We start from the raw sequence: 55,725 nt of genomic DNA, 5'->3' as shown, positions 1-55,725 counted from the left end.
GCCGTCGAGGAAGGCCTGTCGGTGCAGGCGCACCGCGGTCTCCCCCTCGGTCGCGCCCGCTAACGGGGCGACCCGCATGACCGGCATCCCGAGCCGCGCCCCGAGGGCGGCCGCGGCCCACTCCGCGGACAACAGGTCATCGGTACTGAGCTGCACCCGCCAGCGCGTGCCCTGCTCCAGCCCTTGTCGCACACGCAGCGCAAGGGCGGGGATCGCCCAGTGCTCGGATTCGTATTCCGGCTCCAGCAACCGGACCCGCCCGGCCAATGTCCGATCCAGTTCATGCTCGCCTTCGAGCCAGCTGAGGATGCCCGCATCGATGCTGAGCGCGGCGGTGCCGTCAATCAGCGGGTGCTCCTGCACCATCAGCCACATCAGCAGCGGCGATTCGCTGGGCAGGCGCACGCGCGCCGGGTGCGCGAACACGGATGCCACCAGCCGCACCGTGACATGCCCCGAAAAGGCTTCGCGGCTGGCCAGCTGGGCGCGCAGTTCGGGATCGAAAGCGCCCACCCACAGCACCGCGAGCACGTCGATTTCGAGCGCGCCCAGGCCGAAGCGTTCGGCCAGCATCGCCAGGCGCCCGGGCGGCAAGGCCTGCGACTCCCCGCGTAGCGCGGCGACCAGGCGCCGCCGATGCCCTTCGCGTTCCGGCAATGCCGTTGGCTCGTGACGCTCGGCCACGGCCGCCCCTGCCGCTGCCTGTTGCGCAGATGAACGACGCGCGCTCATGGCACCGTCTCCCAGCGTGGTCCGCTCTCGGCGCCGCGCACCACCAGCCGCAAGGGCACCACGCTGCCCGTGGCCAGCGTCGCGGGAAACACGAATCTCAAGGTCGTTCGCGCTGCGGCGGGCGTGGCGGGCGTGAAGAACTGGCCGGCTGCCGGCGGTCCCGCATTCACGCGCTCGAGCCGCGTCGCTCCGGCGAACACCAAGAGCTCGCCCGCAGCCAGCAGGTGCGGCTCGAAGCTGTCCACCTTGACCGTGACCAGCGTGCCTGCCGCCGTGACGGACAGGATCGACGGCACGATCGCGAAGCCCGACGCGTTCGACACCGCATCGAAGTCGCGCTGCGATCCATCCGGCAAGGTATGCCGCGCCGTGGTACGGACGAGCGCGCCATAAATGCCCGGCACCAGGGGCTGCGTGCCCGCAGTGGGCTGCACCATGACGCTGAGCAGGTTGCCATTGGTCACCAGGTTCCACGAGGCATCCGCCTCGACCGGCTCGGGCAAATCCATATGGCTGATCAAAAGCACTGTGGTGTCGCCCTTGAGGTCGGTGCCCTGCACCTCCAGCGTCTGCCCGTAGGCGACTTCTGCCGGCGACAGTTCGAGCTCGCGCGGGCCGAGCTGGCCGGGCGGCGTGAAGCTGATGGCGTTGCGCGTGCGTTCGATGCGCGGCTGGCCGCGCAGCATGGCGTGCAGGCCAACCATCAGCACGCGGCCGCTGCGGACCTTGACCTCGTCGGGCTCCAGCAGCGAAGCCGCCACTTCGTAGTAGGCCGCCAGGCGCAGCGGGCTGGTGCCGGCCTGCCAGTACTGCGCGGCTTCGTTGGCGGGCGTGGGCTGCAGCAGCGTGCGCAGGTGGTTGCGGCGGCCGCGCAGGCCGGTCGGCATGATCAGCAGCGGCCCACCGGATGTGTCGACGGTGCTGGTGTCGTCCAGCACCGGCAGGTCGCGCAAGGTCTTGAGCGCGAGCCCCATCACCAGTTGATCGGCCAGCGCGCGAAGGTGCGAGTCCGCCAGGTTGCTGCGCGGGGTCATGACGTAGTACAGCGTCACACCCATGGGCTTGAATCGTCGCGGCACCGCGTCGTTCCCAGTCCAGTCCTGGGACTTGGTGTGCGCATCCTCGCGCACGTGATATAGATAGAAGCTGAGCGCATGGGGGCCGTTCACCAGGTCTGGCGGGCCCGCCGAAACCTGAATCGGCGTGGCCGCGGGCCAGTCGGGATACATGGGAATCCGCTCGCTCAGCAAGGTGGTGTACGAACGGGTGACGAGGCTGAGGTCGAGCAGTGCCATCGTCGGTTCTCAGCTCTGGCCGATGCCGAAGCGCGAAATGCCGCTGCTGTGCGCGAGGTCGTCGAGCCCGCGCACGCTGGGCGCGACGACGACGGTGGTTTGCACCATGCGCTGAGGCGGCGCGGCGAGCGGCGATGCGCTGCGGGGCGCGGCGGCTGCCGCGGGCGCCGTGGCTGCCTTTGCCGGCCCGGGCTTGCCACGCAGCCTCGCCTGGGGGCCTGGCTGCTGGCTCGCCGGTGGGACCGCGGGCTGCACCAGTACCGGCACGCCGGACTTGTCCGTGTGCGGCGCAGGGGCCGAAGCGCGATGCCGACGCGTTGCAGGCACGCTTGGCGCGGCCATGGCTTGATCAGGCGCTGGCACCTCGGGCACAACCACGGACTTCATGCCGAGTGAACCCATGAAGGCATCGGCTTGCGTCAGCAGCACGCGCTCGGGCGCGGCTGGCCCAGCGTTGTCGTTGCGCGCCGGCGGCGCCCGGGTGCCGGACGCAGGCGGCGGCAGCTGGGCGACTGCAGGCGGATCGACGGCTTCAGACGCGTCGGCCGCAGCTGCGTCGAATGCGGGCGCTTGCGACGGCTGCATAGGCAACGCCACCGGTTCGAGCCGCTGCGGCGCCGGAGCCGGTGCCGCAGCACGCACCGGCTCAACTGCGCTTTCCTGCTGCGGCGCCGGTGCGTACCCATCGAACTCCCAGCCAATCACCTGCGCGAAGGGATCGAACACGGGCGAACCGTGTTCGCGCGGAACGGCAAGCGAGCGAAGGAGGAGGCGCCGCAGGTAGTCCATACGGGTTCAGCCCCAGGCGCCCGGCGCGGCCGCGCCGGCCAGCCGCTGCGCCAGCTTCCGTCTCAGGCCGCGCGGCAGCGACACGATGTCGTGCAGCGGCCACCCGTAGCCGCCGGCCATCGCATGGATTTCATCCAGCAGTGCCTCGCGCTCGTCCAGCAGGCGCTGCAACACGAAGGACTGGACGTCGAAGCGGGCCTGGCGCGGTTCGCCGCATTCGGCACAGTTCGCGTCCAGCTCCACGTCGACCAGCGGGGCGAGCGTCTCGAGGCGGGAGTCCAGTTCCTGCGGGTTGGCCTGCGCCTGTTCCGCTCCCGCGACCAGCGCGCGCAGATGCGCGTGTCCCTGCACCATTCCGTACTGGGCCGCGGCCTCCTCTTGCGCCGCGTCCGGCAAGCGATAGTGCCGCCCCCGGCTATCGGCAAGCAAGCGCGGCGCGTCCACGGCGGCCGCCTCGGCCTGTGCGGCCAGCTGCATCTGCAGGGCACTCAGTTCGAACGACAGGTCGTACATCGCGCCGCACGCTTCGCATTCCAGCGACGACACGATGCGGTCGCCCCACAGATGGCGATGCAGTGCGCACAGCAGGCCGTCGCGGTCGCTCGCGCTCAGCTCGCCGGCGCTGCACGGTGCGTCCTCCATCAACCGATCCAGCAGCGCCACCGCGGCGCGCGTGTCTACACCGGCCAGCGCCAATTCGTCGCTGCCCAGTGGCTCGCGCAGGCGCACGAGCAGCCGCTGCGCGGCCACGTGCCGAAGGGGAATTCGCTCGCTGACATTGGGCATGGTCTGGCTCAGGTCTCGGCGGGCTCGGGCACCTCGACGTCACGCACCCAGCCCTCGTTCTGCAGCACGATGTGCTCGAAGGCCACTGCGTGCCCGTTGGCATCGAGCTCGGGCAGCGCCTGGTACTCCGATACCCAGCAGCGGAATACCTTGTAGGTCTTGGCCACCTTGCCCTGCTCGTTGAGAAGTTCGATCAGAATGTCTTTGCGGAAGTCCTTGAGCGTCAGCACGAAACCGGCCTCCACGGTGTAGACCCTGTTGGCCCAGAGCTCGAACTCGGGGTCGTGGGTCACACCGCGCTCCAGCGTGATCGGTTCGAACTTCCAGGTCGAGGGCGAATGCCGCGACGTGCTGAAGTCGTTGCCTTCGCGGTGCGAAACCACCTCGGTGCTACGCTTGAGCGCCGAGACCTTGGAGACGCCGGCCACGAAACGGCCGTCCCACTTGACCCGGAACAGCATGTTTTTATACGGATCGAAGCGGTGAGTATTGACGGGGAACTGCGCCATGAGCTTCTCCTCACGTTTGGATCTGGCCGGCCATCTGCTGCAAGGTCAGCACCACGAACTCCGCCGGTTTGAGCGGCGCGAAGCCGACCACGATGTTGACCAGGCCCAGGTCGCGATCGTTCTGCGTGGTGGTGGTCGCGTCACACTTGACGAAGTAGGCGTCCTTGGGCACCGTGCCCTGGAACGCGCCCTGGCGGAACAGGTTGTTCATGAAGGCGCCCACGTTCAGGCGGATCTGCGCCCACAGCGGCTCGTCGTTGGGCTCGAACACCACCCACTTCAAGCCACGGTACAGGCTTTCCTCGAGGTACAGGGCCAGCCGGCGGATCGGGATGTACTTGTATTCCGAGCCGAAGCCGTCGTCTCCGTCCATGGTGCGTGCGCCCCAGTTGACAATGCCGTTGGGAAAGACGCGGATGGTGTTAATGGCCTTCGGGTTCATCACGCCGTTCTCGCCGTCGGAAAACCTGAGCTCCACGCCGGAGATGCCGCGCAGGTCGGCCTCGGTACCGGCCGGCGCCTTCCACACGCCGCGCGTGCCGTCGATCCGCGCCATCAGGCCGGCGATCGCGCCGCTGGGGCCGACCGCCACGTCTCTGGCGCCGTCGTTCACTTTCAGCCGCGGGTAGAACACCGCCGCGTGATCCTTCACCAGGCCCACGCGCAGCGTGTTGACGCCGACAACCGCTCCCGCCGCAGCTTGCGAGTCGGGCCAGTTGGCCGGCGGGTCCATGATCAGGAAGGCGCGCCGTTGCCGGCAGAACAGGCTGGCCGGTCCCCACAGGGCCCTCGTGGTGGCATCGGTGTGTTGCGCATCCTTGGGCAGCACGAGGAGGTTGAACAGGTCGACCTCCTGGTCTATTCGCTCGTAGGCCTTCTGGTAGTCAGCCAGCGTCGGTGGCCCGCCGTCATTGCCCAGAACTGCAGCGCTCTGGAATGCGCCGGCGCCAGTGCCCAGGCTGTAGTAGCGGACGTTGCTGTTGAAATTCGGTCCGATGTCGGTGCCGGCGGTGACCACCAGGCCCGAGAGCCCGTCGCCGCCGTCTGCCGCGACGATGGCCAGGCGCGACCCCCAGACCTCCGCACTCCACGGGCTCTTGGTGGGATCGGCCGCGCGCGCCGCAATGACGGCCGTGGCGACGATGGCCCACTTTTCGCGAACGCCGTCGCTCACCGGGTCGGGCTGGGCCGGCGGCTTGACGCTGTTGCGGTCCTGGAACAGCTTCGGGTTCACGATCGGCACGTCGGGGCCGACCACGACGGCCGGGGTGGTGTTCAGTGCGTTCGCTCCAACCAGTGGGACGGTCACGGCGCCGATGGTGATGTCCGTGATGGCGGTGCCGCCGGCCTGCGGCAACTGCGCGAAAGACACGAAATTCGTGCCGCCGAAGTAATCCGGCTGGAACAGCACGCCGTTCGGCGCCGGCCGCTTGCGCGCCCAGCGCGAGACTTCGATGCCGCCCTGAGCCGTGCCGAGCATGAGCGCGCCCGCCACATCCATGGTCGGGTCCGGGCCGGGATCGATGAATACGTCGCCATTGTCCGAGGCGATTCGCAGCAACCGCGTGTTGGCGTTGTTTTCACCGGCCTGGCCGGTGGGACCGGTCTCGAGCGTCACATGCACCTGCGCCGGGCTGACCCGTGCGTTGATCAGGCTTTCGATCGCTGTCGGGAGGTTTGCGAGGATGGTCGCCGGCGCGAGCAGGGGCGCCACCGTGAAGTCGAGGTCGCCCAGGTCGATCTGCTGTGAGGTGCCGCCATCCACGGAGATGCGGAACTGGAAATTCTGACGCGCAGGCAAGGGCTTGCGGCCGAAAAGCGCGATGCACTCGTCGCGGAAAATCGCGGCCGTGCGCGCGGCGATGGGGCGGCCGCCCTGCGAAAATCCGCGTCCTGCCGGACTCGCGGGAATCGGCAGGCTCACGTCGGCTGCGCGTATCAGCCTGGAGTTTTGCTCCAGCACGTCCTGCGCATACCGCGGGTGCGCCGGATTCATGTGCAGGCCCAGGTGCGTCTCGACGTCGACCTTCTGCAGTGCGCCGGTGCTGTTCTGCATCCACCGGAAGACCTCCATGTTAAAGGTCGATTCCGGCTGGGTGGTGTTGTAGCTGACCCGGATGCGGATGTCGTTGCCGAACGTGCCAGGCGAGCGCGCTTCGATCGCCAGCGAAGGCGTCTTTGCCTCGGTCAGCAACTGGACGGCCGCGGCCCGCAGCGTAGTCCCCCCTTTCTCCTGATCGGCGATGCGGGATACATAGCACTGCGTCCCGCCATTCTGGAAGAACAATCGCACCGACGTCGGCAGTTCGCTTTGGGCGAACTGCGAGGTGAACCCGCGTTCGAAGTCCTGGTAGCTCAGGCACTGCAATGGCGTGTAGAGCTCGCCCTTGCGCGCGCGCCCGATGAACATCCCGATGGACGTGCCGACGCCGGTGATGGTGCGAACCCCGCTGGGCACCTCCTGCACGTAGACCCCAGGGTAAGTCAATGCGACTGGCATGCAGGCCTCCTGCAATGAAGTGGTGAGAGATCGCGGCGCGCACGCGGGGCCGCCCCGCTAGCTTTCATGGCGGGAGATCGGATGGAGGCTGGCACGCCAGCCGGTAGCGCACGCGCCCGTCGGACGCCCGATGGGCGATAACGACACCACGCTCGACCAGCCACAGCAGCGCCGGCTCGACCCGCGGCGACGGCAATGTCTCGGGGTTCAACCACCATTGGCATATTCCCTCCAGGGTGTCCGATGCCTGTGGATGCGCGAGCCAGTACGCCATGAGTGCCTGCACTGCGGGATATCGAGGATCCAACGCATCCATCACCGCCTTTCCGGGTTGCGCCAGGACCACCGCAAAAGCCGGGCCTGCCTGAGGCGATGGCGCGAATCCTTGATTTGCCTGGGAACCCGGTTGCAGCAGGCGGTGGAGGCAGGATGTTTCTCTCCAGCCCCCCTCGCCGGTACGCGTGGCGGGGCGCCATAGCCCGCGGGCCCTGCGGAGCGCCGACGGGCTCTGCGTGCAAATGTCCTGGGGTAGGACTTCTTTGTCCTGGGGCGCCGGCCTCAGTTCAGGTTGCGGAAATGCGCGGCGTCGATCCCGTGGCGCCGCAACAGCTCGAAGAAGGCGCGCCGGTTCTTGGCGGCGGCGCGCGCGGCCTGGGTGATATTGCCGTGGCTTTGCACCAGGAGCTGTTCCAGGTAGTGCCGCTCGAAAGCCTCGACCGCCCTGGCCTTGGCTTCGTGAAAGGAAATGGGCACGACCCGGTCGTCGAAGGCGGCGCCCGGCGCCTCGCCATCAAGCTCGATGTCGGCCGCCTGCAACGTGCTCCCCTGCGCCAGCAGCACGGCACGCTGAATCACATGCTTCAACTCGCGGACGTTGCCAGGCCAGTCGTGCGCCAGCAGGCGATGCAGCGCGCCGGGCGTGAGGCCGCCCAGGCAGCGGCCGCACTCGCGATTGGCCTGGGCCAGGAAGTGCATCGCCAGCGCCGGCACGTCCTCACGCCGTTCGCGCAAGGGGGGCAGCGTGAGGTTCAGCACGTTGAGGCGGAAGAACAGGTCCTGTCGAAAAGTCCCGGCTGCGGTCGCGCGGCGCAGATCGCGGTTGCTCGCCGCGATCACCCGAACGTCGGCGGTTCGCCGCTGGCTGCAGCCCACCATCCGGTACTCCTTCTCCTGCAGGAAGCGCAACAGCTTGGCCTGCGCGGCAAGAGGCGTCGCATCGATTTCGTCGAGGAAGAGCGTGCCGCACTCGGCCTCCTGCACCAGGCCTTCGCGCGCAGCCACTGCATTGGTGTAGGCACCGCGCGTGTGGCCGAAGAGCTCGCTTTCCACCAGCTCCGAGGGAATGGCGGCGCAGTTGATCGCGACCCACGGCCCGCGCGCGCGCGGGGAGCTGTAATGGATGGCTTGCGCAAAGACCTCCTTGCCAGTGCCCGTTTCGCCGAGCAACAGCACGCTCGCAGTCGAGCCCGCCAGCACGGGCACGCGTCGCACGATCCGCAGGAACCCCGGGGCGCGACCGATCAACCGCGACGAGAGGTCGGCCGGCAGCGCTGGCTCGATCGCGGGCTCGACACAGGGCAGCAGGCCGAGCGCGCGGCGCAGCCGCAGGCGGATCTCGGCATCCGAGCCGGAGAGCTGGCAGAAATCGAACGGAGCACAGGCGAGCAAGCGGGCCAGCAGCTCCTCCGGAAGGTCCTGCGCGAGCACCACGGTCGGGACGCCGGGCCAGGCGGCGCGCAGGCTGCACAGCGACGCGCAGCACGCGGCCAGATGGGCGACGTCGGTCAAGAGGACGACGCCTAGCGGCGGGATCGGCTGCGGAGGCCCGTCGGAACAATCGAAGATGATGACCGGCGTCCCCGTCGGGGCACCGTCGCAGGAACCGAGCGAGCTTATCAGTCGGCGCGTCCGGTCGACCGCGGAAGGGTCCTCGAGGAAGGTGCGAAGCTGCAGCTGGAGTGGCGCGCAGTCATGAGCGCCCTCAGGAGCTGGGGCCGCGCTGCCGCGCGCGAGCGCCGCCGCGGTTCGGTCTGGATTCGACCCCGCTGCTGCCATGATGCCCCCTCTGAGAGAACCTGCCCCTGTTTTTCGCACTCAACAGGCTAGCCATTATGCGGACTGCCTGTTTGCTGCAGGGCCGCGATCCAGGGTTGCTCGCACTGACATGGCCCAACACAGGTGCCACGTGCTGCGTGGCTTGCAGCGAGCCGGCTAGACAAACTATGCAAGACGGCACCGAATCTGGCGCACCAGCGCCAAATCGCTTATGTCTGAAGACCACGCCACGCTCGCACAGCAACTCGCCGATATCACGGCGGCTGAGCTGAAACCGAAAGTACCAGGGCACTGCGCAACTGATGAGCGCAGCCTGAAAACGGTGTCCGTGATAGAGACGGTTTCGCCTTGCTCATCGCTCGATCCACGTGACCGGTCCGTCAAACTGACAAAGCAACCAGCCGAAGCCGAACGGGACGGTGCCGCGCCGGAGTCGAAGCGCAAAAGAGAGTTGGGGTCCAAAACCAGAACGCCCCGGGATGGTCGCGAGTGGCACCGACATCGCGCCGGTGCCTGTGACGGGGATGGCGGCAAACTTTTCGCCGATGCCGCGGATCGCTCCCCCGCGTTTGGCTAACGTGAGCGACGGCGGCGCAGCTGTTCGCCGCGTCTCCTGGTGGTCGCCTGCGGCTTCGCCCACTATCGTGCCTGGTCTCATCGCAGGCGCTCCCGGATTGTTGCATCTTGTTCTTGCACGGGGCGGCGCACACAGGCGGATCCGAGCAATGAGTGGAGCGTAGATGAAGCCAACCAAAACGCAAATTGCACGCAATTTAATTCTGATCTGCACGTGACAATTCCCTGGAAGGCGAGCCAGTCGTTGCCTTCGACGCAGACAGGATGCTCGGCGTCTGCGCGACGACGCACATCTGTCACGCCTGTCCGGTCTGCTCCGAGAACAGGGCGGATGATGGTGACAAATCCGACTTCAGCCATGTGGCCGCGCCCTACCTGCAGCACGACATCAACGTCGCGGTGGTCATCATCTACCGGCTCTCACCCGACGTATCCCTGGCGGCAATCGTGCAACTGCCACCCGAAAGGTAACGGGGCCGCCCTCTTTATTGCTTCATCTTGCAGCGCCAGTAGAGGCCGCCACATACTTCGCCAGCGTCGCGACTTGTTGATCGGTCAAGCCTTTGAATGCTGGCATCTGACCAATACCGTTGCGCACCGCTATTTCCACACGCGATGCATCCGGCTTGAGTTCATCCAGATTCGGGCCGATCGCGCCTTGTGCGCCAGCGTGTTCCAGCGTGTGGCACACCGCGCATGCCGGTACTGCAGTCTGAGTGAACAGCTTCTTTCCCTCTTCCATATTTGCCTGCGCCAGTGCATTGCCGCCAGCGAGTGCAGCGATAGCAGCAAGCGCTCCGCTTGCTGCCTGTCTTACGTAAAACGGCATTCCTTTTCCCTTTAAACGACAGTGATTTGCATTGCGTGGTCGCGCCAGCTGGTGTTGTTATAGCCGTGGGCGTTTTCCACACGCTCTTCCGGTTGAACCTTACCCTTGGAGTCTGTTGCGCGGCACGCGATCGTGTACGTCCCTGGCGTCAGCTTCACCGGCAGCACGAACTGGCGCCATGCATAGCGGCCCAGATCCGGGCCGACGAATCTTGCAGCCTTCCAGGTCTTGCCGCCATCGATGGAGACTTCCACGCCTCGCACCGCATTGATACCGCCAAAGGCAACACCTTTGATCTGCACGAGACCCGCCGAAACCGGACCGCCGTCGGAGGCCGGGCTGTTAATCCACGACTTGACGCTCATTTCCCAAATCGAAGGCTGACTGGGATCTCCCTTCTCTCCCGGAGGCGAGAAGCGATAGCCGGTCTTCTGGATCGCCGCGTCCGTCTGCTCTGTGGTAAAGGCGAGGCGCTTGATGTATTTGACATTGTTCACGCCGGAATAGCCGGGCACGATGATGCGCAACGGCCCGCCGTGGGCATGCGGGATTGGCTCACCGTTCATTTCCCATGCCAGAAGCGCATCGTCGATGGCGCTCTTGGGCACCGAACGCTCCACGATCACGGTCTTTGGATCGATCCCTTCCGGAATCTTCTCACCGCCAGTGCTGGTCATGTAGGCAGCGCCAGCCACCATGCCGCCCAGCGCTTCGATCACCGCACGCACCGGCACACCGCTCCATATCACGCATCCGGCTGCACCTACTTGCCAGGGCGTGCCACTCGGCTTGCTCGGAAAATAGCCGCGGCCGTTACCAGAACACTGGAGCACCATCGCTACAGTTTCCAGTCCCATGGTCTTGAGTTCCTTGACCGTCAACTTGCGCGGATTCTTCACGCCTTCAACTGTGAGCTCCCAACCATCGCGGTCGGCAACGATGCTCACATCGGGTGCTGGAAGGTTATTGCGGATATACAGCTGGTCAGCCGGCGTGATGATGCTGGTGCCATACGCAGCCCGCCTGGTTTCGAGGGTGTTGCCTGAATGGACGATCATTGCATTCGGATCCTTCCATGCAACATAAGCCGGCAGCGGCTTCCCCCCAGCCGCTGGCGTAGCCGCCGGCGTGTCAGCAGCTTTTGCCAGGCCCGACATGGAGGCCACGATCGCAGTTGCACCCCCGGCCATCAGGCGGCGACGTTCAAGGTTAATGACTGACTCCGCAAGGATCGAACCTGTTTTCTCTGACATTAGGGTCTACTTATAGCGATGATTGTTCAGATCACCGAGCCCGTTGTCTGGAGCGACTCGGCGAAGACAGAAGGCGATGGTCTATTTCAGAAACAACTAACACCCACGGCCTCCATTGGCCGGATAGGGCGCCAGCATTTCCGGTGCCGAGTATCCCGCGTACCTGCCTGTGCCGCTTATCTTTTCGGGACATCCATTTACCAATTCGGGACAGTCGCCAGGTAATTGAGACAAGCTGCCAGCCGCCTTATCCAAGGCGCCCGGCCCGCGCGCACCCACATGATGATCGACGAGTGGGAAGGCAAATTCGAATATCGGCGTTCCGGAGAGATCTGGGCCTTGCCTTTCGTAGCAGGGCGACGGCTCGTCGGCAGCCTCCACGAAAGTCAGCGTGACTTCGGTGGGCTGGCGGGTTGGGCGGCGGACAGCGCACGTGCGCAAAGCTGTCTTGCATTGCGGTGCTATTCAAAGCTGCGGAAATCGACGATCCAGCGCACCTGCACCGCTCGGTTCTTGTCGCAAACCGGAAAGTACGAGGCGTGCAAGGGAAAGCGGAAAACTGCGCCTGGCCAGATGATTCGATGAACGCAGACATCAACCGGTTAAAGGAGGTGCAAATGCCTTTCTTGCCAACTTTCTACTGGCTGAAAGCCTGCTTGCAGGCTTGCTGACTGTGAGAGCCACAGGCGGCTTCGTCATGCCGTCTGAAGCAAATTTCCTGCAGCCCGGACCAACTGAGTCACCACACTGGTTTGTCCTTTTTCATGCTCAAACGGCAAGCCGCAGGTGAACCGTCCTATCAAATAGAGAAGAGGAGACGACATGGCGAAAGTCGTTAGGATTTATGAAACAGGCGGGCCAGACGTCCTGCGTTTTGAGGACGCCCATGTTGGTGAGCCGGGGCCGGGGGAGGTCCGCCTCCGTCACGTGGCCGTCGGCCTGAATTTTGCTGACACCTACTTCCGCAGCGGTATTTATGAGATTCCGCTGCCCAGCGGCATCGGCAACGAGGCCGCCGGCGTGATTGAGGCCGTCGGTGCCGGCGTCACCCATCTGGCGGTCGGCGACCGTGTGACCTATACAGGATTTACCCCCACGTTGGGCGCCTACAGCACGGAGCGACTGATCGCTGCCGCACCGCTGATCAAGCTGCCGGTGGCAATCAGCTGCGAAGTCGCGGCAGCCATGACCATGCGGGGCTTGTCAGCTGCCTACCTGCTGCGCCGGATCTGGCCACTCAAGGCGGGCGACACCGTGCTGCTGCATGCCGCGGCGGGGGGGGTCGGTCTGATCATTTCACAATGGGCCAAGCTGCTGGGGCTGACAGTGATTGGAACGGTTTCTACTGAGGCCAAGGCAGTAGTGGCGCGTGCCCATGGCTGCGACCACACGATCAATTACAGCCATGAGGACGTGGCCAAGCGCGTGCGGGAACTGACGGATGGCGTGGGGGTGTCCGTGGTCTTCGACAGCGTGGGCAAGGACACCTTCATGTCCTCGCTGGACTCCCTCAAGCGCCGCGGCCTACTGGTCTGCGTCGGCACCGCCTCCGGCAAGATCCCACCGTTCGATCCGGCAATTCTGGCGCGTAAGGGCTCGGCGTACGTGACTCGCCCGGGCCTGGCCGACTATATCGCTGATCCTGCCGAAAAGGCGGAACTCGTGGATGAACTGTTCGGCCACGTGGCCGCGGGCCGCATCCACATCGAGATCAATCAGCGCTATGCGCTGGAAGATGCCGCGCAGGCACATCGGGACCTCGAATCTCGAAAGACCACCGGCTCGTCCATTTTCGTGATTTGACAGTTTCCCTCCCTGGTCCGGGCGGCATTAGCCAAGTCGGCAGTCGAGTCCGGTTGTTCAGGATCCGCCGCCGCTGCTTCGCGAAGCAGCTTTCTCATCTAGTTCGACTTTCTCAAGATCCACATCTCAACCTGGAGATCCATCAACATGAACTTCCTTGACGGCCACCTGTATCCCGAGAACCAGCAGCCCCTGATCATCACCGCCGCTCCTTACGCGCCGGGCTGGATTCCTTCGGACTTCCCCGAAGATATCCCTGTCACCATGGCGGATCAGATCCAGAAGGCAGTGGATTGCTACGAAGCCGGTGCGCGAGTGCTGCATCTGCATGTGCGCGAAGAAGATGGCAAGGGTAGCAAGCGCCTGTCCAAGTTCAACGAACTGATCGCTGGAGTGCGCGCCGCCTGTCCGGAAATGGTCATCCAGGTGGGAGGTTCAATCAGCTTCGCGCCTGAAGAGGGGCAAGGTGCCAAATGGCTTAGCGATGACACTCGCCATATGCTGGCCGAACTCGATCCGAAGCCCGACCAGGTCACGGTGACCGTCAACACGTCGCAGATGAATGTGACCGAGCATGCTGGTGTTGACGACTTCAAGGGCGTTTCGCGAGGATTCCCGCAACTCTATTCAACCTACAAGGACATGGTCGTGCCCTCGAACCCCAGCTGGTTCGAGGAGCACGTTCGACGTCTGACTGCCGCCGGAATCCAGAGCGAGTTCCAGTGCTACAACATCAACAGCTTTGAAACGATTGAGCGGATGATTCGCCGCGGCGTCTACAAGGGCCCGCTGGTGATGAACTGGGTGGCGATCAGCGGCGGCATGGACCAGGCGAACATCTACAACCTGGCGAACATTCTGCGTGCTGTGCCGGACGGTGCCGTGGTAACGGTGGAGAGTTCGGTGCTGAATGTGCTGCCGATCAACATGATCGGCATGGCTTTGGGCTTGCATGTGCGGTGTGGCATCGAGGACGTACTCTGGAACCAGACCCGCACGGGCAAGATGAGCACCGTCGAGCAGATCAAGCAATTGGTGCGTATTGCCGGCGAATTTGGTCGTCCCATTGCGACCGCGCAACAGACCCGGGAGATCCTGCAGCTTGGGGTGTTCTATGACACGGTGGAAGAGACGCTTCAGAAGAATGGCTTCGCACCGAATCGCAACGGTGGCCACCAGGGCTTCCTGCGCAAGCTCGAATGCATGTAAGAAGCCCGCGGGGGAACTGACAGCGTATGGTGCAAGGGTCGAACAGTATTTTCCGGAGACACCCTCAAACTGAAGCTGCTGTTCCCTCGTCGGACGGGTTCACGACCTTTCTCAATACAGAAGTCCGTCATGCTCCAAAAGCAAGCGAACTTACCCTCCCGGGGCTAGCAACGAATCGTAGCGCTGGCCAAAGCCGAAGGCAGATCTGGGCCCTTGCTTCATGCAGTGCTCAGCCAACAGCTCACGCAGCCTTTATTGCGCTGCGCTTCGTGCCAGCGTTGCTCATACCGCCATTGACGTTGCCCTGCTGTCAGGGCAACGCGGGTGGCAAGAGCACAGGTTGACCGATAGTCAACAAAACAAGTACATGGTGGAGGTAGACAATGGCATTTCGAATTCAAAAGCTGGTTGCGGCCACGGTGGGCACGGCAGCGCTCTTGGTGTTGTGCGGTTCAGGGCGGGCTCAGGAAGCCTGGCCCGCGCGCCCGGTTCAGATGATCGTAGCCTCGTCGGCAGGATCAGGAACCGATGCCCTCGCACGCGTGATGGCGCAACGCCTGTCGGTCGCTCTGAAGCAACCCGTCGTTATTGAAAACCGGCCAGGTGGCAGTGGAGTCATTGGGACAAACGCTGTAGTCAAGGCGCCAGCCGACGGATACACAATCCTTTACACCACGGCATCGAACCAGGTCATCGCCCCGGCCGTACTGAAGACCATTCCCTACGATCCAAAGAAGAGCCTCGTACCGATTGCCCAGACGGCCGAGGGTGGCGTGGTGTTACTGGTGAGCACGGATCTGCCAGCTAACAACCTGCCGGAGCTCATCCAGTTGGTGAAGGCGAATCCGGACAAGTACAGCTACGCTAGCTGGTCCATAGGATCTTCAGGGCAGCTGATGATGGAATGGCTCAAGAAGCAGACTGGCATGAAGACCGACCACGTCGCGTATCGGACTTCAAATCAGCTATTGACTGACCTTGCCTCAGGTGTCGTGAAAATTGGCTGGACCGATCCGAACGCGCCGGTCCCCTTCCTGCGCTCCGGAAAGGTCCGTGCCATTGCCATTGCAGGCAATGCGCGCGCACCGCAGCTTCCCGAGGTCAAGACCATGGGTGAACAGGGCTACAAGTTCGATGCGGTGGGCTGGTTCGGCATGTTCGCGCCGGCGGGAACCAACCCGGCGATCGTGAAGCGGCTGGCCGATGAAGTCAACAAGGTCCAGGCGTCCCCTGAGCTCGCAGCCATGATGAAATCCATGAACTTTGCGCCGCCGCCTGTGAAGACCTCGGCGCAGTTCGGCGAGACTGTCAGCCACGATCTGCAGGTCTGGTCGAAGATCGCGGCCGACGCAAAAATCCGGCTCGATGAATGAACCGTGCTGAGCACGGGGACGCTGCCAGCCTGCTGGTAGCCAGGTAAAAACCGCAGCAGGTAGGCTGGTAGGATGCGGACGGGTCCGGCTCTTGAGGCGCGCACTTTGCCGATCGGGCCGTCCGTCAGCATTTCACTCTGAGGCGACACGCGCTGCGCGCGTTCGCCCAGCAGCCCGGTTCGCGCTAACTTGCTAACGCCGGGGGGCTAGAATCATGAGATTCGGCTGGCATCGCCCGCGAAGGTGCTGTCTGTCGGCGCACGCTGCCGCTTGCGGCCCGGCTCTCCTTGGGGCTGCAACCGAATTGCACGTGATACCAGCGCGAGAATCCGCTTAGCGCGGCAAAACCGAGCAGGGTCGCCACTTCAGTCAACGGACGATCGCTCTCGATGACATGACGCGCGGCGAGTTCCATGCGGACTTCATTAACGATGGACGAGAAGCTCTGCCCCTGTTCCGCCAGTCGGCGCTGAACCGTGCGGCACACCACATTCAGGTTTTCGGCCACATGTTCCATGCTGCAGCGACCACTGGGCAACAGCAACAGGATCGTGCGCCGCACGTCCTCAAGCATTGTCGCCTGATGCGACCTGGCGGCCTCGTCGATCAGCTTCTGCGCGTAGCGCGCCATAGCCGGATCGGCTCCCGGGTTGCGCGCATCGAGATCGGCTTTCGCGCAGATGACGCCGTTGAAGTCACAGTCGAATTTGACGTGAGGGCCAAAAAACCGTTGGTGCGTACTGAGGTCACCCGGCGCCGGGTGCTCGAAGCATACGCGCTGGGGCTGCCAGTCGGGCTTCAGGAGTTGGCGTATCAAGCGCACCATGACGCCTAGCGCTAGTTCAACCCTTTGGCGAGTTGGCTGATGTACGTTGCCAGCTAATAGCGCCTCGCGAATAATGACCAGTTCACCACATTCTTCGACCGCCAGCGACTTTGCGCCGTTGAGCATCGGTAGGTAGCGCATTAGCATGCCAAGCGAGTCGCGCAGCGTCGGCTGGTCGCGGATCAGCATTCCTACTGCCCCAAGATTGGACAACAGGCGCGACTCGGCCATGCACAGCCCGAAACTCTCGTTGCCTGACATGGTTGCGGAGGCGTGGAGCAGGCGTCCGAAGCGCTCGACTGGAATCATGAGGTCCGGCTCGCGCAGTACGCTCGGACTTAACCCCGCGTCAAATAGCATCCGCACCGGGTCCAGCCCGGCGGCACGAGCGACCTCGCTGTAGTTGGTCAGGGCTCCTGCGCGGACAAGTAACGACATCGAAAACGGACGCGGAAAAATGACAGGCCATGATAAATCGCTGTCATGTCTTGTCAAGCGAGAATAACCCGCGACATACATCCTCCTTAAAGGTGGCAGGGACCACTTCAGGAGGCCGCCGTGAGGCGTTGAATCCTCTCGGGCAACTCGAGCCCGATCTAGCCAAGTCACTGCTGCGATCGAGATGCGTCAGGGCATCGTTGCCGCTTGCCATTCAATCGCGAACGCCCATGACAGGGCGATGATTGCCACCGGCCGGTGCGACGCTACGGGTGACAACTGACCCCATTAAGTGCGCTGAGTCCACTCCCAAAGGCAATCCATTGCGGCCTGCGTCAGTGAAATGCTGTCGTCAAATGCTAAGTCCAAGGCGTACAAGGCAAAGCGGGAAGTATCGCCAGGCAGGATGATACGGTTCGAGGAGCCCCTTATTGAAATTCATCACCTCGAATGTGCCCCCACCTTCCTCGCTACAGCGCTGTCACATTGGCGTATCCCGCTTGCAGCAGATGGCAGCGCAGTTGGTCGATGACGATCCTGCCCGGTACGGAGCACGGTGGTGGCATGGAAGATCGTCGGTCTGAAAGGATACTGCAATGAAACGCTTCACCCAGACGGTGCGCCAAGGCATGGCGTTTACGCTCGCCGTTGGCTCGCTGATGCCGGCCATGGGCGCGGCCCAGGCGGCCGAGTGGCCAACCAAGCCTGTGCGGATACTCGTTGGCGCGCCTCCGGGCGGTACTGCGGATATCGTGGCACGCCTGGTTGCCCATGAGCTGGAGGCTCCGCTTGGCCAACCTGTTATCGTCGATTACAAGCCCGGCGCCGGCGGCACCATCGCCGTGCAGAGCATGCTGTCTTCGCCGCGGGACGGCTACACCTTCCTCTTGATCCAGAAAGGGATCGCCTCGGAAGTGCCTCACGTCATCAAGGCGCCGTACGACCCGTTCAAGGATATCGTCCCGATTGCCCAACTCACGCGGTCCAGTCTCATCCTTGTCGGGACTCCCAGCCTGCGTGCGAAGAATCTTGGGGAACTGGTTACATACATCAAGGCGAACCCGGGCAAGGTAGACTACGCAAACTTCGGTGTCGGCACGCGTGGTCACACGATGGGCGTGCAATTCAATCGCCTTGCCGGGCTCGATGCAGGCACTGTGAACTACAAGGGGTCGCCGCCCGCACTGCAGGATGTCATGGGCGGACAGGTTCCTCTCATGTTCGACGGCCCGGCGACTTCGATGCCGTTCATCAAGGCCGGGAAGCTCAGAGCCTATGCCGTAACTTCGCCCAAGCGGATGCCGGCACTGCCGAATGTCCCCACCTTCTCCGAGTTGGGATACGCCGACCTCCAGGACGTGAGCTGGATGGGGCTCTGGGCTGCGTCTGGCGTACCGCCGGCCGTGATCGCCAAGATGCGCGACGCTACGCTCAAGGTAACGCAATCGCCCACGCTCCGCACAAAGCTCCAGGAAATGGGGATGGAACCCGGCTCGCTGGCTGCCACTGAAGAACTCCGGAAGGACATGCGCGAGTCCTACGAGCGCCAGGGCAAGCTGTTGCGCTCCATCAACTTCACTCCAGACTGACAGCGGCCAGATTGTCGAAGACGCGCTTGCGCGTCTTCACACAGCTCTTGCACAAAATCACTGGTCAGCGTCCCTACAGGAGAAGTCAATGACCCAGGCACTCAGGATCGATTTTGTCTCCGATATTGCATGCCCATGGTGCGCCATCGGCTTGTCGTCGCTCAAACAAGCGCTGCAGCAACTCGGGAAGGAAGTTGACGCCGAAATCGTCGTGCATCCGTTCGAGTTGAATCCCGACATGCCTCCGGAAGGGCAGGCCCTTCTCGACTACGCCAGGGAGAAGAATGGGAGCACCGCCGCGCAAGTCGCAGAGAGGCTGGCGATGATACGCGAACGCGGTGCAAGCGCGGGCTTCGCCTTCGCCACCAGAACGCACGTCTACAACACCTTCGATGCGCATCGGCTGCTGCACTGGGCCGGCTCCCAGGGCAAGAAGCTGTCGCTCAAGGAGGCCCTGCTGAAGGCCTATCATGGTCTCGGCAAGGACCCCAGCAATCACGATGTGCTGCTGGAAGCCGCCCAATCGGTGGGGCTCGATGCCACGCAAGCGCGACGCGTGCTGGAGAGCCGCGAGTATGCTGACGAGGTGCGCGGCGAAGTGGCGGAATTCCAGTCGATGGGTATTAACTCTGTTCCATCGATCATTTTCGACAACCGCTACCTTGTCACGGGCGGACAGCCGGCCGATGCCTTCGTGCAGATCATTCGCGAGGTGCTGGCGAAGCGGGAATCGGCGCCAGTAAGCCAGTAAGCCAAGCCGGTAAGTGACAGAAGCCACTGAGCCTGTTCCAATCCAGCTGCATCAGAGAGAACGCACCCGGACGGCTGTGCCTCGAGGTCGCAGACGCAAAGCTCAGCAATAGCGGGCTCTGCGACCCTCTGCAATGACGCATGCGGCGCCTCGAGGCGAGGTCGCCACACCTCGCTCAGAGTTGCTGGATCAGTTCCTCAGCCAGCGGCCACGGCCCATATCCGTCTGCCGGCCCGAGATGCCCCACTTCGCCTGCATCGACGAAACGGCTGCCCCAGGCCTGCGCCAGCTCGCGGACGCGTTCGAACTTCCCGAGCGGATCATTGCGGCTCGCAACCACAATGCTCGGGAATTGCAGACGCCGCCGCGGGATCGGGGTCCAGCCCTCGTCTGCCAGCGTCTGCGGATCCTTGTATCCGGCGGGTAAAGGACTGTCGTAGTCGGTCGGCCCGGCAAGCAAGACACCCTGCACGGCGCGCTCCGTCTGCTCTGCCCAGTGAACGGTGATCAGGCAGCCCACACTATGGGCAACGAGGATGACCGGCCCTGCAATGCCGCTTACTACGCGGTCAAGGTTCGCCACCCTGGCACTGCGCAACCTCTTGTCCTGATCGATCTGGGGCACAATGCGGACGGCTCGCCCCTGCTGCTGCAAACGCTCTGCCAGCAGCGATTGCCAGTGCTCCGGCATGTGATCGCGAAAGCCGGGGACAATCACGACCGTTGGCTGATTTCCGGATGTCATGGGATTCATACTCCTCGTTTGGTTTGACGGCTCGCCAACGCAGTCTTGGTCGTCAGCGAGTACCGCGGATGGTCGCCAATCCCGTACACTCGCACGGTGGCCGATGGCTTTGGTTTGTTTCATGCGCGCCTGTTGTTGCCGGCCGCATGACCTATTCCGTATCGCACCGAACAACAACGGTGCCAAGCTTGGTGCCCGCTTCGACAGCCAGATGAGCCTTCACTGTGTCTCGTAGGTCGAACACGCTGTCGACAGCGTGAATGGCATCCGGGACATCTTTCATCCAGCGCGACAATCCCTCCTGGGCGATCCAGCGCATCTCGTAGGTGAACCCCGGCAGGTATAGCCCCTGCAGGCAGAGATTCTTCCGAATCAGCGTGGCCAAGGGAAGTTCCGGCTCAAGGTCGGCGCCGCTGGCATACGAAACCCACTGCGCATGATTGGCGGCGACCTGCAGGCACAGTCTTGAATTGTCGACAGCATTGACATCGACAATGTGATCAACGCCTCGTCCCTCGGTGGCATCGAGAATTTGCTGCGCGGCATCTGGTGCGGTGTAGTCGATCACTGCATCGGCGCCGCCAAGTTTGGCGTGGGCCGCCTTGGGTTCGGAGCTGGTGGTGGCAATGACATGGGCGCCTCCCCATTTGGCAAGCTGTACCGCGTAGTGGCCGACGGCTCCCGCACCGCCAGTCACGAGGATGGACTTGCCTCTGATCTCTCCACGCTGAAACAGGCTGATATAGGCGGCCATGGCCGGAATGCCAAGGCATGCGCCCTGCGCGAAATCGAGGTGCTCCGGCAGTGGTGACGTCAGCTCGTGCGGGAGGCAGATGTATTCCGCCGCAGTACCAAAAGCACGCCCTCTTTGTCCGAAATGCAGCCAGACTCTCGAACCGAGCAGCCTGTGGTCGACGCCGTCCCCTAGCCTGTCGATCACACCCGCCCCATCGCTATTCGGAACAATGCGCGGGAACTCCATTCCGGCATGCATGCGTCCCGCGCGCCGGTTTGCGTCCGCCGGGTTGACCCCCGACGCGTGGAGTCGCACGCGTACCTCGCCGGGTGCCGGTTGCGGAGTGGGCAGCTCGCCGAACTCCAGTACCTCCGCGGCCCGTCCTTGTTTCTCGTACCAAATCGCCTTCATGATGCCCTGGTCCAATTGCGCATGGAGAGCAGCAAGTGATCCTGCCGGTTCGCTTGCAAATCAGTAGGGGATATCGCCCACGATGCCGGCGCGCTCCAGCTTGCGCGGTGCCGGAAAGTAGTCGTTGACGGCGTAGTGCTGTGTGCTGCGGTTGTCCCAGACCGCAACGTCGCCCTCTTGCCATGCCCAGCGCACCTGATATTCGGGAATGGTGGCGCGGCTGGTCAGGTAGTTGAGCAGCAGCGAGGCGCCGGGCGACTTGTCGATGCCGTAGCGCACATTGTCCGGCGTGCTGTAGTTGGTGAAGTGCGTCGTGAACGAGGCGCCGACGAACAGGATCTTCTCCCCGGTCTCCGGATGGGTGCGTACCACCGGATGCTCCACGGGCGGATGCTCCTGGGCCAGCTTTGCGCGGTTTTCCGGTGTCATGACCGCACCGAAGCTGTGTTCGATGCTGGCCCTGGCGCGCAGGCCGTCAATCTTCATCTTGATCTCTTCCGGCAGCTCCTCGTACGCCTTCACCATGTTGACCCAGATGGTGTCGCCGCCGATCTCCGGACATTCGATACAGCGCAGCACTGCCCCCATGGCCGGATTGGGGCGCCACAGGCCGTCGCAGTGATAGCTGTTCTCGAAGCTGTGCGGGTTGTCGCTGCGGTAGACCTTCACCAGCCCCGGATGCTCGGGAACACTGCCGACGACCGGATGGTCCTCCAGCTTGCCGAAGCCGCTCGCGAAGGCCACGTGATCGGCGCGCGTGATCTCCTGCTTGCGAAAGAAAAGGACCCGGTGCTTGAGCAGCGCCGCCCGGATCTCGGCGAAGAGCGCCGGATCGCGCGCTGCCTCGCCGAGGTTGACGCCAGAAATCTCGGCCCCGATGGCGGGCGTGATTTGCCTGATCTTCATGTTTCAGTCTCCTGCAGCTTGGTGAATTGACGGACTGTTCAGTGTCCGGCTTCTTGCAGGCCAGTATCTGGCGTCCCCGGCTTCCCCGCTTATTTTGCTGGGACATTTGCTTACCAATTTGCGACATTCAGGGGACGGCCGCATCCAGCTACGGCAAAGTTTCCTAACATTGCGTCGTCGCACAAAGCAGTTCATTCCCTAGCCAGAGAACGAAGGACATCTACCATGGCAGCACCCCAGAGCAAGGTTATCGTCACGTGCGCCGTGACCGGCGGCATTCACACTCCGACGATGTCGCCTTATCTACCCATTACCGCGCAGGAAATTGAAGAAGAGGCTGTTGCCGCGGCCGAGGCCGGCGCCTCGATCGTCCATCTCCATGCCCGCAAGCCGGAGAATGGCCAGCCGTCCCAGGACCCCGCGCTCTTTCATGAATTCCTTCCGCGCATTGCGGCTCGCTCCGACGTGGTGATCAACCTCACGACGGGCGGCGCCCCCAACATGCTCCTCGAAGAGCGCCTGCAGCCGGCGCTGCAGCTCAAGCCCGAGGTTGCCTCGTTGAACATGGGGTCAATGAATTTCGGGCTGTATCCGATGCTCGCCCGGCACAAGGAGTTCAAGTACGACTGGGAGCGTCCCTATCTGGAGGGTTCGGAGGACCGCGTCTTCCGCAACACGTTCAAGGAGATCCGCTACATTCTGGAATCGTGCGCCGACAACGGTACCCGGTTCGAGGTCGAATGCTACGACACCAGCCATCTCTATACCGCTGCGCACTTTGCTGACCGCGGGATCCTCAAGGCGCCGTTCTTCATCCAGTCTGTGTTCGGCCTGCTCGGTGGTATCGGCACGCATCCGGAGGACGTCATGCATATGCGCCGCACCGCCGAGCGCCTGTTCGGCAAGGACTACTACTGGTCCGTGCTCGGCGCCGGTCGCAGCCAGATGCCGATCGCGTCGATGGCGGCTGCCATGGGCGGAAACGTCCGCGTGGGCCTGGAAGATTCGCTGTGGGAGGGTCCGGGCCGGCTCTCCACCAGCAATGCCGAGCAGGTCAAGCGCGTCGTCGGTGTCTTGAAATCCCTGAACCTTGAAGTCGCCACGCCGGACGAGGCGCGTGACATGCTTCAACTGAAGGGCAAGAGCGCTGTCGCGTTTTGACGAGGCGAAGGTCCCCTGGCGGCCAGTGGTCCTGGTTGCGGGGCCGGTCTCGGCATCTGTCACGCTGCCTTCCTTGAGCAGCACCTCCTGGTCGAATCCAGGCCTATGTGAGCTTCTTTCACGCTCTCGCTTTGCCTGGCAAGAGTTCGGCTGGGCATTCTGGCATCTGTCTTTTTTTCAGCGTCTTCCCCAGGCTTACGAATGGCTTCCCTTAAATCATCCAAGGAGTTCTTATGTCTCATCCTGTTGTCTTGATTACCGGTGCGACGGCTGGCATCGGCCGCGCGACGGCGCTTGCCTTTGCGGCCAAAGGCGCGCGACTGGTCTGTTCGGGGCGGAACGCTGCTGCCGGAGAAGCCCTCGTCTCCGAACTGCGGCAGCTCGGCGCGGAGGCGGAATTCCAGGCGGCCGATATCAGCCGTGAAGACGATGTCATCCGTCTTGTCGGGCATGCCATCGAGCGCTTTGGATGCCTCGATATCGCAGTGAACAGTGCCGGAACGGAAGGAACACCGGGATCGATCGTCGAACAGACAGTCGAGTCATACACGACAACCTTCGATGCGAATGTCCTTGGAACGTTCCTCTGCATGAAGCACCAGTTGCGCGCGATGATCTCGCAAAAGCGTGGGGCGGTTGTCAATCTCTCCTCCACGATGGGCAGCCGCGGCAACCCGCGAAATCCGATGTATGTGGCAAGCAAGCACGCGATCGAGGGCCTCACCAAGTCCGCGGCGCTCGACGCCATCAATTCGAATGTCCGCGTCAACGCCGTGGCGCCCGGGCCGATTGAAACGGGCATGCTCGGCCGCATTGCCGGCGGCGAGGATCGGATCGCGGCAGTCGCCGCAACTATCCCGGCAGGGCGCGTTGGCACGCCGGAAGAAGTCGCCGATGCGATTCTCTTTTTGGCATCCGGCCAGTCCACGTACGTCACGGGCCAGATCCTTCACGTGAATGGTGGGAAGACTGCCGCGTAGTATTCGCGGCGTTCTTACGCTCTCCCAGGCGCGGCCTCGGACTGGACTGGAAACCAGTTGGGCACCGTAGCAGTGACGTAGCAGGGCCCGCAATGCCTGAGGGGCTTTCAATCATCTGGCGAGCTACGCCCCGCCGCCTCGACGGGCGGCGGGGCTAAAGGCGTCGTCAACCTTGACGCGGTCGACCTGAACTGGTGGCTACCGTGCCCATAGTCCGGGATCCGAACACCGCACTCGACGTGCCACCCACTTTGGGAGAAGCGTGACACGTCGCCACTTTGCAGTCTCTGGACTGCGGACTCCTAGAACACGTGACGGATACCCACAGCAACGCCAAACATCGAGTTCTGGCCATTGGGGAGCGCGTAACTGTTCAATGTAAGGCTAGTGGCGAAATTGCTAGCCGCCGATTCCATGGCCAGGCCAGCGTTCTTTGAATAGGCCGTGGTCAGGTAGATGTCGGTGCGCTTCGAGAACGCGTAGTCTGCAATCAGCGCGATCTGCCAGGGATTGGCAACATGGGTGTTCCCTCCCAGGTTCTTTACGTTCTGGTAGTCGTACTCGAGCGTGAAATCGAGAGCCGGCGAGAATCGGTATTGACCGCCAATCCAGTAAAAGTCGTCACGTTGAATCAGCGTGCCGTTTTGATTCTTGTTCTGTCCCCAGCGGTAACCGCCCATTACCTTCGCCGTGCCGTTGAGGGCGTAGCTGGCCATGACAGCAGCCTTCTTGAAGGTACCGTTGCCAGTGCCGATCGTCGGATTCCACTGGTCATAGCCGATGCCTACCCCGAAAGGCCCGGCAATATAGTTCAGCCCTGCACCGTAGCTCGTGTCGCGGCGGAACTGCCCAGGCACTTCACCGCTGCCACCAGCAGCCGGGAGGGTGGGAGCGACCTGCGGAAGTGTCGTGCCCACGCCAAACGACCAGTTTGCCATTGCCGTGAGCCCGCCGAAAACGCCGGTGTACTTCACTGCGTTGTCTTGACGGAAATTGGCACCGGCCATGATGCCGGTAGGCTCATACTGGCTGGCATACCGAGCCGGGATAAAGTTGGCCAGCGTGGAAAACAACGAATGGTATTGCCGACCGAAGGAGATCTGACCGTATTGCGAGCTAAGGCCAACAAAGGCCTGGCGACCAAACAAACGGCCACCCTGTTGCATGGTGCCGGTATCGCTGTTAAAGCCGCTCTCCAGAACGAAAACCGATTTCAGCCCGTTGCCGAGGTCTTCCGTGCCGCGTAGACCCCAACGCGAGCCGGAGTATCCACCGGCGTCCTGGCGAAATGCTTTGCCGCCCTGGCCCGGATTGAATCCGTTACTCGCCGACGGCACCGCACCAACGTGGTTGACGTACTCGACGTTTACGTCCACCACTCCATAGAGCGTTACGTTGGATTGTGCTTCGGCTGCGCCACACGCACAGATAGCGGCGAGGGCAAAAATCGTTCTTTTCATCTACTCGTTCCTCCTTGATCTCTTTTTCTGGTTTCATTCTTGTGATGCTCGGCCACCATGACATGCAGCGTCAGCGTGCCGGGCGAGTGTCTGATGCCTCCGGCTTGTCCTGCTTGTTTTGCCGCGACTTTGAATTGCTGATCTGCGACACGCTGGGGCATACCCTAGCGGCATGCGAGCGGAACGCCGAGCATGCTGGCTTTCCGAGCGTCTGGACTCATCGCTACGCAAATCGCTGGGCGCCTTGTGCGCAGCGGCGGTGCAGGCCTGGGCTGCTGACCTGGAAACTCCGCCGGCCAGCATTGTCGTGATCAGTCAAGCCGGTGGCATCCGGGATCAAGCGCAAAATGGAGAAGCCGCTCACAATGAGTCCCGCTATGTATCGACTCGAGGGGGAAGCGTGGATCTCAAATTGACCGGCAAGCGCGCGATCGTCACCGGTGGCAGCCGCGGCATTGGCAAGGCAATCGCGCGGCTCCTCGCCCACCAGCGACTGCGCTGGAACAGATCGTCGATGCGGAGGCGCTGGAAGACATCAACATCAGGATCATTGGCTACCTGCGCACAGCACGCGCGCTTGCGCCGCACCTGATCGTTGGGCGTCGCGGCTATCACCAAGAGCATGGCCGATGAACTGGGCCCGAAGGGCATCAACGTCACCGCCGTCCATCCGGGCGCCACCCGCACGGAGCAGACGGACGCGGCTAGCGAGGCGCTCGCTGCAACGCGGAACACACTTGGCCGCATCGTCGACGCTGGTGAGGTGGCAAACGTCGTGACATTCCTCGCCTCGCCGCTGAGTGTTGCCATCAACGGCACTGCCATTCCGGTAGGCGGCGGGCTGCCGGGCGACATTCACTATTGAGCGAAGCTGACTGCTACCCTTGCGCTCTCCCGTAGCACCGCCTACACGCTGAAGGACGCTTCCCGGAGTTGCGAATCGGGATCTGCAAAGCCGCTGCGGTCGCGCCGTGGGGGAGTACAGAATGCAAGGGAACTCCCGAGCCCTGCAACTAAAAATCCATCACGCTGTGAGCCAACACCCCACGGACGGGTGATGACATTCAGAACAACTTCGATGCATATTGTCGGGCTTTGGAGGAAGCTGCTTTCAGAGGTGGTCGCTAACACCCGTGCGGCGCAGCAAGAAGGGGTCAACAATGATAAGAGATATCCTGCTACGGGCTGCTGGGTCAGCGGAGTCAGAGGCCATCGCGCGAGTCCTGCAGACTTGCGGCTTGCCTTATGACGAAATAGAACACCCATCCAGCCTATTTCATATCGCCACCATGGGCGGGAAGGTGGTCGGCTGTGCCTACGGCGAACAGCATGGTCGCACCTTCGCCATTCACGCGGCGGCTGTCCTCCCGGAGTGCCGAGGGCACCGTGTTGCAACCTATCTGGTCAGCACACTGCTGATGCGCGCACGGACCCATGGCTGCATAAGGGCAACAGTCCTCAACCCCGAGCAACCTGGCTTCTTTGCCCGCTGCGGCTTCACCTTGACTCCTGCGGACAGTGTGACGCATGAGTTGCACTTATCCAGGGAGACGCTCCGGCGCTTCGGCATAAGGACTCACTATATGTGCCGTCACCTCGATTAGTTAGCCCAATGTTTGCCCACTCGTCTGTCGCAATACAAGTTGTGCGGAATGTGCAACTTGGCGGTTAATTGCGTTACTGGGCGTGGCTTCGTAGAAAACACGGGCGCCCTGGCGTGCGCTATACCTGATACGTATGCCAGAACTGGGGCGCGCCTGCGCTAGCCGCCGGCCGATATGGGTCAGCTTGGCCAGGTTCGCGAAATGGCGGAATTTTCGGCTACCGAGTCCAGCCAGGTTGATGGCATCGTCAATAACAACGGCATCCACGGGGCAAGGAGTTGGTGCGAATTGCCGAATTCGCTGCCTTGGCTTTCTTCCTGGCCTCGGGCAATGCCGCCCTCCATGACCGCCACTGCGCTCGCCATGGATGGTAGTTGGACACAGCACTGAGAGACACGCCATGCCGACCGATACGGGAATGCGAGAGGCCGACCAAGCCAGCCAGGTCGTGAAGCCGGTCACGCTGGCGTTACAAGGTGGGGGTGCCCATGGTGCCTTTGCGTGGGGCGTGCTGGACCACCTGCTCGAAGACGGCCGGCTTGCGATCGAGGGCGTCAGCGCCACCAGCGCAGGCGCGATGAACGCCGCGGTACTCGCGTATGGCCTGCTCCAGGGTGGGCCACCGCGCGCCCGCACCGCCCTGCATGATTTCTGGCGCGATGTTGCCAGCACCGCGCGCGTCCACAGTCCGTTCCGCAAGCTGCCATGGGAAAACTGGCTGTCCAACGGCTATGGGCTCGAGTTTTCGCCGATGTACTTGTTGACGGACATCATGCTGCGGGTGCTGTCGCCCTACCAGTTCAACCCGCTCAACTTCAACCCGCTGCGCGACGTACTGGCCCGCCATGTCGACTTTGACGCGCTGAACCAGGACTGCCCGATCCAGCTCTACTTGTGCGCCACCAACGTCGAGAACGGGAAGATACGCGTGTTCTCACGCGGCGACATCTCGCTTAAGGCAGTGCTGGCGTCGGCCTGCCTGCCGTTCCTGTTCCAGTCGGTGGAAATCGGCGGCCAACACTACTGGGACGGTGGCTATGTTGGCAACCCTGCCATTTTCCCGCTGATCTACAACTGCGGGGCACGTGACGTGGTGATCGTCCATATCAATCCCATCGTGCGCAAGGGAGTGCCGAAGACAGCCGCGGAAATTCTCAACCGCATCAATGAGGTCAGCTTCAATTCGTCGTTGATCCGCGAACTGCGCGCGATCAGCTTTGTCACCCGACTGATCCAGGATGGCAAGATCCGCGGTGGGGAAATGAAGGAAATGCTGATCCACTCGATCCGCTCCGACCAGACCATGATGGCGCTCGGCGTCTCCAGCAAGCTCAACGCGGACTGGGATTTTCTTTGCTACCTGCGCGACCAGGGCAGGGACGAGGCCCGGCGCTGGTTGCAGCAGAACTATGACGCCATCGGTGAACGCTGCACCGTCGACCTGCAACAGGAATTTCTTTGATCCACCACGCAGCGCTGCCGCAATGGTCGGCGCTGATGACCGAGTGGAAGAATGAAACAGCAGCGTTGCCGTCTTGCTGTCAACCGACCTCTTTCCGGTTGACATGCGTCTTCAGTCCACGGACGCGCCCGTGCGACGGATCAGTCCGGCATAGCGCTTCGTGTCACGCGCCATCCACTGCGCAACCTCCTCGCCTGGTCCGGAAGCCGGCGCGAAGCCAAGCGTGCCCAGCTCGCCTTGACTTCGGGCACGAAGAACGCCACGCGGTACAGGCCAGCCACTGGCACGAAATCGCGGACGGGGTCGTACGGCAGCTTGCGGAACAGGCTGGGATTGATGGCGAGCTGGTCGATCGAGCCGATCACGAGTTCATGGCCGGTGGCCGGCGCGCGCTTGCCGGCTTCCATCGCAATGAAGCCGTTGCCGCCGGGGCGAGGGTCAACCACCACGGGCTGGCCCAGGCTCTTCGCCAACTGCTCGCCGACGATGCGCGAGACGGCGTCGGGGCCACTGCCGGCCGCGTGATGTGTTCTCCTTTCTCACTTGGCACTGTTTCGTCATTACGACATTAGTGTCCACTCTAGAATCGTAAGCGCCACGTAACAAGGCATTTCTCATAGGTGAATGCCCCATTCCGGCCCGCTATAATTTGTCACTATGACGTTTTGTCAAACCTTCAGTCGGGGAGATTCATGTGAGCGACCATCGCACCAAGGTGGCGGAAAAGAAGCGCCTGCTGATGCGGACCAAGCTGCTTGACGCGGCCATGCGGGTGATCGGAGAGCAGAACGGAACGGCGCCGGTGATCGATGACGTGATCCGCGAGGCGAAAGTTTCGCGCGGCACCTTCTACAACTACTTCACGTCGCTGGACGAAGTGGTGAACGCCATCGGCCAGGAGATGAACAACCAGATGATCACGGACATCCTCCCGGTCTATAACGTGCTCGACGAACCGTGGCAGCGCGCAGCGGTCGGATTCCGGCTGTTCATGGTGCGCGCGCTGCTGGACCGCAAGTGGGCCAGCTTCGTGATCCGCATCGAGGCGTGGCCGCACACGACGATGCTCGCGAAGTACATGTCGGGCGACCTCGCCGCCGGCAAGGCACGCGGGCAATTCCGCATCGACAGCATCGATGCTGCAACCGATTTCCTGATGGGCGCGTCCGCGCGCTGCATCCAGGCGGTCGGCCAGGGCGTGGACGATCCGCCCGCCTACATGGACGCGGCCACACGCATGGCGCTGCAGAGCGTCGGCTGCAGCAGCGCGCTGTGCGACCAGGGGGTGGCATTCTCGCAGTCTTACCTGAAATCATGGGCCTGCGGCGAACTGACAGTGAGCCGGCCGCTTTGGGCACTGAACCTGAATTCGAAGGACGGGCAGCTTTTTCTCGCGCATCAGGTCGACGCGCCGCCAGTGGCCTGACCGGCGATCTGGCCTGAGGACAATCCGGGCCGCTCTGACGTGACGGCTGCGCCCACGCACCGCCCCGCATATTCGCGCGCGAACGCTGCCGCCTCGGCTGCGGCGGCCTTGTCGACACCGAGGCTGCGCAGCGCCATGCGGATGCTGGTGTCGATGTAGTGGCGCGGGTCGCGTGTGCGGCCGAAGAACATCGTGCGGATGCCTTCAAGGATGCAGCCCAGCACCAGGTCGACGGCCGCCTGAAGATCATCGATCTCCATGCAGCCCTCGTATGCGCCCGCGCGCAGGTCGGCCGTCACGCAGTCGAGCAGCAGCGAGCGGCCCGGCACCAGTTCCTCGCGCAGCGCGAAGCCGGCCCAGCGGCGATCGGCCTGGGCGTGCGCGAGGAAGCAATGCATGCCGCAACTGAAACGCTGCAGCGGGTGCGTCAGCACGTTGTAGGCAGGCAGGATGGCGACCGTGAACTGGTCGCGCACCTCGCGGCCCATCGCCAGCAGCGCCTCGTCCATCGACGCGAAGTGCTTGTAGAACGTGCCGCGCGCGATACCTGCTGCCTTCACCACGTCCTCGATCGACACCGTCAGGTTGGCCGGATCGGCCACCAGGTCGAGGATGGCGGCGATGATGCGGGCGCGCGTAGCGTTGCGCTTCCTTTGCGCAACCAGCGAACGGTGGTTCGTGGGTTCCGGATGCGCGGGATCGTGCTCGATGGGGAGCATCATGGGGCGGTCTCCTGGCGCCGCGGTCATGGCCGCTGCTTGACGGGTGCCTTCCGGCATATTCAGGCACGGCGAGGCCGACAGGTTGACGCGTTCGGCAAGCTGCACGTTGGTCAGACTGGCGTCACGCTGGAGGGCATCCAGAATCTTCAGGTGGGTGGCGTCGAGATCGGGGACGGGCATGGGCATGGGAAAGCACGGAAACATGAAACGAAACCGGGCCCGCGCTACCTTGCGATAGTGCGGGCCCCGGAGGCGGTGACAAGCGGCGCGGCGAGACTCAGCGATTGGTTGCCTGGAACGTCACCTGTCGCCAGCCGCCGGCTTCGCGCCGCCAGGCTTGCGTGGTCATCACATCCATGTCGATCCGCTGGCTGGTCTCGCGCATCTCGATCGACTGCAGCAGGCGGCCGACCGCCACCGCCATGTCGCCTTGCACGCGCACCGCCAGGCTCTCGCGGCTGGCACGCAGGAAGATGACCTGGCCGCGCACCATCGCCAGGTACGCCGGTTTGTCGTCGACCTTGCCGTTGGCGTGGACATGGATCACGTCGTCGGCCACCAGCACGTCAAGCGCGTCGACATCGGCCGCGACCAGCGCGCGGCAGCGTTCGTTCTCCAGCCGGGCGATTTCCGCCGCCACGGCGTCCGTATCGAGACTTATGTCGATCGCGTTCATCGCGCGCCCTCCTCCACCACCACGTTCTCGATTTCTCCCAGCCCTTCGATCTCGACCAGCACGCGGTCGCCCGGCCGCAACCATGACGGCGGCTTGTGCGCCACGCCAACGCCGCCCGGCGTGCCGGTCATCACCACGTCGCCAGGCTCCAGCGTCATCGCCGCCGACAGGTGGGCGACCTGGTCATAGCAGTCGAAGATCAGTTGCGCGGTGTTCGAGTCCTGGCGCTTCTCGCCATTGACAAAGCAGCGGATGCCGAGCGCGTGCGGGTCGGGCACCTCGTCTGCCGTGACGATCCACGGGCCGAACGGCGCGTGCGTGTCGAATGACTTGCCGAGCGTAAACTGCGAGGTGCGCAACTGCCAGTCGCGCACGCTGACGTCGTTCGAGACGCAGTAGCCGAAAATCACATCCTTCGCGTTGTCGCGGCTGACGTGCTTGCAGCGCCGGCCGACCACGAAAGCCAGTTCGGCCTCGTAGTCGAGCTGTTCCGACACGCGCGGACGTTCGATGGGTGCGTATGGCCCGGTGGCCGCGGTCGGCATCTTGGCGAACCACAGCTGTTCGGCAGGCCTGGCCATGCCGGACTCGGCGACGTGGTCGGCGTAGTTCAGGCCAATCGCCATGATCTTGCCCGGGCGGGGAACCGGGGCGAGCAGCGTGACAGACGGCAAAGGCACGTCGACGCGGCCGCTGGCGGCCAGTTCCTCGAGACGCGAGCGCCAGGCCGGGAAGGCGTCGATCAGGCCGATCATGTCGCGCGGGGCGTCGGGCAGGCGCGTGTCGATCTGCACGAGGCCGCCGGGCACGACGAGGCCAAGGTGCACCGCGCCGGCGGCGGTCTGGTATGTGGCGAGTTTCATCTGGAATTTTCTCCGGTGTTATTGCGGGCCTTTCTGCTCCGCTGCGCGGGCAGCGCCGAGGGCGCAGAGTTCGGCGTCGCTGGCGCCTGCTTCCCACATGGCGACCAGACCGTCGGGGTCGAACTCGATGCCCATGGGGTTGCTGGCGAACGTCTCGGTATGGAAGAAGTGGGCGCAGTCGGCCGGGTCTGGGTAGTTATCGACCTGGAGTTCGATGTCGTTGCCTTCGGGATCGCGGTAGTACAGCGAGGTGGTGGGGCCGTGGTTGATGCACCAGACCGGCCGGATGCCCCCTTCCTTCAGGCGCTGGTAGGTCCGCAGCAGTTCGCCGACCGACTGGTAGCTGTAGGCGACGTGGTGGACGCCCGCCGCCTCGCTCTGCTTGTCCGGGATGCCGGGCATGTTGAAAAAGGCCAGGCGGTGGTGCTCGTCGTCGTAGGTGATGAAGGTCAGCACGTTGTCCTCGAAGACCAGTTTCGCCTGGAACACGGCCATGTACCAGGCGACGGTCTCGGCGCGGCGCGCGCAACGGTAGACCAGATGGGCCATCTTGAAGGGGACGACGCGGTCGGCTGCCGTCGCATGCGGGGTGGTCATGGTGAGTCTCCTGTGTGGGTAATAGCGCGAGCCACCGTCAGAGCAGCACGCGGCGGAAATCGGCCAGCAGGCCGGCGAGATGTGCAAGAAAACGGCCGGCCTCGGCACCGTCGACCGCGCAGTAGTCCCACGACAGCGACAGCGGCAGCTGCAGGCGCGGCTGGAACCCGCTGCCGTCCCAGACCGGCTGCATGGCGGCCTTGCCGGCACCAAGGATCGCCACCTCGGGTGCGTTGATGATCGGCGTGAAGTGCGAGCCGCCGATGCCGCCGAGCGACGAGATCGAGAAGCAGCCGCCCTGCATCTGCCCAGCCTTGAGCTGGCCAGCGCGCGCGGTGGCGGAAAGGTCAGCCATTTCGGCAGCAATGGCCAGCACACCCTTGCGGTCGGCGTCGCGGATGACCGGCACCACCAGCCCGTTCGGCGTGTCTGCCGCGAAGCCGATATGGACGTACTGCTTGCGGATCACGTCCTGCCCGTCGAGGCTGACGTTGAACTGCGGGAACGCGCGCAGCGCGGCCGCCGCCGCACGCACCAGGAACGCCAGCACGGTGACGCGCGCGGCATCGGGCTTTCCGTCGCGGTTCAGCGCGATGCGGAACGCTTCCAGTTCCGTGATGTCGGCCTGGTCGAAGTTGGTGACATGCGGGATGCGCACCCAGTTGCGGTGCAGGTTGGCGCCCGAGAGGCGCCGCACGCGCGGCAGCGGCTGGCGCTCGACGGCGCCGAAGCGGGAGAAGTCCACCTGCGGCCACGGCAGCAGGTCGAGATCGCCTGCCGCAGGTGCTGCAACGGGCGGCTGCGCCAGCAACGCCTTCGCGTGAGCCAGCACATCGGCGCGCAGCGCGCGGCCCTTGGGGCCGGTGGGACTGACATCGGCCAGCGACACGCCGAGTTCGCGGGCAAGCTTGCGCACAGAGGGTCCGGCGTGGGTGCCTGGGTTTCTTGGCGCCGATCGGGCGGCTTCAGGGGTGGTCTCCGCAACCGCCCCCGGCGTGGAAGCGGGCTTTGGCGCTTCCACCGGGTCCGGCGTGGCGAAGGGCTTCGCGACCTCAGCCGCCGCACCCGTCATCGGCACCTTGCCGAACTCGATCCGCGCGATCGGCGTTCCCTTTGACACGAGGTCGCCCGGCTTCAGCAGCACCTCGCGGATGGTCCCCGCGCGTTCGCTCGGCACGTCCATGGTCGCCTTGTCGGATTCGAGCGTGACGACCGGCTGCTCGGCTGCCACGGTATCGCCGGCGCGGATCAGCACCTCGATCACCGGGATCTGGCTGTAGTCCCCGATGTCGGGGATCGTAAGAGTCTGCATGGGTTCGTTCTCCAGATGATCAACATTGCCACGGCGCCGGGGGCAGGTCCGTCGCGCCGTCGCGCGCCAGCGCCGCGCGGTGCTTGTCCGGGTCGACGGCGGCCAGCGCGGCCAGCACGATGTGGCGGCGGTCCACCTCGAAGAAGCCGCGCAGCGCAGGGCGCGTGTCGCTGCGGCCAAAGCCGTCGGTGCCGAGCGCGGTGTACGGCGCCTCGACGTAGGGCGCAATCAGGTTGGCGTAGGCGCGCACATAGTCGGTAACCGCCACCACCGGCGCACTGCCAGCCAGGCACGTCTCCAGGTGGCTGCCCGCCGCACCGCCCGTGGAAAACAGACGCTCGCGCTGTACGGCCTGCGCCTCGCGCGCCAGTTCGGAGAAGCTCGTCACACTCCAGACTTCGGCCGCGATGCCCCACTCGCTGGCCAGCGCCTCGGCAGCGGCGATGACCTCGCGCAGGATCGCGCCGGAGCCGAGCAGGCGTACCTGGACCGCGCCGGATCCCGCCGTGGCGTGAAGGCGCATGCCGCGCAGGATGTCGGCATGCTGGGCCGGGTCGATCGGCGCCTGCGCGTAGTTCTCGTTGGTAACGGTCAGGTAGTGGAACTCGTCGTGCTGCTGCTCCAGCATGCGGCGCGCGCCATGGTCGATGATGACGGCGGCCTCGCCAGCGAAGGCCGGGTCCCAGGCGCGGCAGTTCGGGATGGTCGATGCGATCAGGTGGCTGGTGCCGTCCTGGTGCTGCAGCCCCTCGCCCGACAGCGTGGTGCGCCCGGCCGTCGCGCCGATCAGGAAGCCGCGGGCGCGCTGGTCGGCAGCGGCCCAGATCAGGTCGCCGATGCGCTGGAAGCCGAACATCGAGTAGTAGATGTAGAACGGCAGCATCGCCACGCCGTTCACGCTGTAGGAGGTGGCCGCCGCGGTCCACGACGACACCGCGCCGGCCTCGGTGATGCCCTCCTCCAGCAACTGCCCGTCGCGCGACTCCTTGTAGTACAGCATCGAGCCGGCGTCCTCGGGCTCGTAGAGCTGGCCGTGCGGCGAATAGATGCCGACCTGGCGGAACAGGTTGGCCATGCCGAACGTGCGCGCCTCGTCGGCGACGATCGGCACGATGCGCGGGCCGAGCGCCTTGTCCTTCAGCAGGTTGGTGAACAGGCGGACGACCGCGGTCGTGGTGGAGACTTCTCTCCCGTCCGGCTGCAGCGCAAACTGCGCGTAGCTGTCGAGCGCCGGCACCGGCACGGCCGGCGCAGTGGTGACACGGCGCGGCATGTAGCCGCCCAGGTCGGCGCGGCGCGCATGCAGGTAGCGCAGCTCGGGGCTGTCGTCGGCCGGCTTCAGGAAGGCCATCGACGCGACGGCCTCGTCGCTCAGCGGCAACTGGAAGCGGTCGCGGAAGGCCCGCAGCGCATCGACGTCGAGCTTCTTCTGCTGGTGCGAGGTATTGCGCGACTCGCCCGCCTGCCCCATGCCGTAGCCCTTCTTGGTCTTGGCGAGGATCACGGTCGGGCGGCCGGGATGGCGGCGCGCGGCGTCGAAAGCGGCATACAGCTTGCGGAAATCATGGCCGCCGCGGCGCAGGCCGTCGATCTCTTCCGGCGTCATGTGCGAGACCAGCGCCTGCAGTTCCGGATCGAGGTCGAAGAAATGGGCGCGGTTGTAGGCGCCGTCGTTGGCGCCGAGCGTCTGGTACTGGCCGTCGACCGTATTGGCGAAGCGGCGCAGCAGCGCGTGGTTGTGGTCGCGTGCGAACAGCGCGTCCCAGTCCGAGCCCCACACCACCTTGATGACGTTCCAGCCCGCGCCGGCAAACAGCGACTCCAGCTCCTGGATGATCTGGCCGTTGCCGCGCACCGGGCCGTCGAGCCGCTGCAGGTTGCAGTTGATGATGAAGGTCAGGTTGTCGAGCTTCTCGCGCGCGGCCAGCGACAGCGCGGCGATCGACTCGGGCTCGTCCATCTCGCCGTCGCCGAATACGCCCCAGGCACGCCGGCCAGCGGTCTGCGCAATGCCGCGGTGCTCCAGATAGCGCAAAAAGCGCGCCTGGTAGACCGCGCTGATCGGGCCGATGCCCATCGAACCGGTCGGGAACTGCCAGAACTCGGGCATCAGCCACGGATGCGGATACGAACAGAGGCCCCCGCCCGCGACCTCCTGCCGGTAGCGCTCCAGGTGTGGGGCGTCGAGCCGCCCTTCGAGAAACGCACGCGCATAGACGCCCGGTGCCGAGTGCGGCTGGAAGAAGACGAGATCGCCCTTGCCCTGCTCGCCGTCGGCGCGGAAGAAGTGGTTGAAGCCGACCTCGAAGATCTCGGCGGCCGATGCATAGCTGGCGATATGCCCCCCAAGCTCACCATATGCCTTGTTGGCGCGCACCACCATTGCCAGCGCATTCCAGCGGATGATCGAGGTGATGCGCTCCTCCATCGCCAGGTCGCCCGGATAGGCGGGCTGCGCCTCCAGCGGGATGGTGTTCTGGTAGAGCTGGTACGGATGGGCGGTCGGTGCCACGCCGAGGTGGCTGGCATGCTCGGCCAGCCGCTGCAGCAGGAAGCCGACACGCTGCGTGCCGGCGTGGCGCGCTACGCCGGCGAGCGCGTCGAGCCATTCGCCGGTTTCCTGGCGGTCGCTGTCGTCCGGATGAGCGTCGAGGGAGTCGATGCGTTGGGCTTGCATGGAGATCATTTCAGTGCAGGGATAGGCAGCCGGCTAGCAGCAGTCGGCAGCGTCAGGATGGGCAATGGCAGGCAGACGGGTTGGCATGTGGTGGTATCTGCCGCCGTAGAACAGCAGCGGCCCGCGTGGCGAGCCGAAGCGGATGTCCTCGACCTGCGCGATGTAGAGCAGGTGGTCGCCGGCAGGATGGACGTCGACCGTGCGCGCAACGAGGTGGACCAGGCTGCCTTCGAGCAGCGGCGTCTCACCGCGGTGGATGAACGGCGGCGCGGCGCCGTCGAGCGGGCGGCCGCCGAAGTGGCCGCTCAGGTGGCGCTGGTCCTCGGCGAGGAAGTTGACGCCGTAGCAGACGCCCTCGCGCACGTGCTGGTGGAAGCGCGACGCGGCCCGCACCGAGACCAGCACCAGCGGCGGCTCCAGCGACACCGACATGAAGGCATTGGCCGTCATGCCGGCCGGCAAGCCATCGGCGGTGTAGGTGATGACAGTCACCCCGGTGGCGAAGTGGCCCATCGTCGCGCGCAGCAGCCGCGCGTCGAGCGCGGCACCGCGGGCAGCGCCACACGGCTGGGAAAGTTGGCAGGTATCCATGGCGGCAGACCGGTCAGCGTCAGACGAGGCGCGTCACGGTGTTCTCCACACCGAGGAGCGCCTTGCCGTAGACCTCGAAGCCGACGGCGGGCAGCGCCACCGCGTGGCGGGCCGCGGTGTTGGCGTCGCGCCACCAGCGCTGCATCGGGCTGCCCTCGGCAAAGCTGCCGGCGCCGTGGGCGGACAGCAGCACGTTGAGGGCATCGGTGATGTGCGCGATGACCTGGCCGGTATGGGCCCGGAGTTTCGCCTTGGTCAGGTAGTCAAGCTCGCGGTTTTCCTGCGCGGCGCGGTCGATCTCGTCGGCGGCGGCAAAGGCCAGCACGTGGGCAGTGTCGATCTTCACGGCGGCCTCGGCGATCTGGCCCTGGAACATCACCGAATGGCTCTGCTTGTCGTAGGACGTATAGGCGATGGCGCGCTGCGGGGCCTTTTCGATCACATACTTCAACGCGGCGCGGCCCATGCCGAGCTGGGCACCGGCCAGGATCAGCGCGGCCACCGGCACAAAGGCGGCGCGATAGGCGGCTTCGTCCTTCATCTCGGTCGGGTAGACGCCGTCCACGGCATCAAGGATGTTCATCAGCCGGTGCTCGGGAACGAACACGTCGTTGCCGACGATGCAGTTGCTGCCCGAGGCGCGCATGCCGGCCGTGTACCAGGTGTCTTCGATCGTCACCTCGCTCATCGGCACCAGCGCCAGGTGCTGGGCCTTGAACGCGCCGTTTTCATCCGACTCGATCACGCCGACCATGGCCCAGTCTGCGTGCAGCGAACCCGACGAGAAGTACCACTTGCCGGAGATCACCAGGCCGCCTTCCACGCGGCGGCACTGGGTGGACGGCGTGAACACGCCCGACACGCGGGCGTCGGGGTTCGCGCCGAACACGTCGTCCTGCGCCTGCTGATGGAACAGTCCGGTGAACCATGCGCAGACATTGGTCAGCGCCACCACCCACGCGGTGCCGCCACAGGCTTCGGCGAGCGCGGCGGTGATTTCCAGGTGCGCGCGCGACGAGCCTTCGAATCCGCCGTAACGCGTGGGCACCATCAGGCGGAACAGGCCGGCTTCCGCAATGGCGTCGATGTTCTCTTCGGCGGCGCGGCGGTTCTGTTCAGAGGCCGCGGCGTTCTGGCGCAGCAGCGGCTGCAGGGCTTCGGCGCGGCGGATCAGTTCCTCGAGCGACGGCGTGGCGCGCGGCGAGCGCGGGCGGTTGAAGGCTTCGATGACGGCTGCGGATGGCTGGGACATGGCGATCTCGGTCGGTGACGTGTGTGAATGGGCAAACGGGGCGAAGGCGTGCACGCTCCCCCGGCCCGGTTCGCACGGGCCGAAACGTCAGTGAGGAGGGAAAGGCACGCCGCGCGGCGGCGTGTGTTTGCCGCAGGCTAGCGGGAGCGGCGGCGGCTCTGCGCGCGCACGGAGCAAGAATTCCGGGGCATGTTGTCTCCTGAATTTGTACGAATATGTCATAACGACATTTATGTCTAATGTAGAGTGCGGGCCGAGATCCGGCAACAGGAATTTCCTCCGGACTTGTCCCGATCCGCGGGCCGACTGCCGTCACTCTGACGATTTGTCAGTGCTGAGGGCAGGGGAAAAAGAGACCGGCCCGCCCTAGGCAGAAAGGCCTGCGAGCATGAAAGGGCGATCCCTCGGATAGCGGGCGTCAGAACACGTGCCGGACGCCGACCATCGCGCCGAGCTGCGAGCCGGCCGGAGCCGGGTTCGCACCGGCCGAGCCGCTGCTGGCCGACAGTGCGAGCTGGCCGTCGTTGTTGATGTAGCCGGCCGTGGCGTAGACCGCCGTGCGCTTCGAGAAGCTATAGGTGCCGCGCAACGCGTAGAGCACGGCCTTGTTGACGCTGCCGTGATAGCGCAGGTAGTAGAACTGCCCCGCCACGTTGAACGCCGGCGTGATGTCGTAGGCCGCACCGGCGTACCAGAGGTCGCTCAGGCGTGTGGCGCTGCCATCGTTATCGCGGCGCAGCCAGCCCGCGCCGAGCTTGGTCCGGTCGAACAGCGCATAGGCGCTCAGCGACAGGCGATCGTCCGACTTGCCGCTCGTGTTCAGTCCGCCGAACGCACCGGGCGCGCCGCGGATCGAGTCGTAGGCAGCTGCTACGCCGAAGTGCTTCGTTTCGTACTGCACGAGCGCCGACCACTCGCGGCAGGCCGACCGGTCGGCCGGGTTCTCGCCCGCGCAATTGGTGCCTGCCGGGCTCGGGCCCGCGTTGGCCGCGTCGCGTCCGAAGCTGTAGGTGGCGCCGAGCGTCAGGCCGCCGAACTTGCCCTTGTACGCGATGGCATTGTCCGCGCGGGCATTGGGGATGTAGCTGTCGAGCGACCCCGAGCCGAAGGTATTGGGGCCGAGAATGTCCGAGTCGAGCATGGACCAGAACAGCATCGTGTACTGTCGCCCCAGCGACACCTGCCCCCAGTTGCCGGACAGGCCCACCCATGCCTGCCGCCCGAACAGCCGGTTGCCCTGGTTCAGCACGCCCGAGTCCGGCGCAAAGCCCGATTCGAGCGCGAAGTTCGCGTTCATTCCGCCGCCCAGGTCCTCCGTGCCGCGCAAACCCCAGCGCGACGGCACCATGCCAGACAGCGTATTCATGCGCACCACGCTGTCGCTCGCGGTGCCGATGTGGTTGACATACTCGATGCCCGTATCGATCACGCCATAGAGCGTGACGGACGACTGCGCACCGGCAAGCGTGGGCATGGCGGCGGCACAGGCCAGCGCCAGGTTGCAGAACTTCATGGGTCTCCTCCTCATTTGTTTTGGTGTAGTCGTCAGGGACGGAAGTGCTGACTGCGGGGGAGTTCAGGCATGCGTGGCAAATCCTGTGGTCATTGCCAGCACGGCGTCGGCATCGGCGTTCGCCTCGCCACGCCAGGCGATGTGGTGGTCGGGCCGGACCAGCACGGCGGGCGCGCCGTACAGAGCGCGGGCGCCGGCGTCGCGCACGGGCAGCACATCGAGCCGGATGCCGCGTTCGCGCGCCGCGTCCTGCCATGCCGTGCAATCGGCCGCGTCGAACGACAGGAGCGTGAAATCGCGCCCGAAGCGGTCGAACAGCACCTCGCCGCCGACCATCGCGTGCGGCGCGCGCGCACCGGGCCAGCCGCTGGCGATGTAATGGTTGGGATCGTCCTGCGGGGGCGTGCCGGGCTCTCGGGCCACAATGGGACTGTCGAGATAGCGCACGCCTAGTTGCAGGCCGGGGATGTTGATTTCGGTGGCGACGTGCATCGCCAGCGCGCGACCCAGTTCGGCGCGCGCAGCCTCGCCTGCATCACCGGCTGCCTCGAGATGGGACGCGATCGGGACGTTGCCAATGCTGTCGGCCATGCGGCGTGCGAACGCGGTATTGCGCACGGCCATGGGACGGCGTTCGAGGTCGTAGCTGTCGAGCAGCGCGGGCGGGGCACCGCCCTGCAGTACCACCGCAAGCTTCCAGCCGAGGTTGACGGCGTCGTCGATCGACGTGTTGTAGCCCATGCCGCCGGTCGGCGTGAACAGGTGCGCGGCATCACCAGCGAGAAACAGGCGGCCTGCACTCAGGCGCCTGGCGACCAGCGTGTAGCCGGCCACCCACGGCATCATGCCGATCAGCCGGAAGTCGTGCGGGGCGCCGATGACGGTGAGCGCCGTGGCGACCGGATCGATATCGCCTGGCTGTTCCCCGTCCTTCAGCTGCACCGCGAGGAGGAAGGACTCGACACCGTCGATGGCGATCAGCAGCCCGCGCTGGCTGCCGTTCACCGCCCAGTACTGCCATGCCTTCTCCTTGGCGAGCACGTCATACAGGTCGCTCGAACGGAAGTAGATCGACAGCATCTGCCCGCCGAAGAAGTCGCGCTTCTCACTTCCCTGCCCTTCGTACTGGATGCCAAGCGTCTTGCGCACGAGGCTGCGCGGGCCATCGCAACCAACCCCGTAGCGCGCTTTCACACGCCACGGCTCGCCGCCGTCGTGCGGCAGGGCATCTACTTCGACGCCGTCGCCGAGGTCTGCCACGCGCACGGCCCGGTGGCCGAAGCGCAGGTCGACACCCGGATACTTCGCCGCTTCCCGCCGCAGGATGGGTTCGATGTACATCTGCTGGGCGCGGTGCGGCAGCTCGGGCGTGGGCCAGGCGGCGTCGCCGTAGTCGCCAAAGGCTTCGAGGGCGGCCGCCTGGGCGCGGCTCGGCACGCGGAAGCGCGTCAGTTCCGCCTGCGACAGCCGCGTGCAGTACACCAGGTCCTGCGGGTAGTCGGGCGGCAGGCCCAGGGCGCGCACGTCGGCTGCGAAGCCGCGCCGGCGGTAGTGCTCCATCGTGCGGGCCGAGGTGGCATTGGCCTTGGGAAAGTCGGGCGGGTCCACATCCTCTTCCAGCACGAGGCAGCGCACGCCACGACAGCCCAGTTCGATCGCCAGCATCAGCCCGGCCGGGCCGCCGCCAACGATCACGACATCGGTTTCCACGGTATTCACGGCAAACCCCTTCTTCTCGCTTAATTGATGGTGGCGCCGGTGCGCTTGATCAGCTCGGCATATCGCTGGCTGTCGCGCGCGACCCACGCGCTGACGTCCTCGCTGCTGCCCGGCGCCGGCGTGAAGCCGAAGGTCGCCAGCTTCGCCTTGACGTCGGGCTCGCCGAGCACCGTGCGCACCGCCTTGCCGATGGCGCTGACCGTGGCCGGCGGCGTGCCGGCGGGTGCCAGCAGTGCGACCCAGCTCGACGCCTCCAGCCCGGCGGGGCCGCCGGCCTCGGCCACCGTCGGCACATTGGGCAATACCGGCGAGCGAACGCTGTCCGCCACGGCCAGCACGCGCAGCTTGCCGGCCTGGATCAGCGGACCAGCGGTGGCATAGGTGCCGAGCGCCCACGTGACCTCGCCGTTGGCGACGGCGGTGTAGAGCTGCGACGTGTCCTTGTACGGCGCGTGCAGCATCTGCGTGCCGGTGGCCACCTCGAGCTGCGCCGCGCCGAGATGGCCGGTGCTGCCCACCGCCCACGAACCGTAGGTGACGGCGTCGGGCGCCTTCTTCGCGGCGGCGATCAGGTCAGGGATGCTGCGCAGCGAGCTTTGCTGCGACACGACGATGAAGAATGCCGCCCGGTACAGGCCGGTGACGGGCACGAAGTCGCGGCGCGGGTCGTACGGCAATTTCTTGAACAGACCCGGATTGATGGCAAGGTGGCCGACGTCGGCTACGACCAGTTCATGCCCGGTGGCCGGCGCGCGCTTGCCGGCTTCCATCGCGATAAAGCCATTGCCGCCGGGACGCGGGTCGACGATGACCGGCTGCCCCCATTCCTTGCCCAGCCGCTCGCCGAGCAGGCGCGACACGGCGTCGGGCCCGCTGCCGGCCGGGAACGGGCTGACCAGGCGGACGGTATGGGACGGGAAGGTTTCGGCACGGCCCGGTGCGGCAACCAGCAGCAGCGCGAGCGCCGCACTGGCGGCAAGGGCCGAAACATGGGGGGCACGGATGCGGGCCGGCACCGCGGCGCCGGTCAGGGGGCGATTCATGGTCAGTCTCCATTTCGTTTTATGGGTATGCATCGACATGCTAGGAATCGCCGGCGCCAGCGAATAGATGGCAGAATTGCCCTATTGATGCCTGACAGTTATCAGTTGGAACACCATGAAGCTCCATCACCTGCGTGACTTCATCGCCATCGCCGAGACCCGCAGCATCCGCGGCGCCTCACGCCGGCTTGGCCTGACCCAGCCCTCCCTGACCCGCAGTCTGCGCGAACTGGAGGCCGAACTCGGCACCCCGCTGCTTGAACGGCACGCACGTGGCGTGGTGCCGACGCCGATCGGCGAAGCCTTCCTGCGCCGCACCCACGCCGCGATGGAGGAAATCCGGCGCGCGCAAGAGGAGGTCGGGCAACTGCGCGGCCGTCAGACCGGGGCGGTGGCAGTGGGTCTGTCCGGCGCCACCTGGCTGGGGCTGGTGCCCGGGGTCTTTCCGGCCTTCCGCAAGTCCCACCCGGGGGTGCGGCTGCATATGGTGGAAGGCTTCTTCCCGGCGCTGGAAGGGCGGCTGGCCGATGGCACGCTCGACTTCTACATCGGCCCGCGCCCTGAGCGCATCGACGCCGACCACTACAGCGTCGAACTGCTGTTCGAGAACGAGCGCCTCGTCGCCGGCCGCAAGGGCCATCCGCGCCGCAACGCGAGGCAACTGGCGGAGCTGGTCGACGCGGAATGGATCCTGACCGGCGCCCGCGAGCCGCTGGAGCGCGAGTTCGCCGACGTCTTTGCCCGCTACGGCCTCACGCCGCCGGTGGCAATGGTGCAGGCGGAATCGATGATCGGCGTGGCGGCACTGCTCTCGATGACCGACGCGCTGGCGTTGCTGCCCCGCCAGTGGGTCGAATCGCCGCTGTTTTCAAGCGTGGTCGAGGTGATCCCGATCGCCGAGCGGATCGACAGTGCCGACATCGTCCGCATCGCCCGCGCCGGTCTGCCGCTGACCCCGGCGGCCGCGCACCTGGCAACGCTGTTCGAGCGCGCGGCCGGGCACTATACGCACCAGCGCGGCCGTCCGGCCACGCCCCGCTGACCGGCACGCGCCGCCCGGCCCCGACCACGTCACAGCCCACCGGCCGTTTTCTCACTCCGCCGGCAGATTCGCCCCAATCCTCTCGAATATCACGCCTTGCGGCGCCTGGGTTTCCGGCAGTGGCGCATTGGCAAGTCCCGCGGCCTCGGCCTCGGCAAGGCCAAGCGCGCGCAGCACCGCCAGGATGACCTGCTCCGGGTAGTCGGCCGGCGCCCCGGGGCGCAGCATGGTCCCGATGCCATAGACAAGCGCGCCGAGGGCCAGATCGCGCGCCACCTCGACATGGGCGATGTGGAAGCGCCGCTGCGCGATGCCGACTTCGAGATCGCGCGTCATATACGCGTCAAGCAGGCGCCCGCGCGAGCCGCGCCGCGTGCCCACGCGCGTGATGAAGGCCCCCCACAGCGGATAGCGGCACGCCATGTGCATGTACAGGCGGCAGCCCACCGCCATGCGCATGGCCGGATCGTCGAACTGGCGCACCACCGGGTCGATCACCGCCAGCACCTCGTCACTGACCTCGCCCGCCACTGCGGAAAGCAGTTCGCCTGTCGTGCGGAAGTAGTTGTAGAACGTGCCCCGCGCTACGCCGGCCGCGGCGATGAAGTCGTCGATCATCGCGCCGTCGGGCCCCTTCTCGGCGAACACGGCAAGCGCCGATTCAATCAGGCGGTTGCGCGTCCTCTCGCGACGCATGGCCGCCACGCGGGTGCGGTGGTCTTCGGCGCCCGCCAGGGCGGCTTCAGTCTCGGTCGCTGCGGTCTGGATCTTGTCTGACATGTCTGTCATTGCATGAATTGCCATGGATTCTAGCAGCGCCCGAACCTCGGGTTTTTCCTACGTCAATTTCATGTTGATGAATTCGTCAATTTGACTAGAATTCGTCCTGACAAGTTCGTCAACATGACTTCAGGAGACACAGGATGCGTTTCGTCAGTTTCGATTTCCAGGGCAAGCAGGCAGTTGGTGTGCGCGAAGCAGCGCAGATTCGCGTGCTGGGCAATGAGCCGCTCGAATCGCTTCTCGCTCGCGGCGTGGATCTGGCCGCGTATGCCGCCCAGGCAAAGGGTGAATTGCTGGACGAGCGCGACGTGACGCTGCTACCGCCGCTGTCGCGCCCGCCCAAGATCATCTGCGTGGGGCTGAACTATGCAGACCACACCAAGGAAAGCCCGTACGAGCAGCCGAACTACCCGACGCTGTTCTTCCGCGTGCACACCAGCCTGGTGGCGCACAACCAGGCGCTGGTGCGCCCCGCCGTCGACGACTGCGCGGGCCTGGACTTCGAGGGCGAGGTCGCCGTGATCCTCGGCAAGGGCGGCCGCCATATCCGCAAGGAAGACGCGCTGTCGCACGTGGCCGGCTATTCGCTGTTCAATGACGGTTCGGTGCGCGAATACCAGTTCAAGGCGCCGCAATGGACGGTGGGCAAGAACTTCGACGGCACCGGCGCGTTCGGCCCCGACCTCGTCACCGCCGACGAACTGCCGCCGGGTGCCCGCGGCCTGCAGTTGCAGACGAAGCTGAATGGCCAGGTGGTGCAGTCGGCCAGCACCGACGACATGATCTTCGACGTGGAAACCCTGATCGCGGTCATCTCGGAAGCCATCACGCTCGAAGCGGGCGACGTGATCGTCTCGGGCACGCCGGCCGGCATCGGCTGGGCGCGCGAGCCGAAGCTGCTGATGCAGCAGGGCGACGTGTGCGAGGTGATTGTCGAGAAGATTGGCACGCTGTCGAACCCGATCGTCGACGAAAAGAAGTAAGTTTCCCCATCGAGACCGCCGGCCATGCGAGCCGGCGGCAACCCCGGAGACAGCCATGCCCGACACCAACGTGGCAGGCCCGCATGCGGCCGTGCATTCCATCGATCATTTCGCGCTGAACGTCCCGTCGATCGCCGAGGCCGCCCGCTTCTACCGCGCCTTCGGCCTTGACGTGCGGGAAGTTCGCAACGGCGACGAACTCGAGCTGCGCACCGCCGACGGCCACCGCTGGGCCCGTATCCTGCCTGCCCCCGCCAAGTCCCTGGCGTGGCTCAGCTTCAACTGCTACGAGCGCGACGTCGGCACGCTGGCGCGGCAGGTCGAACAGGCCGGCGCCGTGCGGGCCGATTCCCCGCACGGCGCCGAACCCGGCGGCTTCTGGTTCCACGATCCGGACGGCAACCTCCTGCAGGTAAAGGCCGGCCCCAAGACCAGCCCGAGCGCCAAGGCCCCGCATGTGACGGTGGGCGCAGGCGCCAGCGTCCGCGGTGCGGTGACGCGCTCGCAGGTGCAGACGGTGCATCCGGAACGCCTGTCGCACGTACTGCTGTTCACGCCGGACGTGCTGCGCGCGCTGGACTTCCACGCGCGCGCCATTGGCCTGCGCCTGTCCGACAAGTCGCTCGACATCATCGCCTTCACGCACGCCCCGCACGGCAGCGACCACCACCTGGTGGCCTTCGCCAGGAGCAGCGCGCGTGGCTGGCACCACGCCGCCTGGGACGTGCGCGACGTCGACATGGTCGGCCAGGGCGCGGCCCAGATGGCCGCCGCCGGCTATAAGCGTGGCTGGGGCACGGGCCGCCACGTGCTCGGCTCGAACTACTTCCACTACGTGCAGGACCCGTGGGGCTCGTTCAACGAGTACTCGGCCGACATCGACTTCGTCGCCCCTGGCCAGCCATGGCCCGCCGGCGACTTCGCGCCCGAGGACTCGCTCTACCAGTGGGGCCCCGACGTGCCGTCCGACTTCATTCACAACACCGAGGCGCCGGACGCGTCCGCGCGCTAACCGCAGCTTTCCAGCGCTTGCCTGATCCCGATGGCAGCCGGCCCCGCCGGCCGCCAGGGGGACGCTCGCGCCCGCTGCAAGGAGACTTTCATGACTGACAATCAAATCCTCGACGTCGCCATCGTCGGCTACGGCCCGGTAGGCCAATCCCTGTCCATCCTGCTCGGCCAGCGCGGCTACCGCGTGGCCGCCTTCGACCGCTGGCCGTCGCTTTACCCGCTGCCACGCGCCGTCTTCCACGATCATGAGATCCGCCGCGTATTCCATGCGATGGGTATCGGCGAAGACGTGGCCGCGATCTCGCAGCCCTCGGCAAGGTACCAGTGGTTCAACGCCGACTGGAAGACGCTGGTCGAGATCGACTGGTCGGCCGAGTCGATCAGCGACGGCCCGGTCGGCTACCTGTTCAACCAGCCCACGCTTGAGGCGCTGCTCGACGGCAAGGCGCGCTCGCTGGCGACGGTCGAGGTCAACCAGGGCTGGGAGGCCACCGCGCTGGTGCAGCACGCCGACCACTGCGAGGTGCAGCTTCGGCAGGGCGCGATGGACGGCGCCAGGTGGTTGCCGACCAGCGCGACGCGCACCGTGCGTGCCCGCTACGTGATCGGCGCCGACGGCGCCAACAGTTTCGTGCGCAAGACCTCGGGCATCGGCCAGGACGACCTCGGCTTCCAGGAAGACTGGCTCGTCATCGACGTGAAACCGAACCCCGGCGTCAAGCTGGATGTGCCAGACATCGGCCAGTGGTGCAACCCGGCCCGCCCGACCACGATGGTGCCCGGCGGCCCCGGCTACCGCCGCTGGGAATTCATGCGCCTCCCGCACGAGACTATCGAGGATCTGCAGAAGCAGGAGATGGTGTGGGAACTGCTGTCGCCCTGGGTCAATCCGGAAAATGCGACGCTGGTGCGCTATGCCGTCTACAAATTCCGCTCGCTGCTTGCCTCGCAGTGGCGCCGGGGCCGCGTGCTGCTCGCTGGCGACGCCGCGCACCTGATGCCGCCGTTCATGGGCCAGGGCATGTGCTCGGGCATCCGCGACGCATGGAACCTGGCCTGGCGCCTCGACTTGCTGCTCAAGGGTACCGCCACCGAAGCGCTGCTCGACAGCTACACACCCGAGCGCCTGCCCCAGGTGCGCGCGGTGATCGATGCTTCCATCGCCATGGGCCAGGTGGTCTGCATTGCCGACCCGGAGGCCGCCGCGCGCCGCGACGAAGCCTTCCTGAGCGGCAAGGTGCCGCCGCTGCCGCCGTTCCCCGGCCTGACCGGCGGCGTCCTTAGCGCGGATTTCGGCAGCACCGGCGTGGCCGGCCGGCTCAGCGTGCACGGACAGGTGGAAGACCACGGCCCGGACGGTGGACATGTGGCGCGCTTCGACGACGTGCTGGCCAACGGGTTCCACGTGATTACGCTCGACGCCGACCCCGGCCAGTACATCGACGCCGACTGCGCCGCCCTGCTGGCGCGCATCGGCGCCAGCACCATCGGCGTGACGACCGATCCCGCGAAAACCCGCCCGGGCCGCGTACTGCGCGATATCAGCGGCAAGTATGCGCGCTTCTTCGCCGAACACGGGGCGCACGCGATCGTAGTACGGCCGGATTACTACGTCTATGGCGGCGTCGCCGATCCGACGCAGCTTCCGGCGCTGGTGGCAAAGCTGGGCGAACAACTCGGCCTGTCCGAGGCGCCGCTGCATCGCAAGGCTGCCTGAGCCGGGTGTGTACCGCGTGTCTTGGGTACACATCTGTTTCCGCCGACCGCTGCGCATTCCCTAGCTTGGTCGCCGCGCGGCCCCTCTCTAGAATCGGCAGATCGTCCATGCCAACAATCTATGAGGGAGACAGCCGATCATGTCGGAGCGGAGAAAGCACACCACCACTGAAATCAGCACGGGACGGCGGCAGGCCCTGGCCGGCGTGATCGGCCTCGCGGCCGGCCTGTCCACGATGAGCGGGGCCGCCAGCGCCGCGCCGGACGGCAGCAGCAAGGGCCGGGCCGCCACCGCGCCGTTGCGCCGCATCGACGTCCACGCGCACTACATCCCCGATCAGTACCGCAACGCACTTGAAGCTGCCGGCCAGGGCAAGCCTTCGGGCATGCCCGCCATTCCCCCATGGAGCGTGGAGCGGCATCTCGGCATGATGGATCAGGTCGACATCGCCACGGCGATGCTGTCGATCTCAGCGCCGGGCCTGCATTTCGGTGACGACGCCGCCGCCCGGCGCCTCGCGCGCTACTGCAACGAAGAAGGCGCGAAGGCCGTCCAGGCGTATCCGGCCCGCTTCGGCCTCTTCGCCGCGCTACCGCTACCCGACGTCGATGGCTCACTCGCCGAATTGCGGTACGCCTTCGACACACTGCGCGCGGATGGCGTGGTGATGGAGTCGAACTATCACAGCATCTATCTCGGCGATGCGCGGCTCGACCCGATTTTCGCGGAGCTGAACCGACGCAAGGCCACCGTGTTCATCCATCCGACCGACCCGTACTGCCCCTGCTGCCAGGGGCAGGCTCAGACACCCGGCCAGCCCCCGCTCCCGCCGCTTGGCTATCCCTACCCGATGATCGAGTTCATCTTCGAGACCACGCGAGCGGTATTCAACCTGATCCTGACAGGCACGCTGGAGAAGTACCCCGATATCCGCATCATCGTGCCGCATGCCGGCGCCGCCGTGCCAGTGCTGGCCGCGCGCGTGGGCGCCATCAACGGCCTGCTGAAGCTTGGCCGGAACAAGACCAGCGTCGACGCCGCGATCCGCAAGCTCTACTATGACCTCGCCGGCGCGCCGGAGCCGGTTGCGTTGAGCGCCTTGCTGCAGGTGGCCGATCCCGCGCGGGTGCTCTACGGCAGCGACTATCCTTTCACACCGGCACCCATTGCCGCCGACCTCGCAGGCATCCTCGACCGCTCGCCTCGTCTCACGCCGGCCATGCGCCAGGCCTTCATGCGCGATAACGCACTGCCGCTGTTCCCCCGCCTCGCCACATCCTGACTGCCAAAGCAGAGGCGGACGCCACCAGGACGTCCGCCAATGCACCCGCTTCATGTTGGAGCGGTGCGCTCGTCCGGATCAGAAGGCGACCTTATCCTTCCCCTTCAGGCCCAGCATCGCCCGCGCCTCGTCCGGTGTCGCCACCGAGTAGCCAAGCTGCTCGATCGTCTTGCGGATGCTGGCCACCTGCTCGGCGTTGCTCGCCGCCAGCCTGCCCTTCGACAGCCACAGGTTATCCTCCAGCCCCACACGCACATTGCCACCCATCAGCAACCCCTGTGTGACGATGCGCGGCTGCAGCGCCCCGGCGCCGAGTACCGACCACACATAGTCCTTGCCGAACAGCCGGTCGGCGGTGCGCTTCATGTGCACGACATCCTCCGGATGCGCCCCGATGCCACCGCGGATGCCGAACACCGACTGGATAAACAGCGGCGCCTTCAGCAGCCCACGGTCGAGGAAGTGCGCGGCAGTGTAGAGATGGCCGATGTCGTAGCACTCGATCTCGAAGCGCGTTTCGTTGGCGTTGCAGGCTTCAAGGATGTGGGCGATGTCGCGGAAGGTATTGCGGAAGATGCGGTCCTCGCTGGCCTCCAGATACGGCCGCTCCCAGTCGTGGCGGAACTCGTTGTAGCGCCCGAGCATCTCGTACAGCCCGAAGTTCATCGACCCCATGTTCAGCGACGCCACCTCCGGCTGGAAGCGCGCCACCGGTGCCAGCCGTTCTTCGATGGACATGGTGGGCGCGCCGCCCGTTGTCAGGTTGACGATCACGTCAGACGCCGGCCCGATGGTGCCGAGGATCTCGCCGAACAGCGCCGGGTCCTGGCTTGGGATACCCGTCTTCGGGTCACGCGCGTGCAGATGGACAATGGCGGCGCCGGCCTTGCCTGCCTCGATGGCGGAGGTGGCGATCTGCTCCGGCGTAACGGGCAGGTAGGGCGACATCGACGGCGTATGGATGGAACCCGTAATGGCACAGGTGATGATGACCTTGTTGGAAGGCATGGTTCAGTTCCGTTGAATACTGGGAATCGAAGAGGAAAAGGACGGGGAGGCCGGAGCGAACAACGACGTCGCCCCGTCCTTGCAGGGGACAAAACGGTTTGGCGCGGCGTCAGCGCGCCGGATTTGCAGTGAACACGATGCCTGCGCGCCGGCTTTCATAGCGCCACACGCCTGGCATGGCTCACGCCTCCGTGTTCTGGACGAACCACGGCGGCACCTCGGGTCCCCACTGGTGCATGGAGTTCTCCGGTGGGTGGTCGCCGGCGGGCCACGCCGCGCCGGCCGAGATGTAGTCCATGTCGGCGGAATACTCGCAAAACGAGCCCCAGGGATCGCGCACGTAGTGAAAAAAATTGGAGCCAAGCACGTGACGGCCGGTGCCCCAGCCTTCGGCATAGCCGGCGGCGGCCATCTGTGCCGCGCCCTGCCCGACCTGGTCGATGCTCGCAACGTCCCACGACGCGTGGTGCCAGCCTCTGGCCGGGCTCGCGGCGAATGCCACCAGATGATGGTCGCTGCCGTGCGGCGCGTGAGTGAAGGCGACCATGTCGCCCGAGCGGTCGGACAGCCGCAGGCCGAGTGCGCTGGCGTAGAAGTCGAGCGCGCGCGTCACGTCCGGCGTGAACAGCGCCACATGCGACAGCCGGCGCGGACGTACGATCGCCACTTCATTGCGGAACAGCGCGCCGCGTGCGTCGGCGCCGACATGGACGCTGTCTACCGGTGGCTTTTCCGACGGACTGGTCTTGGGACCCACCTTGACCTGGACGAGATTGCCGTCCGGGTCCTGGAACCACATGCCACGGCCTGAGGCGTATGGAGCGTTGTCCGCGAAGCGGACCTTCGCCGCTTCGAGCTGGCTGCGGATGGTCTCGTAGTCCTCCTCGTAGCAGTGGAAGCTCAGGTAGGCGAGCTGGCGGCGCTCGCCGGGGAAGAAGCGCGCCCAGAGCTGTTCATCCGGGGTCAGCACGTCAAGCCGGTCGCCGTGATCGACCACGGTCAGGCCGAAGGCAGTGTGGAAATGGCGTGCGTCCTCCAGGTTTGGAACGGTCAGCGCATAGTGGCCGATGGAATGAATGGCGGCGTGTCTGGTGGTTTCAGTCATGATGGCTCCGGGGCTCAGTGGAGGTCAGGCGGCTTCGTCGGCAATCGGGTTGCGCAGGGTGGCGAAGCCGGTCAGGCTGACCTCGCACACATCGCCGGCCCGCATGACCAGCCTGGGATCGCGCGCCCAGCCCACGCCACTCGGCGTGCCGGTCACGATCACGTCGCCGGCTTCCAGCGTAAGTGCCTCGCTGAGGGTGGAAATCAGCGTGGCGACGTCGAAGATCAACGTGTCGGTACTGGCCGACTGCACCACCTCGCCGTTCAGGCGCGTTTCGAGCGTCAGGCCCCTGGCGCCCGGCGGTACTTCGCTGGCGGTCACCAGTTCCGGGCCGAAGGCACCGGTGCGGTCGAAGTTCTTGCCCATCGTCCATTGCGGAGCGAGGAACTGGTATTCGCGCACGGAGCCGTCGTTGAACAGCGCGTAGCCGGCCACGTGGCGCAGTGCATCCTCCTTGCGGATATGGCGGCCTCCGGATTTCAGGATCACGGCGAACTCGCCCTCGAAGTCGAGCGAGTCCGACACGCGCGGCCGCACGATCGGCTGGCCGTGCCCAGTCAGGCTCGTGTCGTAGCGCGGGAACATGGTGGGGTATTTCGGCTGTTCCAGCTTGCTTTCCCGGGTGTGGTCGGCGTAGTTCAGGCCGACGCAGAGCAGCTTGGGCGGATGTTCCAGAACGGGCAGGAAGGTCACGTCGGCATCCGTGACAAGCGTGCCGCCTGCCACGCCACCGGCATAGGCTTCGAGGTCGACGCCATCGGCGAGCAGGGTTTCGAGCGCGGCGTCACCGAGCACGCGGATCATGCCGCCCTCGCGCACGCCGGTCTTCTTCTTGCCGTCAAGGAGGAATCGAAGGTATCTCATGGGGTTCTCGTCTCTCTTCTGAAAGGGTTGGGTGGAATGTCGTCAGCCAATACCGGCGAGCCAAGCCTCGTCGCGATCGAGCAGCGGCCTGACCGTTTCGGGGCGGTCGATGCCGGGCAAATCAAGGCGGGGTTGCTGGCCGGCTTGCGCCAGCAGGTAGGACAGGAAGCGGTACGTCGGGCGGTAGGTGGCCAGCATCGCGGCATCGATCTCCACGCGCTCGCACGGGTTCACTACCGTCATCCCGTCGCGCAGGTAGACAATGCCCATGCGGGCGATGCGCCACGCACCGTCGCGCCGCTCCATCCGCTCGTGCAGCCGGGAATGCGTGGTGACATCGACCTCGACGCCGTCGAGCCGGGTCCGCACGGCCACCGCGCACGGCGTATGCGCCAGCGCCCGGTCGCCGCGCAGCGTGACCAGGGTCGGCCCCATCTGGTGCGCCGAGTGGCGGCCCGCCTCGAACAGCCGTTGCGACGCGGCCACGAATTCCGGGCCGCTGCCAAAAAACCACGACAGGTCGACCACCGAATCCGGGTGATATGTGTCGAGCATCCGTGTCCATTGCGCCTGGTCGCGCGCGGCCCGTTCGGTCTGCACGACCTCGGCAATCTCGCACTTGTCGAGCATGGCTTGCAGTCTGTCTTGCATGGAGGGCTCCTTGTCCCTCAAGCCGCCTCGCGCGGAGCCGCCACGGCCTTGGCCCGCGGTTCGGCCACGCCGAGATAGAAGCGCATGTCGCGCACCCTGAATGCGAGCCAGGCGGTGACGAGCCCTGTCGCGATGACCGGATACATGGCCGCCTCCGGCCCGAACGCACGCACCATCCAGGCCAGCGCCAGCGGTGCCAGCCCGCCGAACAGCGCGGCGCCGATGTTGTAGGGCACGGCATAGCCGCTTTGCCGCACGTTGGTCGGGAACAGCGCCGACACCAGCCCGGGCACTAGGGCGACCACCGATCCGAGCGCCACGCCGGGCAGCGCGAACAGCAGCGGCAGCGAGCCCTGCCCGGCCAGCACGGCGGGCAGCCACTGGAAGAAGCCGACAGACGCGACCAGCATTGCGACCGCCCCGATGGCGAGCGAGCGGGCCCAGCCGAGCGCGTCGCTGAGGCGGCCCCAAAGCGGCATCGACAGGCACAGCGCAAACGAGCCCCACATGTTCGCCTGCAGCGCCGCCTGCCGCGGCACGCCGTACTGCGTGGCGAGCAGCGTCGGCATGTACTGGAAGAAGACCACCGTGCCGATGGCCATGGTGAAGCCCAGGCCGAGGCCGAACAGGCAGGCGTCGGCGTGCTGCGTCAGCACGATCCGGATCGGCGTGGCCTCGGCGAGTTGGCGCGATTGCTGGATGCCCGCGTACAACGGTGACTCTTCCAGTTGCCGGCGCAGGTAGGAAGCCGTCAGCCCGAACAGGCCGCCGACAATGAAGGGCAAGCGCCAGGCGAGGGACGGCATGCCGGTGGCGCTGGCGATATACGCCGACAGCGCCGCCGCGCCGGTCCCCAGCAGCAGGCCCGCCAGCACGATGCCATGCATGGTTCCGCTCGCCGTACCGAGACGCGACGGCGATGCGTGCTCCGACACGAACACCGCCGCGCCCGGAAACTCGCCACCCACCGCGCAGCCCTGCAAGGCGCGCAACACCAGCAGGGCCAGGGGTGCAAGGATGCCCGCCTGTTCGTAGGTTGGCAGTACGCCGATCAGGAATGTCGGCACCGCCATCAGTACCATCAGGAAGATGAACATCCGCTTGCGGCCCAGCATGTCGGCGAAGTGCGCCAGCACGATGCCGGCAATGGGCCGCACGAGGTAGCCGATGGCGAAGATGCCGAGCGTCTGCATCTGGCTGACCCACGGCGACACGCCGGGCGGAAAGAACGCCTCGCTGATCGCCGCGGCGACGAACAGGAAAATCACGAAGTCATAGTATTCGAGCATCGCACCGAGCGCGGCCAGGCCGAGCGTGCGTGCTTCCTTGCGGTTAAGCATGGGTGTCTCCTAGTTTCCGCCACCGCTCGTTTGCGGTGGCTGCGGTGGCTGCCGGATGCACCCGGCGGGGGCGCCGGGCATTGGCTCAGGCGCGGCAGGCCGGGTTGTCCGCATGGCGGCCGGCGAGCCGTCCGTACCGGCCGCTGTAGAACAGCAGCGGATTGACGTCGTCGCCCGCCACGCTCTCCTCCAGCGCCACCACCTCGGCCACGTACAGCCTGTGGTCGCCGGCCGGATGGATATCGACCACGCGGACGATCAGGTGGGCCAGGCTCTCCGGCAGGTACGGCGTACCGGAAGCGTGCGTCGCCATTGCGCCGAGTCCTTCTGTCGCCTTGCCGCCGAAATGCGCGCTCACGTTCTCCTGGTGCTCGCCCAGGAAGTTGATGCCGAAAGTGTCGCCGGCGCGGACCGACGCACAGAAGCGCGAGGCGTTGCGCGCCGATACCAGCACAAGCTGCGGCTCCAGCGAGACGGACATGAAGGCGTTCGCGGTCATGCCGGCGGGGGCGCCGTCACGCAGCCACGTCACCACGGTCACGCCCGTGGCGAACCTGCCCATCACGCGCCGGAAGCGCGCCGCGTCATTCGCGACTTGTCTTGTTGTCATGATCTGTCCTTCCCGGCCTCAGACCAGCGGTGTGTTCGGCGCCTGGCCGCACAGCATGCGGCCGTACAGTTCGAGGTTGGTGGCCGTGCAGACGATGCCGTGCAGGTTGGCCACGCGGGCGTCACGCCACACACGGTTGAACGGATTGCGGGCGCCGGCC

Annotated in this window: 53 protein-coding genes and 3 pseudogenes (2 of these 56 only partly in view); 18 read left to right on the top strand and 38 right to left on the bottom strand. The window is 65.3% G+C overall.

Features of this window, described 5'->3' with window-relative positions; all coding sequences use genetic code 11:
* The 10 genes and pseudogenes from CTP10_RS30590 to CTP10_RS41315 form a co-directional block, all read right to left on the bottom strand.
* On the bottom strand, positions 1-732 hold the beginning of the coding sequence (locus CTP10_RS30590; protein ID WP_116318459.1) for an ATP-binding protein. The gene continues 1,173 nt to the left of window position 1, outside the view; 732 of the gene's 1,905 nt are visible here — the first part of the coding sequence; its start codon is at positions 730-732; its stop codon lies beyond the left edge, outside the window.
* On the bottom strand, positions 729-2,027 hold the full coding sequence (locus tag CTP10_RS30585) for a Pvc16 family protein (protein ID WP_116318458.1): 1,299 nt from the start codon (positions 2,025-2,027) through the stop codon (positions 729-731). Before CTP10_RS30585 ends, CTP10_RS30590 begins: the two co-directional genes overlap by 4 nt.
* A gap of 9 nt (positions 2,028-2,036) precedes the next feature.
* Entirely contained in the window at positions 2,037-2,816 is a 780-nt protein-coding gene (locus CTP10_RS30580; protein WP_116318457.1) for a hypothetical protein, read from the bottom strand.
* Positions 2,817-2,822: 6 nt separating this feature from the next.
* Complete coding sequence (locus CTP10_RS30575; protein WP_116318456.1) at positions 2,823-3,602, bottom strand: hypothetical protein; 780 nt, start codon at positions 3,600-3,602, stop codon at positions 2,823-2,825.
* Positions 3,603-3,610: 8 nt separating this feature from the next.
* On the bottom strand, positions 3,611-4,111 hold the full coding sequence (locus CTP10_RS30570) for a phage tail protein (protein WP_116318455.1): 501 nt from the start codon (positions 4,109-4,111) through the stop codon (positions 3,611-3,613).
* Between the two features lie 10 nt (positions 4,112-4,121).
* Positions 4,122-6,611, bottom strand: coding sequence for a phage tail sheath family protein (locus tag CTP10_RS30565; protein ID WP_116318454.1), 2,490 nt, complete (start codon positions 6,609-6,611; stop codon positions 4,122-4,124).
* Between the two features lie 64 nt (positions 6,612-6,675).
* Entirely contained in the window at positions 6,676-6,885 is a 210-nt protein-coding gene (locus CTP10_RS30560; protein WP_147316197.1) for a hypothetical protein, read from the bottom strand.
* Between the two features lie 284 nt (positions 6,886-7,169).
* Entirely contained in the window at positions 7,170-8,399 is a 1,230-nt protein-coding gene (locus CTP10_RS30555) for a sigma-54 interaction domain-containing protein (protein WP_158577641.1), read from the bottom strand.
* 387 nt (positions 8,400-8,786) lie between these two features.
* Positions 8,787-8,970, bottom strand: a pseudogene (locus CTP10_RS41320) (IS6 family transposase); the annotation flags it as partial.
* 48 nt (positions 8,971-9,018) lie between these two features.
* Complete coding sequence (locus CTP10_RS41315; protein ID WP_442875260.1) at positions 9,019-9,168, bottom strand: SpvB/TcaC N-terminal domain-containing protein; 150 nt, start codon at positions 9,166-9,168, stop codon at positions 9,019-9,021.
* 338 nt (positions 9,169-9,506) lie between these two features.
* On the opposite strand from CTP10_RS41315, the gene CTP10_RS41165 reads away from it, so the two are divergent.
* Complete coding sequence (locus tag CTP10_RS41165; RefSeq protein WP_317924626.1) at positions 9,507-9,713, top strand: hypothetical protein; 207 nt, start codon at positions 9,507-9,509, stop codon at positions 9,711-9,713.
* A gap of 22 nt (positions 9,714-9,735) precedes the next feature.
* Here CTP10_RS41165 and sorU read toward each other — a convergent pair whose 3' ends face one another.
* Complete coding sequence (sorU, locus tag CTP10_RS30540) at positions 9,736-10,071, bottom strand: SorU family sulfite dehydrogenase c-type cytochrome subunit (protein WP_116318450.1); 336 nt, start codon at positions 10,069-10,071, stop codon at positions 9,736-9,738.
* Between the two features lie 11 nt (positions 10,072-10,082).
* A complete protein-coding gene (gene sorT / locus CTP10_RS30535; protein WP_116318449.1) occupies positions 10,083-11,324 on the bottom strand; it encodes a SorT family sulfite dehydrogenase catalytic subunit in 1,242 nt (413 codons plus the stop codon).
* A 279-nt stretch (positions 11,325-11,603) separates the two neighbouring features.
* Between sorT and CTP10_RS30530 the strand changes: the two genes are divergently transcribed.
* The 4 genes from CTP10_RS30530 to CTP10_RS30515 all read left to right on the top strand — a co-directional run bounded on the left by CTP10_RS30530 (position 11,604) and on the right by CTP10_RS30515 (position 15,709).
* Complete coding sequence (locus CTP10_RS30530; RefSeq protein ID WP_147316196.1) at positions 11,604-11,909, top strand: hypothetical protein; 306 nt, start codon at positions 11,604-11,606, stop codon at positions 11,907-11,909.
* Between the two features lie 237 nt (positions 11,910-12,146).
* Complete coding sequence (locus CTP10_RS30525; RefSeq protein WP_116318448.1) at positions 12,147-13,127, top strand: quinone oxidoreductase family protein; 981 nt, start codon at positions 12,147-12,149, stop codon at positions 13,125-13,127.
* A gap of 147 nt (positions 13,128-13,274) precedes the next feature.
* Positions 13,275-14,336, top strand: a complete 1,062-nt coding sequence (locus CTP10_RS30520; protein ID WP_116318447.1) for a 3-keto-5-aminohexanoate cleavage protein — start codon at positions 13,275-13,277, stop codon at positions 14,334-14,336.
* A gap of 383 nt (positions 14,337-14,719) precedes the next feature.
* Positions 14,720-15,709: a Bug family tripartite tricarboxylate transporter substrate binding protein gene (locus tag CTP10_RS30515; RefSeq protein WP_116318446.1), complete on the top strand. Its 990-nt coding sequence runs from the start codon at positions 14,720-14,722 to the stop codon at positions 15,707-15,709.
* Between the two features lie 184 nt (positions 15,710-15,893).
* On the opposite strand, the gene CTP10_RS30510 is transcribed toward CTP10_RS30515, so the two are convergent.
* Positions 15,894-16,973, bottom strand: coding sequence for an AraC family transcriptional regulator (locus tag CTP10_RS30510; RefSeq protein WP_116318445.1), 1,080 nt, complete (start codon positions 16,971-16,973; stop codon positions 15,894-15,896).
* Positions 16,974-17,569: 596 nt separating this feature from the next.
* Between CTP10_RS30510 and CTP10_RS30505 the strand changes: the two genes are divergently transcribed.
* Positions 17,570-18,562, top strand: a complete 993-nt coding sequence (locus CTP10_RS30505; RefSeq protein ID WP_116318444.1) for a Bug family tripartite tricarboxylate transporter substrate binding protein — start codon at positions 17,570-17,572, stop codon at positions 18,560-18,562.
* An 88-nt stretch (positions 18,563-18,650) separates the two neighbouring features.
* Positions 18,651-19,313: a DsbA family oxidoreductase gene (locus CTP10_RS30500; RefSeq protein ID WP_116318443.1), complete on the top strand. Its 663-nt coding sequence runs from the start codon at positions 18,651-18,653 to the stop codon at positions 19,311-19,313.
* A 175-nt stretch (positions 19,314-19,488) separates the two neighbouring features.
* Here the strand turns inward: CTP10_RS30500 and CTP10_RS30495 are convergent, their stop codons facing one another.
* From CTP10_RS30495 to CTP10_RS30485, 3 genes are all read right to left on the bottom strand, one after another.
* Positions 19,489-20,058 carry an RBBP9/YdeN family alpha/beta hydrolase gene (locus CTP10_RS30495; protein WP_116318442.1) on the bottom strand — a complete coding sequence of 190 codons (570 nt, stop codon included), beginning with the start codon at positions 20,056-20,058 and terminating at the stop codon, positions 19,489-19,491.
* A 151-nt stretch (positions 20,059-20,209) separates the two neighbouring features.
* On the bottom strand, positions 20,210-21,205 hold the full coding sequence (locus tag CTP10_RS30490) for an NADPH:quinone reductase (RefSeq protein WP_116318618.1): 996 nt from the start codon (positions 21,203-21,205) through the stop codon (positions 20,210-20,212).
* 60 nt (positions 21,206-21,265) lie between these two features.
* The gene (locus CTP10_RS30485) at positions 21,266-22,111 is read right to left on the bottom strand and encodes a TauD/TfdA dioxygenase family protein (RefSeq protein ID WP_116318441.1); all 846 of its coding nucleotides are present in this window, start codon (positions 22,109-22,111) and stop codon (positions 21,266-21,268) included.
* 225 nt (positions 22,112-22,336) lie between these two features.
* Between CTP10_RS30485 and CTP10_RS30480 the strand changes: the two genes are divergently transcribed.
* Together CTP10_RS30480 and CTP10_RS30475 are read left to right on the top strand one after the other, a co-directional pair.
* Positions 22,337-23,272 (top strand): 3-keto-5-aminohexanoate cleavage protein, encoded by a 936-nt coding sequence (locus CTP10_RS30480; protein WP_116318440.1) that lies wholly within the window; start codon positions 22,337-22,339, stop codon positions 23,270-23,272.
* A 233-nt stretch (positions 23,273-23,505) separates the two neighbouring features.
* Entirely contained in the window at positions 23,506-24,252 is a 747-nt protein-coding gene (locus CTP10_RS30475; protein ID WP_116318439.1) for an SDR family NAD(P)-dependent oxidoreductase, read from the top strand.
* Between the two features lie 302 nt (positions 24,253-24,554).
* Here CTP10_RS30475 and CTP10_RS30470 read toward each other — a convergent pair whose 3' ends face one another.
* Entirely contained in the window at positions 24,555-25,712 is a 1,158-nt protein-coding gene (locus CTP10_RS30470) for a porin (RefSeq protein WP_116318438.1), read from the bottom strand.
* Positions 25,713-26,112: 400 nt separating this feature from the next.
* Here CTP10_RS30470 and CTP10_RS30465 point away from each other — a divergent pair.
* From CTP10_RS30465 to CTP10_RS30455, 3 genes and pseudogenes are all read left to right on the top strand, one after another.
* Positions 26,113-26,577, top strand: a pseudogene (locus CTP10_RS30465) (SDR family NAD(P)-dependent oxidoreductase).
* Positions 26,578-26,872: 295 nt separating this feature from the next.
* Positions 26,873-27,316 (top strand): GNAT family N-acetyltransferase, encoded by a 444-nt coding sequence (locus tag CTP10_RS30460; RefSeq protein WP_116318437.1) that lies wholly within the window; start codon positions 26,873-26,875, stop codon positions 27,314-27,316.
* Positions 27,317-27,716: 400 nt separating this feature from the next.
* Complete coding sequence (locus tag CTP10_RS30455; protein WP_233528015.1) at positions 27,717-28,778, top strand: patatin-like phospholipase family protein; 1,062 nt, start codon at positions 27,717-27,719, stop codon at positions 28,776-28,778.
* Positions 28,779-28,918: 140 nt separating this feature from the next.
* On the opposite strand, the gene CTP10_RS30450 is transcribed toward CTP10_RS30455, so the two are convergent.
* Positions 28,919-29,251, bottom strand: coding sequence for a tripartite tricarboxylate transporter substrate-binding protein (locus tag CTP10_RS30450; protein ID WP_158577640.1), 333 nt, complete (start codon positions 29,249-29,251; stop codon positions 28,919-28,921).
* Positions 29,252-29,472: 221 nt separating this feature from the next.
* On the opposite strand from CTP10_RS30450, the gene CTP10_RS30445 reads away from it, so the two are divergent.
* Entirely contained in the window at positions 29,473-30,204 is a 732-nt protein-coding gene (locus tag CTP10_RS30445) for a TetR/AcrR family transcriptional regulator (protein WP_199414539.1), read from the top strand.
* On the opposite strand, the gene CTP10_RS30440 is transcribed toward CTP10_RS30445, so the two are convergent.
* From CTP10_RS30440 to CTP10_RS30390, 12 genes and pseudogenes are all read right to left on the bottom strand, one after another.
* Complete coding sequence (locus tag CTP10_RS30440) at positions 30,177-30,953, bottom strand: TetR/AcrR family transcriptional regulator (protein WP_442875259.1); 777 nt, start codon at positions 30,951-30,953, stop codon at positions 30,177-30,179. The two genes, CTP10_RS30445 and CTP10_RS30440, sit on opposite strands and share 28 nt — an antisense overlap.
* A 33-nt stretch (positions 30,954-30,986) precedes the next feature.
* A pseudogene (locus tag CTP10_RS41310) lies at positions 30,987-31,106 on the bottom strand (Lrp/AsnC family transcriptional regulator); the annotation flags it as partial.
* Between the two features lie 97 nt (positions 31,107-31,203).
* On the bottom strand, positions 31,204-31,602 hold the full coding sequence (locus CTP10_RS30435; RefSeq protein ID WP_116318435.1) for a nuclear transport factor 2 family protein: 399 nt from the start codon (positions 31,600-31,602) through the stop codon (positions 31,204-31,206).
* On the bottom strand, positions 31,599-32,465 hold the full coding sequence (locus CTP10_RS30430) for a fumarylacetoacetate hydrolase family protein (protein ID WP_116318434.1): 867 nt from the start codon (positions 32,463-32,465) through the stop codon (positions 31,599-31,601). Before CTP10_RS30430 ends, CTP10_RS30435 begins: the two co-directional genes overlap by 4 nt.
* An 18-nt stretch (positions 32,466-32,483) precedes the next feature.
* Complete coding sequence (locus CTP10_RS30425; protein ID WP_116318433.1) at positions 32,484-33,062, bottom strand: VOC family protein; 579 nt, start codon at positions 33,060-33,062, stop codon at positions 32,484-32,486.
* Positions 33,063-33,099: 37 nt separating this feature from the next.
* A complete protein-coding gene (locus tag CTP10_RS30420) occupies positions 33,100-34,374 on the bottom strand; it encodes a 2-oxo acid dehydrogenase subunit E2 (protein ID WP_116318432.1) in 1,275 nt (424 codons plus the stop codon).
* Positions 34,375-34,393: 19 nt separating this feature from the next.
* Positions 34,394-37,051 carry an alpha-ketoglutarate dehydrogenase gene (gene mdeB / locus CTP10_RS30415; RefSeq protein WP_116318431.1) on the bottom strand — a complete coding sequence of 886 codons (2,658 nt, stop codon included), beginning with the start codon at positions 37,049-37,051 and terminating at the stop codon, positions 34,394-34,396.
* A gap of 33 nt (positions 37,052-37,084) precedes the next feature.
* The gene (locus CTP10_RS30410; protein WP_199414538.1) at positions 37,085-37,642 is read right to left on the bottom strand and encodes a flavin reductase family protein; all 558 of its coding nucleotides are present in this window, start codon (positions 37,640-37,642) and stop codon (positions 37,085-37,087) included.
* 19 nt (positions 37,643-37,661) lie between these two features.
* Positions 37,662-38,894 (bottom strand): acyl-CoA dehydrogenase family protein, encoded by a 1,233-nt coding sequence (locus tag CTP10_RS30405; RefSeq protein WP_116318430.1) that lies wholly within the window; start codon positions 38,892-38,894, stop codon positions 37,662-37,664.
* A 418-nt stretch (positions 38,895-39,312) separates the two neighbouring features.
* Positions 39,313-40,407, bottom strand: a complete 1,095-nt coding sequence (locus tag CTP10_RS30400; protein WP_116318429.1) for a porin — start codon at positions 40,405-40,407, stop codon at positions 39,313-39,315.
* A gap of 63 nt (positions 40,408-40,470) precedes the next feature.
* Positions 40,471-42,126 carry an FAD-dependent monooxygenase gene (locus CTP10_RS30395; protein WP_233528014.1) on the bottom strand — a complete coding sequence of 552 codons (1,656 nt, stop codon included), beginning with the start codon at positions 42,124-42,126 and terminating at the stop codon, positions 40,471-40,473.
* A 20-nt stretch (positions 42,127-42,146) separates the two neighbouring features.
* Complete coding sequence (locus CTP10_RS30390; RefSeq protein ID WP_116318428.1) at positions 42,147-43,169, bottom strand: Bug family tripartite tricarboxylate transporter substrate binding protein; 1,023 nt, start codon at positions 43,167-43,169, stop codon at positions 42,147-42,149.
* 115 nt (positions 43,170-43,284) lie between these two features.
* Here CTP10_RS30390 and CTP10_RS30385 point away from each other — a divergent pair, with 115 nt between their 5' ends.
* Positions 43,285-44,211, top strand: a complete 927-nt coding sequence (locus tag CTP10_RS30385) for a LysR substrate-binding domain-containing protein (protein ID WP_116318427.1) — start codon at positions 43,285-43,287, stop codon at positions 44,209-44,211.
* A gap of 51 nt (positions 44,212-44,262) precedes the next feature.
* On the opposite strand, the gene CTP10_RS30380 is transcribed toward CTP10_RS30385, so the two are convergent.
* Entirely contained in the window at positions 44,263-44,991 is a 729-nt protein-coding gene (locus CTP10_RS30380) for a TetR/AcrR family transcriptional regulator (protein WP_233528013.1), read from the bottom strand.
* A 143-nt stretch (positions 44,992-45,134) separates the two neighbouring features.
* Between CTP10_RS30380 and CTP10_RS30375 the strand changes: the two genes are divergently transcribed.
* The 4 genes from CTP10_RS30375 to CTP10_RS30360 all read left to right on the top strand — a co-directional run bounded on the left by CTP10_RS30375 (position 45,135) and on the right by CTP10_RS30360 (position 49,987).
* Positions 45,135-45,977, top strand: a complete 843-nt coding sequence (locus tag CTP10_RS30375; protein ID WP_116318426.1) for a fumarylacetoacetate hydrolase family protein — start codon at positions 45,135-45,137, stop codon at positions 45,975-45,977.
* 55 nt (positions 45,978-46,032) lie between these two features.
* Entirely contained in the window at positions 46,033-46,989 is a 957-nt protein-coding gene (locus tag CTP10_RS30370; protein ID WP_116318425.1) for a VOC family protein, read from the top strand.
* 90 nt (positions 46,990-47,079) lie between these two features.
* On the top strand, positions 47,080-48,705 hold the full coding sequence (gene mhpA, locus CTP10_RS30365) for a bifunctional 3-(3-hydroxy-phenyl)propionate/3-hydroxycinnamic acid hydroxylase MhpA (RefSeq protein WP_116318424.1): 1,626 nt from the start codon (positions 47,080-47,082) through the stop codon (positions 48,703-48,705).
* Between the two features lie 139 nt (positions 48,706-48,844).
* Positions 48,845-49,987, top strand: coding sequence for an amidohydrolase family protein (locus tag CTP10_RS30360; protein ID WP_233528012.1), 1,143 nt, complete (start codon positions 48,845-48,847; stop codon positions 49,985-49,987).
* Positions 49,988-50,065: 78 nt separating this feature from the next.
* On the opposite strand, the gene CTP10_RS30355 is transcribed toward CTP10_RS30360, so the two are convergent.
* The 7 genes from CTP10_RS30355 to CTP10_RS30325 form a co-directional block, all read right to left on the bottom strand.
* Entirely contained in the window at positions 50,066-50,995 is a 930-nt protein-coding gene (locus CTP10_RS30355; RefSeq protein ID WP_116318423.1) for a 3-keto-5-aminohexanoate cleavage protein, read from the bottom strand.
* Positions 50,996-51,176: 181 nt separating this feature from the next.
* Positions 51,177-52,100: a VOC family protein gene (locus tag CTP10_RS30350; protein WP_116318422.1), complete on the bottom strand. Its 924-nt coding sequence runs from the start codon at positions 52,098-52,100 to the stop codon at positions 51,177-51,179.
* 24 nt (positions 52,101-52,124) lie between these two features.
* On the bottom strand, positions 52,125-52,964 hold the full coding sequence (locus tag CTP10_RS30345) for a fumarylacetoacetate hydrolase family protein (protein ID WP_116318421.1): 840 nt from the start codon (positions 52,962-52,964) through the stop codon (positions 52,125-52,127).
* A 42-nt stretch (positions 52,965-53,006) separates the two neighbouring features.
* Positions 53,007-53,615, bottom strand: a complete 609-nt coding sequence (locus CTP10_RS30340) for a nuclear transport factor 2 family protein (protein WP_116318420.1) — start codon at positions 53,613-53,615, stop codon at positions 53,007-53,009.
* Between the two features lie 17 nt (positions 53,616-53,632).
* Positions 53,633-54,955 carry an MFS transporter gene (locus CTP10_RS30335; RefSeq protein ID WP_116318419.1) on the bottom strand — a complete coding sequence of 441 codons (1,323 nt, stop codon included), beginning with the start codon at positions 54,953-54,955 and terminating at the stop codon, positions 53,633-53,635.
* 85 nt (positions 54,956-55,040) lie between these two features.
* Complete coding sequence (locus CTP10_RS30330; protein ID WP_116318418.1) at positions 55,041-55,565, bottom strand: flavin reductase family protein; 525 nt, start codon at positions 55,563-55,565, stop codon at positions 55,041-55,043.
* 18 nt (positions 55,566-55,583) lie between these two features.
* A protein-coding gene (locus CTP10_RS30325; RefSeq protein WP_116318610.1) for an acyl-CoA dehydrogenase family protein crosses the window boundary here: on the bottom strand, positions 55,584-55,725 show its final stretch. The gene runs 1,091 nt beyond the window's last position; the window shows 142 of its 1,233 coding nt (coding positions 1,092-1,233); its start codon lies off the right edge, out of view; it ends in the stop codon at positions 55,584-55,586.

It is taken from the genome of Cupriavidus sp. P-10, from assembly GCF_003402535.2.
Lineage (GTDB): Bacteria > Pseudomonadota > Gammaproteobacteria > Burkholderiales > Burkholderiaceae > Cupriavidus.
This window is presented reverse-complemented; position numbering and strand designations above follow the sequence as displayed.

Excerpts from the sequence above, each read along its gene's own strand:
- CTP10_RS30585 (WP_116318458.1), bottom strand. The coding sequence starts at position 2,027 with ATGGCACTGCTCGACCTCAGCCTCGTCACCCGTTCGTACACCACCTTG.
- CTP10_RS30580 (WP_116318457.1), bottom strand. The coding sequence starts at position 2,816 with ATGGACTACCTGCGGCGCCTCCTCCTTCGCTCGCTTGCCGTTCCGCGC.
- CTP10_RS30575 (WP_116318456.1), bottom strand. The coding sequence starts at position 3,602 with ATGCCCAATGTCAGCGAGCGAATTCCCCTTCGGCACGTGGCCGCGCAG.
- CTP10_RS30570 (WP_116318455.1), bottom strand. The coding sequence starts at position 4,111 with ATGGCGCAGTTCCCCGTCAATACTCACCGCTTCGATCCGTATAAAAAC.
- CTP10_RS30565 (WP_116318454.1), bottom strand. The coding sequence starts at position 6,611 with ATGCCAGTCGCATTGACTTACCCTGGGGTCTACGTGCAGGAGGTGCCC.
- CTP10_RS30560 (WP_147316197.1), bottom strand. The coding sequence starts at position 6,885 with ATGGCGTACTGGCTCGCGCATCCACAGGCATCGGACACCCTGGAGGGA.
- CTP10_RS41315 (WP_442875260.1), bottom strand. The coding sequence starts at position 9,168 with ATGTCGGTGCCACTCGCGACCATCCCGGGGCGTTCTGGTTTTGGACCC.
- CTP10_RS41165 (WP_317924626.1), top strand. The coding sequence starts at position 9,507 with ATGCTCGGCGTCTGCGCGACGACGCACATCTGTCACGCCTGTCCGGTC.
- sorU (WP_116318450.1), bottom strand. The coding sequence starts at position 10,071 with ATGCCGTTTTACGTAAGACAGGCAGCAAGCGGAGCGCTTGCTGCTATC.
- sorT (WP_116318449.1), bottom strand. The coding sequence starts at position 11,324 with ATGTCAGAGAAAACAGGTTCGATCCTTGCGGAGTCAGTCATTAACCTT.
- CTP10_RS30530 (WP_147316196.1), top strand. The coding sequence starts at position 11,604 with ATGATGATCGACGAGTGGGAAGGCAAATTCGAATATCGGCGTTCCGGA.
- CTP10_RS30525 (WP_116318448.1), top strand. The coding sequence starts at position 12,147 with ATGGCGAAAGTCGTTAGGATTTATGAAACAGGCGGGCCAGACGTCCTG.
- CTP10_RS30520 (WP_116318447.1), top strand. The coding sequence starts at position 13,275 with ATGAACTTCCTTGACGGCCACCTGTATCCCGAGAACCAGCAGCCCCTG.
- CTP10_RS30515 (WP_116318446.1), top strand. The coding sequence starts at position 14,720 with ATGGCATTTCGAATTCAAAAGCTGGTTGCGGCCACGGTGGGCACGGCA.
- CTP10_RS30510 (WP_116318445.1), bottom strand. The coding sequence starts at position 16,973 with ATGTCGTTACTTGTCCGCGCAGGAGCCCTGACCAACTACAGCGAGGTC.
- CTP10_RS30505 (WP_116318444.1), top strand. The coding sequence starts at position 17,570 with ATGAAACGCTTCACCCAGACGGTGCGCCAAGGCATGGCGTTTACGCTC.
- CTP10_RS30500 (WP_116318443.1), top strand. The coding sequence starts at position 18,651 with ATGACCCAGGCACTCAGGATCGATTTTGTCTCCGATATTGCATGCCCA.
- CTP10_RS30495 (WP_116318442.1), bottom strand. The coding sequence starts at position 20,058 with ATGACATCCGGAAATCAGCCAACGGTCGTGATTGTCCCCGGCTTTCGC.
- CTP10_RS30490 (WP_116318618.1), bottom strand. The coding sequence starts at position 21,205 with ATGAAGGCGATTTGGTACGAGAAACAAGGACGGGCCGCGGAGGTACTG.
- CTP10_RS30485 (WP_116318441.1), bottom strand. The coding sequence starts at position 22,111 with ATGAAGATCAGGCAAATCACGCCCGCCATCGGGGCCGAGATTTCTGGC.
- CTP10_RS30480 (WP_116318440.1), top strand. The coding sequence starts at position 22,337 with ATGGCAGCACCCCAGAGCAAGGTTATCGTCACGTGCGCCGTGACCGGC.
- CTP10_RS30475 (WP_116318439.1), top strand. The coding sequence starts at position 23,506 with ATGTCTCATCCTGTTGTCTTGATTACCGGTGCGACGGCTGGCATCGGC.
- CTP10_RS30470 (WP_116318438.1), bottom strand. The coding sequence starts at position 25,712 with ATGAAAAGAACGATTTTTGCCCTCGCCGCTATCTGTGCGTGTGGCGCA.
- CTP10_RS30460 (WP_116318437.1), top strand. The coding sequence starts at position 26,873 with ATGATAAGAGATATCCTGCTACGGGCTGCTGGGTCAGCGGAGTCAGAG.
- CTP10_RS30455 (WP_233528015.1), top strand. The coding sequence starts at position 27,717 with ATGCCGACCGATACGGGAATGCGAGAGGCCGACCAAGCCAGCCAGGTC.
- CTP10_RS30440 (WP_442875259.1), bottom strand. The coding sequence starts at position 30,953 with ATGACCGCGGCGCCAGGAGACCGCCCCATGATGCTCCCCATCGAGCAC.
- CTP10_RS30435 (WP_116318435.1), bottom strand. The coding sequence starts at position 31,602 with ATGAACGCGATCGACATAAGTCTCGATACGGACGCCGTGGCGGCGGAA.
- CTP10_RS30430 (WP_116318434.1), bottom strand. The coding sequence starts at position 32,465 with ATGAAACTCGCCACATACCAGACCGCCGCCGGCGCGGTGCACCTTGGC.
- CTP10_RS30425 (WP_116318433.1), bottom strand. The coding sequence starts at position 33,062 with ATGACCACCCCGCATGCGACGGCAGCCGACCGCGTCGTCCCCTTCAAG.
- CTP10_RS30420 (WP_116318432.1), bottom strand. The coding sequence starts at position 34,374 with ATGCAGACTCTTACGATCCCCGACATCGGGGACTACAGCCAGATCCCG.
- mdeB (WP_116318431.1), bottom strand. The coding sequence starts at position 37,051 with ATGCAAGCCCAACGCATCGACTCCCTCGACGCTCATCCGGACGACAGC.
- CTP10_RS30410 (WP_199414538.1), bottom strand. The coding sequence starts at position 37,642 with ATGGATACCTGCCAACTTTCCCAGCCGTGTGGCGCTGCCCGCGGTGCC.
- CTP10_RS30405 (WP_116318430.1), bottom strand. The coding sequence starts at position 38,894 with ATGTCCCAGCCATCCGCAGCCGTCATCGAAGCCTTCAACCGCCCGCGC.
- CTP10_RS30400 (WP_116318429.1), bottom strand. The coding sequence starts at position 40,407 with ATGAAGTTCTGCAACCTGGCGCTGGCCTGTGCCGCCGCCATGCCCACG.
- CTP10_RS30390 (WP_116318428.1), bottom strand. The coding sequence starts at position 43,169 with ATGAATCGCCCCCTGACCGGCGCCGCGGTGCCGGCCCGCATCCGTGCC.
- CTP10_RS30385 (WP_116318427.1), top strand. The coding sequence starts at position 43,285 with ATGAAGCTCCATCACCTGCGTGACTTCATCGCCATCGCCGAGACCCGC.
- CTP10_RS30380 (WP_233528013.1), bottom strand. The coding sequence starts at position 44,991 with ATGTCAGACAAGATCCAGACCGCAGCGACCGAGACTGAAGCCGCCCTG.
- CTP10_RS30375 (WP_116318426.1), top strand. The coding sequence starts at position 45,135 with ATGCGTTTCGTCAGTTTCGATTTCCAGGGCAAGCAGGCAGTTGGTGTG.
- CTP10_RS30370 (WP_116318425.1), top strand. The coding sequence starts at position 46,033 with ATGCCCGACACCAACGTGGCAGGCCCGCATGCGGCCGTGCATTCCATC.
- mhpA (WP_116318424.1), top strand. The coding sequence starts at position 47,080 with ATGACTGACAATCAAATCCTCGACGTCGCCATCGTCGGCTACGGCCCG.
- CTP10_RS30360 (WP_233528012.1), top strand. The coding sequence starts at position 48,845 with ATGTCGGAGCGGAGAAAGCACACCACCACTGAAATCAGCACGGGACGG.
- CTP10_RS30355 (WP_116318423.1), bottom strand. The coding sequence starts at position 50,995 with ATGCCTTCCAACAAGGTCATCATCACCTGTGCCATTACGGGTTCCATC.
- CTP10_RS30350 (WP_116318422.1), bottom strand. The coding sequence starts at position 52,100 with ATGACTGAAACCACCAGACACGCCGCCATTCATTCCATCGGCCACTAT.
- CTP10_RS30345 (WP_116318421.1), bottom strand. The coding sequence starts at position 52,964 with ATGAGATACCTTCGATTCCTCCTTGACGGCAAGAAGAAGACCGGCGTG.
- CTP10_RS30340 (WP_116318420.1), bottom strand. The coding sequence starts at position 53,615 with ATGCAAGACAGACTGCAAGCCATGCTCGACAAGTGCGAGATTGCCGAG.
- CTP10_RS30335 (WP_116318419.1), bottom strand. The coding sequence starts at position 54,955 with ATGCTTAACCGCAAGGAAGCACGCACGCTCGGCCTGGCCGCGCTCGGT.
- CTP10_RS30330 (WP_116318418.1), bottom strand. The coding sequence starts at position 55,565 with ATGACAACAAGACAAGTCGCGAATGACGCGGCGCGCTTCCGGCGCGTG.